This window comes from Bacteroides sp. Ga6A2 (genome assembly GCF_000702225.1).
Taxonomy (GTDB): Bacteria; Bacteroidota; Bacteroidia; order Bacteroidales; family Bacteroidaceae; genus Ga6A1.
Genome location: NZ_KL370875.1, coordinates 1 through 57671, shown reverse-complemented (window position 1 = coordinate 57671; position 57671 = coordinate 1). Strand labels below are relative to the sequence as shown.

At 47.5% G+C, this 57671-nt stretch carries 46 protein-coding genes and 2 pseudogenes (1 of these 48 running past the window's edge); 22 read left to right on the top strand and 26 right to left on the bottom strand.

Translation table 11 applies throughout. The features are described 5' to 3' along the window. The 5 genes in view from T538_RS0116455 to T538_RS0116435 are tightly spaced (at most 39 nt apart) and all read left to right on the top strand, a layout consistent with a single transcriptional unit that may run on beyond the window. Positions 1–2052, top strand: the 3' portion of a protein-coding gene (locus T538_RS0116455; protein ID WP_031541555.1) for a SusC/RagA family TonB-linked outer membrane protein. The gene continues 1011 nt to the left of window position 1, outside the view; 2052 of the gene's 3063 nt are visible here — the last part of the coding sequence; its start codon lies beyond the left edge, outside the window; the stop codon is at positions 2050–2052. A 6-nt stretch (positions 2053–2058) separates the two neighbouring features. Then, positions 2059–3543: a RagB/SusD family nutrient uptake outer membrane protein gene (locus T538_RS0116450; protein WP_197025811.1), complete on the top strand. Its 1485-nt coding sequence runs from the start codon at positions 2059–2061 to the stop codon at positions 3541–3543. Positions 3544–3558: 15 nt separating this feature from the next. Continuing rightward, entirely contained in the window at positions 3559–5220 is a 1662-nt protein-coding gene (locus T538_RS0116445) for an arylsulfatase (protein WP_051656199.1), read from the top strand. Positions 5221–5259: 39 nt separating this feature from the next. Continuing rightward, positions 5260–5964: a thioredoxin domain-containing protein gene (locus T538_RS0116440; RefSeq protein ID WP_081835064.1), complete on the top strand. Its 705-nt coding sequence runs from the start codon at positions 5260–5262 to the stop codon at positions 5962–5964. A 12-nt stretch (positions 5965–5976) separates the two neighbouring features. Continuing rightward, entirely contained in the window at positions 5977–7254 is a 1278-nt protein-coding gene (locus T538_RS0116435; RefSeq protein WP_031535808.1) for a YeiH family protein, read from the top strand. A 421-nt stretch (positions 7255–7675) separates the two neighbouring features. On the opposite strand, the gene T538_RS0116430 is transcribed toward T538_RS0116435, so the two are convergent. The 3 genes from T538_RS0116430 to T538_RS0116420 form a co-directional block, all read right to left on the bottom strand. Then, positions 7676–8563, bottom strand: a complete 888-nt coding sequence (locus T538_RS0116430) for a hypothetical protein (RefSeq protein WP_031535811.1) — start codon at positions 8561–8563, stop codon at positions 7676–7678. Between the two features lie 96 nt (positions 8564–8659). After that, a complete protein-coding gene (mazG, locus tag T538_RS0116425; RefSeq protein ID WP_031535813.1) occupies positions 8660–9457 on the bottom strand; it encodes a nucleoside triphosphate pyrophosphohydrolase in 798 nt (265 codons plus the stop codon). A gap of 8 nt (positions 9458–9465) precedes the next feature. Beyond that, positions 9466–10536: a glycoside hydrolase family 5 protein gene (locus tag T538_RS0116420; protein WP_051656198.1), complete on the bottom strand. Its 1071-nt coding sequence runs from the start codon at positions 10534–10536 to the stop codon at positions 9466–9468. 304 nt (positions 10537–10840) lie between these two features. On the opposite strand from T538_RS0116420, the gene T538_RS0116415 reads away from it, so the two are divergent. Continuing rightward, the gene (locus T538_RS0116415) at positions 10841–13948 is read left to right on the top strand and encodes a glycoside hydrolase family 2 TIM barrel-domain containing protein (protein ID WP_031535816.1); all 3108 of its coding nucleotides are present in this window, start codon (positions 10841–10843) and stop codon (positions 13946–13948) included. An 8-nt stretch (positions 13949–13956) separates the two neighbouring features. Then, positions 13957–14682 (top strand): glycoside hydrolase family 25 protein, encoded by a 726-nt coding sequence (locus T538_RS0116410; protein WP_051656197.1) that lies wholly within the window; start codon positions 13957–13959, stop codon positions 14680–14682. A gap of 247 nt (positions 14683–14929) precedes the next feature. Here T538_RS0116410 and T538_RS0116405 read toward each other — a convergent pair whose 3' ends face one another. Genes T538_RS0116405 through T538_RS0116380 form a run of 6 tightly spaced genes read right to left on the bottom strand, consistent with a single transcriptional unit; the run spans position 14930 to position 18983 of the window. After that, on the bottom strand, positions 14930–15343 hold the full coding sequence (locus T538_RS0116405) for a hypothetical protein (protein ID WP_155993329.1): 414 nt from the start codon (positions 15341–15343) through the stop codon (positions 14930–14932). A gap of 29 nt (positions 15344–15372) precedes the next feature. Next, positions 15373–15951: a 7-carboxy-7-deazaguanine synthase QueE gene (locus tag T538_RS0116400; protein ID WP_031535823.1), complete on the bottom strand. Its 579-nt coding sequence runs from the start codon at positions 15949–15951 to the stop codon at positions 15373–15375. A 17-nt stretch (positions 15952–15968) separates the two neighbouring features. Then, positions 15969–16307: a 6-carboxytetrahydropterin synthase QueD gene (queD, locus tag T538_RS0116395; RefSeq protein ID WP_031535825.1), complete on the bottom strand. Its 339-nt coding sequence runs from the start codon at positions 16305–16307 to the stop codon at positions 15969–15971. A 25-nt stretch (positions 16308–16332) separates the two neighbouring features. After that, complete coding sequence (locus tag T538_RS0116390; RefSeq protein WP_031535827.1) at positions 16333–17103, bottom strand: MBL fold metallo-hydrolase; 771 nt, start codon at positions 17101–17103, stop codon at positions 16333–16335. Positions 17104–17128: 25 nt separating this feature from the next. Then, entirely contained in the window at positions 17129–18148 is a 1020-nt protein-coding gene (gene murB / locus T538_RS0116385) for a UDP-N-acetylmuramate dehydrogenase (RefSeq protein WP_031535828.1), read from the bottom strand. Positions 18149–18152: 4 nt separating this feature from the next. Then, complete coding sequence (locus T538_RS0116380; RefSeq protein ID WP_031535830.1) at positions 18153–18983, bottom strand: DUF4348 domain-containing protein; 831 nt, start codon at positions 18981–18983, stop codon at positions 18153–18155. Positions 18984–19099: 116 nt separating this feature from the next. Here T538_RS0116380 and T538_RS0116375 point away from each other — a divergent pair, with 116 nt between their 5' ends. Beyond that, positions 19100–20119 (top strand): phenylalanine--tRNA ligase subunit alpha, encoded by a 1020-nt coding sequence (locus tag T538_RS0116375; protein ID WP_031535831.1) that lies wholly within the window; start codon positions 19100–19102, stop codon positions 20117–20119. A 476-nt stretch (positions 20120–20595) separates the two neighbouring features. Here T538_RS0116375 and T538_RS0116370 read toward each other — a convergent pair whose 3' ends face one another. Continuing rightward, on the bottom strand, positions 20596–21501 hold the full coding sequence (locus T538_RS0116370; protein WP_031535832.1) for a helix-turn-helix domain-containing protein: 906 nt from the start codon (positions 21499–21501) through the stop codon (positions 20596–20598). Between the two features lie 119 nt (positions 21502–21620). On the opposite strand from T538_RS0116370, the gene T538_RS0116365 reads away from it, so the two are divergent. Genes T538_RS0116365 through T538_RS0116355 form a run of 3 tightly spaced genes read left to right on the top strand, consistent with a single transcriptional unit; the run spans position 21621 to position 23770 of the window. Further along, on the top strand, positions 21621–22073 hold the full coding sequence (locus T538_RS0116365; protein WP_004384417.1) for a cupin domain-containing protein: 453 nt from the start codon (positions 21621–21623) through the stop codon (positions 22071–22073). A gap of 12 nt (positions 22074–22085) precedes the next feature. Then, positions 22086–22850 (top strand): MBL fold metallo-hydrolase, encoded by a 765-nt coding sequence (locus T538_RS0116360; protein WP_031535836.1) that lies wholly within the window; start codon positions 22086–22088, stop codon positions 22848–22850. Positions 22851–22867: 17 nt separating this feature from the next. Then, positions 22868–23770, top strand: coding sequence for a radical SAM mobile pair protein B (locus T538_RS0116355; protein ID WP_031535838.1), 903 nt, complete (start codon positions 22868–22870; stop codon positions 23768–23770). A 624-nt stretch (positions 23771–24394) separates the two neighbouring features. Here the strand turns inward: T538_RS0116355 and T538_RS0116350 are convergent. The 5 genes from T538_RS0116350 to T538_RS0116330 all read right to left on the bottom strand — a co-directional run bounded on the left by T538_RS0116350 (position 24395) and on the right by T538_RS0116330 (position 30043). Then, positions 24395–25774 (bottom strand): glycosyl hydrolase family 8, encoded by a 1380-nt coding sequence (locus T538_RS0116350; protein ID WP_081835066.1) that lies wholly within the window; start codon positions 25772–25774, stop codon positions 24395–24397. A 131-nt stretch (positions 25775–25905) separates the two neighbouring features. Continuing rightward, entirely contained in the window at positions 25906–27312 is a 1407-nt protein-coding gene (locus tag T538_RS0116345; RefSeq protein ID WP_031535843.1) for a glycoside hydrolase family 88/105 protein, read from the bottom strand. Positions 27313–27335: 23 nt separating this feature from the next. Further along, entirely contained in the window at positions 27336–28067 is a 732-nt protein-coding gene (locus T538_RS0116340; protein WP_031535844.1) for a class I SAM-dependent methyltransferase, read from the bottom strand. Between the two features lie 133 nt (positions 28068–28200). Further along, positions 28201–29064, bottom strand: a complete 864-nt coding sequence (locus tag T538_RS0116335; RefSeq protein WP_031535847.1) for a patatin-like phospholipase family protein — start codon at positions 29062–29064, stop codon at positions 28201–28203. Positions 29065–29176: 112 nt separating this feature from the next. Then, positions 29177–30043, bottom strand: a complete 867-nt coding sequence (locus T538_RS0116330; protein WP_031541550.1) for a helix-turn-helix domain-containing protein — start codon at positions 30041–30043, stop codon at positions 29177–29179. A 201-nt stretch (positions 30044–30244) separates the two neighbouring features. Here T538_RS0116330 and T538_RS0116320 point away from each other — a divergent pair, with 201 nt between their 5' ends. Genes T538_RS0116320 through T538_RS0116310 form a run of 3 tightly spaced genes read left to right on the top strand, consistent with a single transcriptional unit; the run spans position 30245 to position 35625 of the window. Then, complete coding sequence (locus tag T538_RS0116320) at positions 30245–31270, top strand: efflux RND transporter periplasmic adaptor subunit (RefSeq protein ID WP_031535852.1); 1026 nt, start codon at positions 30245–30247, stop codon at positions 31268–31270. A gap of 6 nt (positions 31271–31276) precedes the next feature. Beyond that, positions 31277–34357, top strand: a complete 3081-nt coding sequence (locus T538_RS0116315; protein ID WP_031535853.1) for an efflux RND transporter permease subunit — start codon at positions 31277–31279, stop codon at positions 34355–34357. Next, a complete protein-coding gene (locus T538_RS0116310) occupies positions 34345–35625 on the top strand; it encodes a TolC family protein (protein WP_031535856.1) in 1281 nt (426 codons plus the stop codon). Before T538_RS0116315 ends, T538_RS0116310 begins: the two co-directional genes overlap by 13 nt. A gap of 663 nt (positions 35626–36288) precedes the next feature. Here T538_RS0116310 and T538_RS0116300 read toward each other — a convergent pair. Genes T538_RS0116300 through T538_RS0116280 form a run of 5 tightly spaced genes read right to left on the bottom strand, consistent with a single transcriptional unit; the run spans position 36289 to position 42080 of the window. Next, positions 36289–37326: an ABC transporter permease gene (locus T538_RS0116300; protein WP_031535858.1), complete on the bottom strand. Its 1038-nt coding sequence runs from the start codon at positions 37324–37326 to the stop codon at positions 36289–36291. Positions 37327–37345: 19 nt separating this feature from the next. Next, positions 37346–38389 carry an ABC transporter permease gene (locus T538_RS0116295; RefSeq protein WP_031535861.1) on the bottom strand — a complete coding sequence of 348 codons (1044 nt, stop codon included), beginning with the start codon at positions 38387–38389 and terminating at the stop codon, positions 37346–37348. A 26-nt stretch (positions 38390–38415) separates the two neighbouring features. Continuing rightward, complete coding sequence (locus T538_RS0116290; RefSeq protein ID WP_031535864.1) at positions 38416–39885, bottom strand: ATP-binding cassette domain-containing protein; 1470 nt, start codon at positions 39883–39885, stop codon at positions 38416–38418. A gap of 16 nt (positions 39886–39901) precedes the next feature. Further along, positions 39902–40801 (bottom strand): HlyD family secretion protein, encoded by a 900-nt coding sequence (locus T538_RS0116285; RefSeq protein ID WP_031535867.1) that lies wholly within the window; start codon positions 40799–40801, stop codon positions 39902–39904. Positions 40802–40805: 4 nt separating this feature from the next. After that, entirely contained in the window at positions 40806–42080 is a 1275-nt protein-coding gene (locus tag T538_RS0116280) for a TolC family protein (RefSeq protein WP_031535869.1), read from the bottom strand. Between the two features lie 159 nt (positions 42081–42239). Here T538_RS0116280 and T538_RS0116275 point away from each other — a divergent pair, with 159 nt between their 5' ends. Continuing rightward, positions 42240–43145: a helix-turn-helix domain-containing protein gene (locus T538_RS0116275; protein ID WP_031541549.1), complete on the top strand. Its 906-nt coding sequence runs from the start codon at positions 42240–42242 to the stop codon at positions 43143–43145. Between the two features lie 777 nt (positions 43146–43922). Here T538_RS0116275 and T538_RS0116265 read toward each other — a convergent pair. Next, positions 43923–44285 carry a winged helix-turn-helix transcriptional regulator gene (locus tag T538_RS0116265; RefSeq protein ID WP_031535876.1) on the bottom strand — a complete coding sequence of 121 codons (363 nt, stop codon included), beginning with the start codon at positions 44283–44285 and terminating at the stop codon, positions 43923–43925. Between the two features lie 257 nt (positions 44286–44542). On the opposite strand from T538_RS0116265, the pseudogene T538_RS17425 reads away from it, so the two are divergent. The 7 genes and pseudogenes from T538_RS17425 to T538_RS0116225 all read left to right on the top strand — a co-directional run bounded on the left by T538_RS17425 (position 44543) and on the right by T538_RS0116225 (position 51099). Then, positions 44543–45205 (top strand): annotated as a pseudogene (locus T538_RS17425) (NAD(P)-dependent oxidoreductase). 4 nt (positions 45206–45209) lie between these two features. Then, positions 45210–45662 (top strand): pyridoxamine 5'-phosphate oxidase family protein, encoded by a 453-nt coding sequence (locus tag T538_RS0116255; RefSeq protein ID WP_031535878.1) that lies wholly within the window; start codon positions 45210–45212, stop codon positions 45660–45662. A gap of 31 nt (positions 45663–45693) precedes the next feature. After that, positions 45694–46572, top strand: a complete 879-nt coding sequence (locus T538_RS0116250; protein ID WP_231497139.1) for a hypothetical protein — start codon at positions 45694–45696, stop codon at positions 46570–46572. 5 nt (positions 46573–46577) lie between these two features. After that, positions 46578–47318, top strand: a complete 741-nt coding sequence (locus tag T538_RS0116245) for a protein-ADP-ribose hydrolase (protein WP_031535882.1) — start codon at positions 46578–46580, stop codon at positions 47316–47318. Between the two features lie 22 nt (positions 47319–47340). Next, a complete protein-coding gene (locus T538_RS0116240; protein ID WP_231497138.1) occupies positions 47341–48126 on the top strand; it encodes an SIR2 family NAD-dependent protein deacylase in 786 nt (261 codons plus the stop codon). A gap of 196 nt (positions 48127–48322) precedes the next feature. Continuing rightward, positions 48323–49270: a GNAT family N-acetyltransferase gene (locus T538_RS19080; protein WP_231497137.1), complete on the top strand. Its 948-nt coding sequence runs from the start codon at positions 48323–48325 to the stop codon at positions 49268–49270. Positions 49271–50259: 989 nt separating this feature from the next. Next, the gene (locus tag T538_RS0116225; RefSeq protein ID WP_051656194.1) at positions 50260–51099 is read left to right on the top strand and encodes a TolC family protein; all 840 of its coding nucleotides are present in this window, start codon (positions 50260–50262) and stop codon (positions 51097–51099) included. Between the two features lie 70 nt (positions 51100–51169). On the opposite strand, the gene glmS is transcribed toward T538_RS0116225, so the two are convergent. From glmS to T538_RS19075, 5 genes and pseudogenes are all read right to left on the bottom strand, one after another. Further along, the gene (glmS, locus tag T538_RS0116220; protein ID WP_031535890.1) at positions 51170–53020 is read right to left on the bottom strand and encodes a glutamine--fructose-6-phosphate transaminase (isomerizing); all 1851 of its coding nucleotides are present in this window, start codon (positions 53018–53020) and stop codon (positions 51170–51172) included. Between the two features lie 298 nt (positions 53021–53318). After that, the gene (locus T538_RS0116215) at positions 53319–53720 is read right to left on the bottom strand and encodes a porin family protein (RefSeq protein ID WP_031541547.1); all 402 of its coding nucleotides are present in this window, start codon (positions 53718–53720) and stop codon (positions 53319–53321) included. An 84-nt stretch (positions 53721–53804) separates the two neighbouring features. Further along, on the bottom strand, positions 53805–54839 hold the full coding sequence (locus tag T538_RS0116210) for a hypothetical protein (protein ID WP_155993328.1): 1035 nt from the start codon (positions 54837–54839) through the stop codon (positions 53805–53807). A gap of 41 nt (positions 54840–54880) precedes the next feature. After that, positions 54881–55945, bottom strand: a complete 1065-nt coding sequence (locus T538_RS0116205) for a hypothetical protein (RefSeq protein ID WP_155993327.1) — start codon at positions 55943–55945, stop codon at positions 54881–54883. A 472-nt stretch (positions 55946–56417) separates the two neighbouring features. Further along, positions 56418–56923: pseudogene (locus T538_RS19075) on the bottom strand (Imm15 family immunity protein). Between the last annotated feature and the right edge of the window lie 748 nt (positions 56924–57671).

Here is a 57671-nt window from a genome sequence, read left to right as displayed (position 1 = left end):
TCGATATCAGGAGGCTCTGACAAAATAAGTTATGCTCTCTCGGGGGGATACTACAATCAGGATGGTATCATCATCAACACAGACTACGAGCGTCTAAGCGGCCGCGCAAACATCTTTGCCAAGGTGTCAAAATCGATAGACGTGGGCGTAAATGTCTCGCTTTCACGCTCAAAGGCCAATGTTGCCCCAAGCAGCGTTGTCAGCAGCATCATACTTATGCCATCGACAGCTACGATTTACGAGGCCGACGGCAGTTACACGCTGCGAAATCCGTTCGAAATGGAGTTTTCCAACCCTATTGCATCGCTCAAGGAGCAGACAAACAAAAACATAAAAAGCAACATTCTGGCAACGGCGTTCTCGGAATGGGAGATTATAAAGAACCTGAAGTTAAAGGTTCAGTTTGGCGTGAACTCCGAAAATACAAAGGAGAACAGTTATGTTCCGTCTTACATCTACGAGGGTAGCGCCTCCGACGGTATTGCCAAACTTGGTTTCATTAACCGATATTCGTGGCTTAACGAGAATACGCTGACATACAACTTCGGCATTAAGGATAATCATTTTGACGTTCTGCTCGGCTTTACACAACAGCAAGACCATGTTGAGATTGCCAAGACAGGCTCTTCGAACTTCGTGACCGACAAACTGAAGAGTAGCAGTCTGGAGAGCGGTTCTATAACTCTTACACCAAGTTCATCGGAAAGCGAGAATTCGCTGATTTCATATCTCGGCCGCATCAACTACAACTTCAAGGAGAAGTACTTCATTTCGGCCAGTCTGCGTACCGACGGCTCTTCACGTTTCGGAAAAGACAACAAGTGGGGCGTGTTCCCATCTGTAGGCGGTTCGTGGGCTGTGAGCAAGGAGGAGTTCTTCGCACCTGTAGCAAGAACCATCAGCAACCTCAAGTTGCGTGCAAGTTACGGCGTTACCGGCAATCAGGAAATCGGAAACTACCAGTCGCTTGCCACCCTCGCCAGTTCGTCGTACTTTTTCGGTCAGAAGGTTACTTGTTTCAGTCCTACGCGCATCTCAAACAGCAAACTGGGATGGGAAAGCACTGCACAATTCGACCTCGGAATTGACTCTGATTTTCTGAACGGCCGCCTGCAAATTAGTGCCGACTATTACTACAAGAAGACACACGACCTGCTGCTGAGCGTGGAGATTCCATGGACATCGGGCTTCAGTTCGTCACTCCAAAACTTCGGTTCGGTATCTAACCAAGGTTTCGAATTTGCCGTGACAAGCCACAACTTCACTCGTAAGTTCAAATGGGATACGTCGTTCAACATCTCGCTAAACCGCAACAAGGTGCTCAGTCTTGGCAACGGTGCCACATCGTACACAAGCGGAAACTACATTGTTGAGGTCGGCAAGCCTCTGGGCACATTCTACGGCTCGGTAACAGACGGAATTCTGCAAACCGACGAGATTGAGACAAAGGGAACATACACCGGTCTGGCCGAGCCTGTTGCCGGCGACCAACTGTACAAAGACATCAACGACGACGGAACATATACCACATCTGGCGACCGTACTGACATTGGCAACGCACAGCCCGACTTCATCTTTGGTCTGAACAACAACTTCGAATACAAAGGATTCGACCTTAACATTCAGATTACCGGTCAGGTGGGAAACAAACTCTTCAACCAGAACGCGCAATATCTGGCACTTTATACGGGCCAGCAGAATGCAGCAGCCGAGGCTGTTAACCGCTACACAACCTCTAATCCAAGCACTACCCTGCCAAGGGCAAAACTCGATCCGGCTCCTATATTCTCCGACCGCTTTGTCGAGGACGGCTCGTTCGTGAGAGTCAAGAACCTGACATTAGGATACAACTTCAACAAAAAGATTGCGAGATCTATAGGTCTGTCGGCCCTGCGCCTCTACGTATCGGCAACCAATCTCATAACTCTTACCAAGTATTCGGGCTTCGACCCAGAGGTTACTTCAGGCGACAACACCGTATCGCAAGGTACCGACTACGGAATATATCCTGTAGCACGCTCTTATAACTTCGGTATATTGTTAAATTTTTAATGAAAGATGACTAATATGAAAAATATCGGATATTTATTTCTTGCCGGCACAATAGCCCTATCGCTTTCATCATGCGTCAGTCTTGATGAGGAGCCGTCTTCAAGCCTTGTTGCCGAAAACTTCTATACAAAAGAGGCCGATGCCATCTCGGCCGTGAACGCAGTATATGAGACACTGCACTACGATGCCGGACAATCGCTCTACAACGGTCTGATACAAATCGGAGTGGAGATGGCCACCGACGACTATGAGGCCGGTCCGAGAGCCCGAAACTCGCACGTGCGCGCAATCTCAAACCTTACCCACGATGTGTCGAACAACCGCATGGAGGAACTTTGGCTTGAAAGTTACAAAGCCATAAACCGTGCCAACATAGCCATCGACAAGATTTCAGCCATTTCACCGAACAACATATCAGCCGACGTGCAGAAACGACTCGTAAACGAGGCCAAATTCCTGAGGGCACTTCACTATTTCAACCTCATTAGATGGTTCAAATACATACCTCTCGTGCTTCACGAAACCACAACTCTATCTACCGAGAGCCTGAACATAAAGCAGGCTACCGAGGATGAGGTGTACGAGCAGATTATCAGTGATCTCAAAGACGCAGAACAGTTGCCTGCCCCCGACGGCTATTCATCAAGCGATGTGGGACGCGCTACTGCCGGCTCGGCCAAGGCTCTTCTGTCAAAGGTATATCTTACCCGTCAGCAATGGCAATTGGCAGCCGACAAGGCCAAGGAAGTTATCGACACCGGCTGGTATGATTTGTTCGACGACTTTGCCGATGCTTTCAATCCTGCAACAAAGAACGGCAAGGAGCATATCTTCTCGGTTCAGTATCAGGGATATTCAAACTATGTGGGCAACTATCTCGCCGTCAGATCGGCAACAAACGAGGTGCCGGGAATAAGCGGAGAGAATGCCGACGCATATCATCAGGGAAGCGACCTGTACGGCAGTTTCGAGCCAACCGACGTGCGACGCGACATATCGTTCGTAACCGACATCGTAAGCCCTGTAGACGGCAAGAACTATCATCTGCGCGTGCCACTTCTGAACAAATATCACGACGAGAATGCGAACAGCAATCCAAAGGAGTCATCGGTAAACTTCCCTTATTTCCGCTATTCCGAGATTCTGCTAATCTATGCCGAGGCGCTGAACGAACTAAACGGCCCTACAGCCGAGGCCTACAATGCGGTTGACAAGGTACGTTCGCGCGCAGGAAGTTCAAAACTGGCAGACGTTGCCCCTGCCCTGTCGCAAGACAACTTCCGCGACTCGGTATTTCAGGAGCGCAGAAAGGAGTTCATATACGAGCACCAGAGATGGTTTGACCTCTCGCGCCGAGGAGCAGAATATTACGTCAAGATGCTCAAGGCTGCCGGAAAGACTCAGGCACAGCCAAAGCACATACATTTCCCTGTTCCTCAAAGAGAGATTGACTTAAACCCTAATTTAAAACAAAACCCAGACTGGGAATAATACCACAGAAGACTTATGAAAAATTTTGTAACAATGAATTCGGTGGGCATCGCTACAGGAATTGCAGCATCCCTAATGCCGGCTATGGCCAGCGCACAGAAGAACGAACAGCGTCCAAACATCATACTCATCTTGGTCGATGACCTCGGCTTCTCGGACATTGGTTCCTACGGAGCATCTGAAATACACACTCCAAACCTCGACCGTCTGGCAAGCGAGGGTATACGCTTCCGCCAGTTCTACAACAACTCTATCAGTGCCCCTACACGGGCATCGCTCATAACCGGACAGTTCTCGCACAAAGCAGGAGTAGGATACTTTAATGTTGACCTCGGACTGCCTCCTTATCAGGGTTATCTGAACCAAGAGTCGCTCACATTTGGCGAAGTGCTTCAGCAGGCCGGATACACAACTCTGATGTCGGGCAAATGGCACGTAGGCGACAAACTGGGACAACTGCCAAACCAACGTGGATTCGACCATTTCTTCGGTTTTGGCGGAGGCGGCCACGACTACTATGCACGTCCCGAAGGACAGTCTGACAATCCGGGCAACCACTTCAACTTCAACGACTCGCTCTATCTCGACAACAGCCGTCTTGCCTTGAAGAAAGGCGAATATCTGACCGAGAGCATCACCACACATGCCATCGACTTCATCGACGAGGCTTCGAAAAAGGACAATCCTTTCTTCCTATACCTTGCCTTCAACGCTCCGCATTGGCCTTTGCAGTCTAAGCCTGAGGACATAGAGAAATACAAGGGCGTGTACAGCGAAGGATGGGACGTGCTGCGCCAAAGAAGATTTGAAAATGCCAAGAAACTTGGCGTGATTGACAAGAACACTACGCTGGCAAAACACGACGACCGTGTGAGGGAATGGGCTTCTCTTCCTGATGACGAAAAGAAGTTCTACGAACGCAGACAGGAGGTATTCGCTTCGATGATAGACCGTGTTGACCAAGAAATCGGCCGAATAAGCAAAAAACTGAAAGAGGTGGGCCGATACGACAATACGCTCATCATATTCCTGTCGGACAACGGTGCACAGGGCGGCAGCGATGCACGCACTCTTGAGCAAAACAAATCGGGCGAAGTGGGAACACCCGGCTCATGGCACACACAGAACAGCAACTGGTCGCAGGCTGGCAACTCGCCTTGGCGCGAGTACAAGAATGCTCCTTACGAGGGCGGAATAAGCGCGCCTTTCATAGCATGGTATCCGGGACACATCCCGGCAGGAAAGATTGTCGACGGCATAGGACACATCATCGACCTTGCCCCAACATTCTACGATCTGGCCAAGACAGAATATCCAAAGACATATAAGGGACACTCAACCAATGCTCTTCCGGGCAAGAGCCTTACTCCTGTTCTGTTTGGCAAGGCTGAGCAAGTAAAGCGCACATCGCCTCTGTTCTGGGAGCGTGCCGGCAACAGCGCGGTAAGAGACGGTGACTGGAAACTCGTATACAATTACCGCACAAAGACAACCGAACTGTACAACATCAAGGAAGACCGAAGCGAGAACAACGACCTCGCAGCGTCTCACAAGGATATTGTTGAGCGCCTACAGAAACAGTACAACAAGTGGACGAAGGAAAACGGCGTGGTTGACTTCGACTATTTCAAGGATTTCTTCAATAAGCGCAATGCTCCGGGAAATGCCAGAAAATAAAGAAAAATACGATTATTAACCGTTTAAAAAGTTGATAAAATGAAAATTCTTAGCACAAGTTTATTACTATTGACACTCAGCCTGTCTGTCTATGCACAGAAGTTGCAGCAGACTGCTACAACAAAAGAAGTGTACGAAAAAATCGTTGCAGCCAAAAAGGTTCAGATTCTCGATGCCCGCGGAGCCGACGAATTTGCAGTAAACCATCTTCGCGGAGCCGTTCAGGCGCCAGTACGCGACAGCGTTGCACTAAACAAAGTTATCAGTACGCTCGACCCTAACGCTCTAACCATCACCTATTCTATCGGGCCAGGCCGAAGCGTATCGCTGGCAAAGAAACTAAAGGAGAAGGGATTCGCCCAAGTATATTATCTGCCCGAAGGCATCTCTGGATGGGTTGGAGCCGGATATCCCGTCTATTCAAAGGCGCAAAAGGGCGAATTCACTCCGGAATACTTTGAGAAACTGCTGAAAAACAACGAAGTGGTGTTTGTCGATTTTGCCTCACGCCATTGCCCAGGATGTCTCAAACTTCAGCCTACAATCGAGGAACTGAAGAATGAGTTTGACGGCAAAGTTAAGGTGGTAAGCATTGAACTTGACGAGAACCTCGACGTAATCAAGACACAGAATATCAAGACTCTCCCAACCCTTCGCATCTACAAACACGGTCAGATAGCATGGGAGCATCGCGGAAGGACCACCAAGGAGCAACTCGAAACTGAAATAAAGAACAATCTGTAAAAAAAGAATCTTATGAGCAAAGCAAACAAAATCAATCTGTCGGAAGACTGGATAGCAACCATCATCGGACTGCTTGTCATTGTGATAGCCGTAACAGCGTTCGTCTCGGTCGGATGGGCGGCAACACCCGTAAAATATGCTTGGAACGGATTATCTGAACTTGGTAATGTATTTGCCAACCAGAATCTTGCAGGCATCATAACATTCGGCATCATCAGTTATGTGGCTGTTGCCGTAATATTCCTGCTACAGGGCAAGAATATAAAAAACACTATAGGCTTTCTGCCGCTGTTTGCCATAGCCGTTGCGGCTCTCACCATCGGCGGAAACTCGGCCGTAAACAATCTCGGACTCGAGGCGGTAATTTTCTCGCTCATCATCGGCCTTTTAATCAACAACATCTGGGGCACTCCGGCTTGGATAAGAAAGGCTCTGGCATCCGAACTGTACGTAAAAATCGGACTCATTCTGTTAGGCACTACCATCTTTTTCCAAGACCTGCTCAAGAGCGGTGCTCTCGGACTCATTCAGGCCGTCATCGTTGTGTTTACCGTGTGGAACTTTGCCTTCTGGCTGTTCCGCCGTCTGAAAATTGACAAGGAACTCGCGCTGATGATGTCGAGCGGCGTATCAATCTGTGGCGTGGCCGCAGCCATAGCCAGTGCCGGAGTAATCAAGGGCGATTCAAAGAAACTCTCGTTTGTGGTCTCACTGGTACTCGTCATCGCCGTTCCGATGATTGTACTCATGCCTTTCCTCGCCCATCTCATAGGACTGAACGACACTCTTGCCGGGGCATGGATAGGCGGTACTATCGACACCACTGGAGCCGTAGTTGCCACAGGCACTATCTACGGCGACGAGGCTGTTAAAATTGCCACCATTGTTAAATTCTCGCAGAATGTGCTTCTGGGCGTTGCAGCCTTTGCCATTGCCATCTACTGGGCAGCAACCAGCCAAAACAAGACAGGTCTTGACGGCCAGAAGCCTTCAGCCCACCTACTGTGGGACCGCTTCCCTAAGTTTGTCATCGGCTTTGTGCTGGCTTCGCTGGTATTCTCGCTGTTCTTTGCCGGTGAGGGCTATGCTCCACTCAGTAAAAGTCTGAAGGCACTACAGACGCTGTTCTTCACTCTCGGCTTTGTGTCAATCGGACTTGAAACCGATTTCCGCGCCCTCATCAACAAGGAGAACAAAAAAGCCACATTGGCCTTCGTGGGTGCCCAGACGTTCAATGTGCTCTTCACCCTTGCCGTAGCATTGGCAATATTCGGTATTCATTGGAGTTAACCTTTTATTTCACATATAACCTTCAGGGGGGCTGCGCCAATTTGCGTACAGTCCCTCTTTTTTGCGTTCAAGAGTCTGACCTTTCTAAAATATTGCTGTCCGGTAAACTTTTAGAGTTAAGATAAAATTAGGGCTGACACATATAATGATGTATCAGCCCTTTTGGTTACCTTTGCTTTTGACATCATAAATTATGTAACCATGGGCAAAGATAGTCATTTTACCGGACAGCAATATTTCTAAAACAGCCAGTATGGGGATGTCTTTTATTGGCTATATATGAATTTCATTCCCAAAATATATCAGATTTCAATATCAGGTCCGACCAAGTCTGGCACTAACTCAGTTTACCGGCATCTACCGAAAAAAAGTGCCGCATGTAATCCAACATGCAGCACTTCCTTTTTTTTCAGTTATCTTGTTACTTAATAGCAGCAACAGCGGCAACCTTGCCGGCCTTAACTGTTGCTCTAAACTTCTTAGCCTTGTAAGTGTAGATGCCGTTAGCCTTGCTGTCTGGCTGTCCCCACTTCAAAACAAGCAATTCTTCTGGCTCACCTACATAAGGACCGCCGTTAAGAGCCTTGTCGAAATCTGTTGGATACTTCTCTGTAAGTTCGATGAACTGAGCCTTAGAGATGAATACCTTCTGCAAATTCTGCAAAGAAATTGTAGAAACCTGACCCTGGTCGCTCTCAATCTTATACATGAATCCGGCACAAGTAACAGGATTCAATACGAAGTCTGTAACTGTCCACATTGAAGGGATTGCAGCACCAAATGTCTCTGTTGAACCGTACTTTCTGAAAGCGAACTTCTTAACAAGGCAGTAAGTGTTGCCTACCATGCCCTCTTTTGATGCAGCAACGTAAGCATCAGAGATAAGCTGATAGCTTGCCTCCTTGTCAGGATACTTATAATATACTGTATCATCGGCATTTGTCATAACCAGATAGTAAACCTTTGTAGCGTCGAGAGTCTGCCATGCTCCTACCTTCTCGCCGTTGGCAGCATCAGCCTCACGAGAGAACACGTCAACAACGTGGAACAAGCGTCCGCGAAGTGCTGCATATTCGGTATTACCCTGCTCGTTAGGTGAATAAACCTCGCCACCGGCAAACTTCGGAACCTTAAAGAAGCTTCCGTAACCAACAGCCTGCTTGTCGGCTGGTTTAGCACGAACTCTTACTGTCTGTCCGATATAAGCCTGCAAGTTCTCACCCTGATAATTCTTACTTGCATCGAAACCCTGTGCATTTGCCCCCAAAGCAAAGAGAGAGCAAATCAATATTGATACGATTTTCTTCATTATAGTTTTGTTTTAAAGTTTTACAATAATTTCTTCAATTCGATAGTCACAAAGATAACTATTTTTAACAAAAAAGCAAAAAAATAACGGTTTATTTTATTTTTTATCGGCTTTTTCGAGCGATTTTGCCTCATTCCACAAGGCATCGAGTTCCGAAAGAGTCATATCCTTCATGTTCTTTCCCTGAGCTATTGTCTGCTGCTCAACGTAGCCGAATCTCCTGATAAACTTGGCATTGGTACGTTCGAGCGCCGTGTCGGGATTGATGTGATAGAGTCGGGCTGCATTTACGAGGCTGAACAGAAAATCGCCAAACTCAGCCGTTGAGTTTTCCTTGTCGCCCTTCTCCAGCTCGGCCTTCAGCTCATCAACCTCCTCGTGAACCTTGTCCCACACATCGGCAGGCTGTTCCCAGTCGAAGCCTACGTTATGAGCCTTGTCCTGAACGCGGTATGCCTTTATGAGCGAAGGCAATGCCGACGGAACGCCCGAAAGTACGGTTTTGTTGCCATCCTTCTCCTTTACCTTTAACTGCTCCCAGTTTTCGCACACTTCCTTTGCGTTGTTTGCCACAGTGTCGCCATACACATGCGGATGGCGGTAGATTAGCTTGTCGCACAGTTTGTTGCAAACGTCGGCAATGTCGAAATCGCCCGTCTCGCTGCCAATCTTTGCGTAGAAGACAATGTGCAGCAAAACATCGCCAAGTTCCTTGCTAATCTCAAACTTGTCTTCTCTCAGCAGAGCATCGCACAGCTCGTATGTTTCCTCGATTGTGTTTGGGCGCAGCGACTGAAATGTCTGTTTCTTGTCCCACGGACACTTTTCGCGCAAAGTGTCCATCACATCCAGCAGTCTGCCGAATGCCTGAAGTTTCTCTTCTCTTGTATGCATCTATGTTTTTACTTGTTTTTAGGATATTCGCTTTTCTGAACGCCGTCCATTATGGCTTGCAGAACGTTGCTGTCGAAGATTGTAAAGTCCTGACGGCGTATCATGCACATATTGTTGTCGATCTTCTGCCCATCGTCCCAGATGAAAGGCACAATACCGTTGTTGCGCGCCGTCTTGGTATATTCGAACATATACAGATACCGTGAATTTTCATGCGCCTTCTGAAGTTTTGCATTTGGCAGCGAACGATGGATAACTCCACACTCTCCAATCACTACCGGAATACCTTTCTGTACGAATTTTCTGCCAATTCGCGAGAAGTAGTCGCCCATATAGTTTTCCTCGCTCCATCCGGGCGAGTTACGGTCTACTCCATCAACCTTCTTCTGGCGGTTTTTCTCGCCCCAGAACCATGAGTAATTGCCCCACGACTCGTCGGTCTTCAGTCCGCAGAAATTCCAAGGAGTGTAATATGCCACCTCAACGCCCAAATAGCCTTCGTTATAGTCTGATGGCAAATGCATGTACTTTACGGTTTCTGCCATATCGAGGTTAGGTCCTTGGATGAGCAGCGTGCGATACATGTTTTTACCGCCCGTCTGGCGCACCGCATCGATGAAGTTCTGCTGAAGAAGGATGAACTTGTCGAGATACGAGATGTCACTCACGCTGAGTCGCGAAGCAAAGGCAAAAATCAGATGCTCGTCGTACGCTGCCATCTGCATGGCTATCTGCTCCCAGATGTTACGGATGGCGACAATCTGCTTAAGGTCGTAGTCCTTTCCGCCGTCGAATTTAATCCAGCCCTCGGTATAACTGCACGAGAGTATGACGTACATCGAATCTTTTATGCAATAGTCAACAACCTGAGCCACTCGCTTGAGCCATGCCTTTGAGATGTTGTTGTTCTTGTCGGTATGTGCATTTACGGCTATCGGAATGCGTATTGCGTTGAAGCCGAGCGACTTTACAAAGTCAATGAGTTTCTGGCTGGTTCGCGGATTGCCCCACGATGTCTCTTCGGGAATAGCCTCGAAGGTGTTTCCCAAGTTCCAGCCAACCCTTATATTTTGAAGCACATTTATTGATTTAGGTAACATATCAGATTCGCTAAATTCAATAGACAGCCCCCCTTTTATCTCTTGTGATTTCGCCTCCATTGCGAACACAGGCAATAGAATAATCGCTATAAAAATAAAAAAACTCTTCTTCATATTCAGAAATTCATTCTGTTAGACTTACATCTGCAAATATATCTATTTTTAAATTAAATACAAAATTATCGTAATTATTTCTAAAAAAATGTAAAAAGATGAGGAGTTTTCTTAATTTTGCGCTCGAAAAACCTAACAAATACCATAATATATGACAACAAAAGTAAAAATGGCCCTGCTTTTTTTCTGCTCAATGGCTGTGCAGACTAACGCTGGCGCACAGGAACGGAGCGAGTGGAAGACTCCTGAGGTTAATCAGGCTAACCGCTTGCCTATGCACACATCATTCTTCTCGTACGAATCGGAAAAGGCCATGAACAGCGGAATACAGAACTCACGCTTCTTCATGCCCATAAACGGGAACTGGAAGTTCAAGGGCGTGATGAATGCCGACGAGCGCATTTCCGACTTCTACAAAAAGAATTACAACGACGGCGACTGGGGCACGATGCCTGTTCCGGGAAACTGGGAACTTAACGGCTTCGGCGACCCGATATACACCAACATGCAGTATCCGTGGTGGCCTTGGAGCAAGGGCAGCACGGCTGACCCTCTGGTTATTCCGGTAAAGGACAACCATGTTGGTATGTACCGCCACGAGATAGTTATCCCGAAGCACTGGAGCGGCAAGCAGATTATTGCACACTTCGGCGCGGCAAGTTCAAACATGTACCTGTGGATAAACGGCCGATACGTCGGATACAGCGAGGACAACCGTCTGTCTGCCGAATTCGACATCACACCTTACATCAGCGCAGGAAAGAAGAATCTGATTGCCGTAGAATGTTTCAGATGGAGCGACGGCTCGTATCTCGAAGACCAAGACTGCTTCAGATTCTCTGGCATAACGAGAGACTGCTTTCTGTTTGCGCGCGACAAGAAGAACATTCAGGACGTAAGAATTAAGGCTGGGCTCGACCAGAACTACACAAACGGAATCCTCTCTGCCGAAGTTAAGACTAACAGTCCGAAGCAGATTTTCATCGACCTTGTTTCGCCAGACGGCAAGACCGTTGTTTCGCAGAAGGCAAGCGCTGCAAAGAACGGCGTTTCGCTTACCGAGATAAAGATAGACAATCCGCTGAAATGGACTGCCGAAACACCGAATCTTTACAAGGTGCTGGTCTACACCAAGGACAGCAAAGGCGAAAAGACCGACATCATTCCGGTGAATACGGGCTTCAGAACCATCGAGATTAAAGACCAGAACCTTCTGGTAAACGGCAAGCCTGTGCTCATCAAGGGAACGAACCGCCACGAACTCGACCCAAACAACGGCTCGGTGGTTAGCCACGACCGTATGTATCAAGACATTCAGATAATGAAGAAACTGAATATCAATGCCGTGCGAACAAGCCACTATCCTAACGACCCTTACTGGTACGACCTTTGCGACCGATATGGCATCTACGTTGTCTGCGAGGCTAACGTGGAGTCGCACGGAATGGGTTACGGCAAGGAGACTCTTGCGCGCAACGAGCACTACAAACTGGCTCACATGGAGCGCAACCAACGCAACGTGCAATGCAACTTCAACCACCCTTCAATCATCATCTGGAGCATGGGCAACGAGGCTGGATACGGTCCTAACTTTGAGCAGTGCTACGACTGGATTAAGGCTGAGGACACAACTCGCCCTGTTCAGTACGAGCAGGCAGGAATGGACGGCAAGACCGATATCTTCTGCCCTATGTACTTCGGATATGCCGACTGCATAAGATATTCCGAGGGGAACAATCCCCGTCCGCTCATCCAGTGCGAATATGCTCACGCCATGGGCAACTCGCTCGGCGGATTCAAGGAGTATTGGGACATCATACGCTCGAAGAAAAAATATCAGGGCGGATTCATCTGGGACTTTGCCGACCAGAACATTCTCTGGAAGAATAAGGACGGCAAGGATTTCTACGCCTACGGCGGCGACTTCAACAGCACCGACCCGAGCGACAACAACTTCTGCGACAACGGTTTCGTAAAGGCTAACAGAACGCTTCATCCTACGGCATACGAGGTTCAGCACTTCTACCAGAATGTATGGGCATCGGCTGTTGACTTGAACAAGGGCGAAATAAAGCTGTTCAACGAGAATTTCTTTACTAACCTGAGCGACTATTATCTTGAGTGGCAGTTGGTTAACTACGGAACAGTTGAGCAAACTGGCATCGTGGACGACCTCGACATTGAGCCGCAGCATAGCAAGACGCTGAAGCTTAGCTACGACCTTGGCGACCTGAAGGATTCGGAAAATATCCACCTGAATATCCTTATCAAGAACAAGCATCGCAACTCGCTTCTGCCTGCCGGATATACCGTTGCACGCAACCAACTCACAATAAAGGAGACATTCGACAAGCACATCACCTTACGAAGCAATCCGCGAACAGCGAAGGCTAAGTTCACCGAGCAGGACGACTCAATCATCGTTAGCGGAACGGATTTCAGCATTGCCATCAGCAAAAAGAACGGTCTGATTGGCAAATACAACTATCATCACATCTCGTACATCGGTCAGGGCTGCACGCTTCAACCTAACTTCTGGCGCGCTCCAACCGACAACGACTTCGGCGCAGGACTTCAGAAGAAATATGTGGTTTGGAAGAATCCGAAGATGGAACTGAAAAACGTCGAGGCACAGCAGGCCGAGCAAGGCGTAAAGGTGGTTTCGACCATCAATATTCCTGAGGTTGAAGCAACACTCACGCTTACATACGAGATTAGCAACATCGGCGAGGTGATGGTTTCGCAAAAGATGACGGCAGGCGCGAAGAAGGACGTTCCTAACCTCTTCCGATTCGGCATGAGAATGCAGATGCCCGACAACTTCCAGAAGATTGTCTTCCTTGGCAGAGGTCCGCACGAGAACTACTGCGACCGCAAGAGTTCTGCCTTCATGGGACTATATCAGCAGAACGTTGACAAGCAGTACAACCTCTACCCTCGTCCACAGGAGAGCGGCACACACACCGACATGCAGTTCATCGAGATTTGCAGCAACCGCAACAACGCCCTCACGGTGTGCAGCAACGAGGCTTTCTCGGCTTCGGTTCTGCCATACAAGGTTGAGACGCTCGACGAAGGCACCGACAAGCATCAGCGACACAGCGAACTGCTCGAAAAGGACAAGCTTGTTGAGGTATGCATAGACAAAAAGCAGATGGGAATGGGCTGCGTAAACAGCTGGGGAGCAATCCCCGAGAAGGATTATCTGCTGCCTTATCAGGACTACGAGATGTCGTTCTTCCTGACTCCTACTTTGCAGAGCATCTGGACTGAATAAATGTTTATATGACTAAAAAAAGACGACTCAAAAAGGAATTTAAATGGGGACTGGCACTCGTTGCCAGTCTTCTTGTTGTTTGTATCGCATTCTGCACCTTCGGCTCTAACGACGACAGCGTGGACAAGGGCGAGGTGGTAGACGGCATTGATGTATCTCACTATCAGGGCAAGATAAACTGGGAGAAGGTAAGAGACAAGCACCCTAACATTCAGTTTGTGTACATAAAGGCGATAGAGGGCTCATCGCGCCCCGATGAGAACTATAGGAGGAACTTCGAAGAGGCTAAGAAGGCTGGATTCATGGTGGGAAGCTACATCTTCTACCACACCATGACAAGTCCCGAAAGGCATTTCGATGAGTTCAAGAAGCTTGCGCCGAAATCAGAGCAAGACCTTATCCCGGTTGTCGACGTGGAGACACTCGATCATAAGTCGCCCGAACTGGTGCGCAAGCGTCTCATCCGTCTTCTCGACCTCATGGAGCAGTATTACGGCAAGAAGCCGATAATATACACGCACGACTGGTTCTACAACAAGTATCTGAAATGTAAGCGGATAGACAAGCACAAGCTGATGATTGCCAACTACAATGGCAAAGAGCCGAGCTGCGACTACTGCATCTGGCAGTTTACCGAGACTGGCAGACTGAAAGGCATAAAAAGCCATCACGTTGATTTGAGTCGTTTTAACAAAAATTACACTATTACTGACATTTTATTAGTTAATGACTGATTTTTCAGCAATAACATAATTTTTAGGGCATTTTTTTTGTTTATTGATAAATTTGCTCTATATTTGCACCGCATTCGCGAGTTCTTTTGACACTTGCGAATCCCGTTCAATTTGGCTTCGTGTCTGTGAAGACACGCCATTTCTTTTTCATAACGTTGCATAACTATTAAATAGTTGATAAAAACTATTAAAGAATAGCCTCTTTGAGAAAAGAGGCTATTCCTATTTTTTATGCTATGCAAAAGTCTTATTTTTTCTTCTCCAAGTAGTCGGATATATTTATCGTACCTACCTCGTCTTCTACACCAAGAGAAGGAACCGATTCTACAATTCTTGTTTTGCCGCTTGACTTCTCAACGTAAAAATTCACAAGCGCACCCGTATAACTGCGGAACACCACCTTGAACTCCTTGTCCGTCCCTTCTTCCATTTTTACATACATTATGGAAGGGTTTTCCTTTGCCACGCTCCAATCGTATTCGATATGGCAATAGTTGTTCACTCCCTCGTATGCCATTTCTGCCGTAATACCATCAGATTGCTGCAAATCGACATTGGTCTGCTCTGCGGCATTTTCTTTTTTCGATGTGCATGAGGCAAGACTAACCACCCCGCAAATTACAAGGACTGCCACTATCGGATACGACCTAAACTGTTTCATATTCTTCGTTTTTTTGATGAGCCTGTATTTTACTGTATTCCAACCATTTTGTGAGTCTGCAACGAAAGTCGCCATTCGGGATGAGCCTGAATGTATTCGATGCAGCCTCTCGTTATGCTTCGGTTGCGCTCGGCATCGCCCACATCGCACGGCTGAAGGCAGAAATAATCGGCATCGATGCCGAAGGTCTCAACCTGATGCTCGCCGTCGAAGAGGAGTTTCAGTTCGTTGCACTTCTTAACCACAGGCGTGCCTGCATTGCCCACAAAGGCTGCCTTTGGCGAAACGGTAATCCAGTCGATGCCTGCCGGAACAAGGCGTGTGCCGTTGGTCTCGATAGCTATCCAATAGCCGTTATTGTGCAGAAAATCAACAAATTGCTCATCGAACGAGAGCGTTGGCTCTCCGCCGGTGATGACAACGCGCTGGCACGGAAACGACTTCAGCGCGGCAAGAATCTCGTCGAAACTCATCTCCACGAAATCCCAATGCTCGGTGTCGCAGAAACTGCACTTCAGATTGCATCCGCTCAGACGGATGAAAATCATAGGCACACCGCTGTTAACGCCTTCACCTTGAAGCGAATAAAAAATCTCGTTTACCCTCATCTTTTTACCTTCAATAATCAGTCTTCGTCCTTCTCGAAAATTGCCGTATTGTTTTCCGACTCCTTAACCTCTACCTTGTAGCACGAAGGAATCTGGTCGCAAATCCATTTTGCGATATTCTCGGCAGTAGGATTAAACGGCAGTATATCGTTCAGATTGGCGTGGTCGAGACGCGCGTGAACCGCCTTCTTTATCTCCGAGAAGTCGATAACCATTCCGTTTTCGTTAAGAGTCTTCGATTTGCACCAAACCGTTATTATCCAGTTATGTCCGTGGAGATTGGAACATTTGCTCTCGTAGTTCAGCCTCAGGCTATGCGATGCTGAAATCTCCAGTCTTTTTGAAACATAATACATAGTCGTAATCCTTTGAAATTATACTTTAACACTCAATAGTCATGCCATCGTAGGCAAACTCGCAGTTGGCTGGCAGACCGTCGTTTACGTTGGCGTGAAGCCCCACCTCATGCGTCATGTGTATGAAAACAGCCTTTTCGGGCTTTACCTTTTCGACAAACGCGAGGGCTTCGGGAAGCAGTTGATGGCTGTGATGCTCGCGCTGCATCCTTAGCACGTTCACAACGAGCGTCTTGGCTCCGAGCACATACTGCAAATCTTCGTCGGCTATCGTCTTCATATCTGTTATGAAAGCCAAATCGTTTATCCTGAAACCCAGAATAGGCATCTTGCCGTGCATCACCGTGAAGGGCATCACGCTCACATCGGCAACATCGAAGGGTTTGTGAGGCTCTACGTCGCACAGGTTAAGCAGCGGAACGCCCGGATAGCGCTTGTCCTTGTCGACAAAGCAATACGGAATGCGGCTCTTCAGGTTCACGGCGAAGTTATGCTGCGTGTACACGTTCATCTCGTTTGCGAAACTGAACGGACGCACATCGTCGAGTCCGCCAACATGGTCGTAATGCTCGTGGGTTATGAGTATTGCGTCGAGTTTGTCGAAATGGTTCTGAAGCATCTGCTCGCGGAAGTCGGGACTGCAATCAATCAGTATGTGCGCTCCGCCATCAGTCTGTAACATTGCCGACACGCGGTAACGATGGTCGCGTGGGTCGGCAGACTGGCACACCTTGCATTTGCATCCTATCACCGGCACTCCTGTACTCGTGCCGCTTCCCATAATCGTCAACTTCATACCCAACAGACAAAAAAATTCTTTTTTATATAAAATTAACCTCTGGTCTTATCTCAATGCCAAATTTTTCTTTCACGCTCTGGCAGACGGCATTGCTCAGTGCAACGATATCCTCGCCTGTTGCTCCTCCGTTGTTTACAAGCACAAGCGCCTGCTTTTCGTACACTCCGGCCTTGCCGAGGCTCTTGCCCTTCCATCCGCACTTGTCTATCATCCAGCCGGCAGGAATCTTGACCTTGCCGTTGGGCTGAGGGTACGACGGTATGTCGGGATATTGCGTCTTCAGATTTTCGAATACATCGCGCTCCACAACGGGATTCATGAAGAAACTGCCTGCATTTCCCGTCACAGACGGGTCGGGCAGTTTGTTCTTTCTTATGTCGATGATGGCACGACGCAGTCGTATTGCCGTCAGTTCTCTGCCGTCATCGGGAATGGCTGATGCAATGTTGCCGTATTCGAGATTAGGGACGAACGTCTGTTTTAGTCTGTAGACGACCGAAACGACGGCGTACTTACCCTTCCACTCATGCTTGAACTTGCTGTCGCGATAGCCGTAACAGCAATCGGAGTTAGAGAAGGTGTGATAGCTGCCGTCTTCGAGCGAGACGACGTTCACCTCTTCGATAATATCCTTGGCCTCAACGCCATACGCTCCAATGTTCTGCACCGCACTCGCTCCCACCTCGCCGGGAATGAGCGACAGGTTCTCGGCTCCGTACCAGCCCTCGCCCACGGCGTGAGCCACGAAATCGTCGAACACAATGCCCGAGCCTACCCTTACAAGGATTCTCGACGGAGAATCTTCGAGTATATCGTAGCCGAACATTTTTGAGTGCAGCGCTATTCCGTCGAAGTCCTTCAGAAACAACAGGTTGCTGCCGCCGCCAATGTGCAGGAGTCTTTCCTTGCGTCCGTTGGCATTATATTCGCGTATAAAATCCTGCAACTCGGCAACCGTGCGGTATTCAAAGAACCGCGAGCATTTTACGTCAATGCCAAACGTGTTGTGAGCAAGCAGCGAATAGTCTAAAATATCCTTCATCAACTTAATTTACAAATGATACAAGTTTCCACTCTCCGCCAATCTTCTTGAACTTGAACGAGAGCATCATACCGTTGGCCAAGCCTCTCATAAACAGAATCTTCTGATTAGGGTTCTTGTATTGCTGACCATAAATAACGTTCGATATTCTGCCGTTCGGCATTTCGGGCTGAAGGTCGAACCACTGGTCGGCCGTAAGTGTGCCCTTTATGTCCTCGCCCGTCTCCTCGTCAACGCTGATGAACTCGAGCGGAGTTTCGAGATGCGCGCGCATGAAAGCCGAGTCGGTGGCAAATTTCTGGTAGAACGACAGGAAGTCGGTGTTCACGTTCTTCGACATTCGTTCGTATATTATCTTCGTGAGTTTCCACTCGCCGTTCTTTCCTCTGTTGAAGTCGTACTTCTTCACTCTGTTCTCGTTGAGGTAAATCCACTCAACCACAGCATGATATATAGATGTATCCTTTTCTACGGAGCAGTCGTTTACCTTGTCGTAGAGCACGGTGTAGAACTCCTGATTCTTGTACAGCCGGTCAATCTTCCATTCACTCTCCTCTATGGTCTTGGTCTTGCCATACTCATCCACCTCGAGCGGGAAGGCGATGCGCTGCCTCTGCATCTTCTTGCTCGACATGAATCCATAGATGAAGTCGTCGAAAAGTTCATCAGCACTTTTAGGTACGGTCTGCTCTTCGATAATTCCGGCTATGCTATCTTTAAAGTTAACGACAGAATCAGAGTCTGAATCTTCAAAATTACTATTTGTCTCTCCTTTTTTAGTGTTGCAGGCACAAAGCGACAATGCCAGCAAAAAGGAATACACTAATTTATTCATCTGCTTAATAAAAAATCGTACAAAATTACTGCTTTTATTTTGAATTGATGCGATTTTTAGAAAGAAATAACTATCTTTGCACTTGTTTTTTGAAAATAATTTATTCTAAGCAGTATATGTTAGACAAAATAGCACAGCTTCTGGCAGAAGTTGACACTCTAAAAGCAAAGAGCGCAGAAGAGGTTGAAGCCCTTCGAATCAAATACCTTAGCAAGAAGGGAGAGATTACTTCGTTGATGAATCAGTTCCGCGACGTACCAGCCGAGCAGAAAAAGGAGGTTGGTATGAAGGTTAACCAGCTTAAGCAGAAGGTTACCGACAAAATCAACGAGCTGAAGGAACAACTCGACAGCGTTGAGACTGGCGACAACAGCCTCGACCTTACTCGTACGGCTTATCCTATCGCCATAGGTACGCGCCACCCTCTAACCATCGTCAAGAACGAAATCATCGATATCTTCTCACGCCTTGGCTTTACAATGGCTGAAGGTCCTGAGGTTGAGGACGACTGGCACGTTTACTCTTCAATGAACTTTGCCGAGGATCATCCGGCACGCGATATGCAGGATACTTTCTTCGTTGAGAGCAAGCCAGATATCATCCTCCGTTCACACACTTCATCTGTTCAGGCTCGCGTAATGGAGAGCACACAGCCTCCTATCCGTGTTATCTGTCCGGGACGTGTTTACCGTAACGAGGCTATCTCGGCACGTGCTCATTGCTTCTTCCATCAGGTTGAGGGTCTGTATGTTGATGAGAACGTAAGTTTCACCGACCTCAAACAAGTTCTTCTTACATTTGCGCGCGAGATGTTCGGTGCAGACACCAAGATTCGTCTTCGCCCTTCATACTTCCCATTCACCGAGCCATCTGCCGAGATGGATATCAGCTGTAACATCTGCGGCGGCGAGGGATGCTCGTTCTGCAAGCACACAGGATGGGTCGAGATTCTTGGCTGCGGTATGGTAGACCCAGCCGTTCTTGAGGCTAACGGTATTGACAGCAAGAAGTACAAGGGCTATGCCTTTGGTATGGGTATCGAGCGTATCACCAACCTCAAGTACCAGATTAAGGACTTGCGTATGTTCTCAGAGAACGATGTACGCTTCCTCAAGGAGTTTGAATCAGCAAACTAATTTATCTTCAGATAAAAAGGAAAGCCACTCTTTTTCGGAGTGGCTTTTTTTGTTGCAAATAAACCCTAATGGCTATACATTATTATGCCATCTATTAAGCAGAATCTGCCCAATCTGATCAGAATTTTCACACCCTCCCTAGTTGCAAGCAAACTCCTTGTTCTGCCGAATTTGTCGCTCGAACTCCGTTCATTTACTACTGAAGGGACTTAGAGACAAGGATTTTATCTTGGCTTAAAAATTTCAACTTTCCCATCTTCAACTTCACCATAACCTACCCATCACCTATCCTCTTGCCCCCCCTACTATCGACTTACTTCAATTCCACCTAATCTGGCTATACCTTGCATATATCTTACATATACCCAACATATAGCTTACATATAGCCAACATATAGCTTACATATACCCTGCATATAGCTTCCCTATACCTTGCCATCATTTTGTATTGGTAAGTTCTTCGTTTAATCATTTTTCTATTCTGCGGTAAACTGTTGTCCTTTATATTCTTCTTTAAACTCCGTAACCGTCTGTCCTGTTTGTTTTTTGAAGAAACGCATTAAATGTCCCGGCTCCGAGAAATTGAATTCGTATGCCAATTCACTGGTAGTTTTGTCAGTGAATAGTATTTCATTCTTGATTTCTGCAAGCAGACGTTGTTTCAGCAGATGTACGGCCGTTTGCCCATATTGTGCCTGTACAGAAGCATTCAATGTGATGCGGCTGATGTTCAGCATGGCTGCATAGTCGGCCACTTGCTGGTATTGGCGAATATGTTTCTCTAAGAGTTGTTTGAACTCAAAGGCATGGTGGTTCTTGGGGGCATCAAAAGGCAGATGGTATTGAGCAGAATACCTACGATTAAGGGTCATGAGCAGATAATGAAGCAAGGATACGATGATGTGATAGCTGTCGGCAAGAGGATGGTTGAGTTCTTCTTTTATCCGCACAAGCAAACGCTCGTATTCTTGTTGTTCCATAGCTGTAGCCGACAGATAGGGTGGGAAATCTGTTTGGTAGCAATAAAGCAAACGATAAGTAAAGAAAGGATCGGCAAAATAGGTTGAAAGAAAATCATCACGGAAAATAAGGAAACGATAATCCGTTTGGCTTTCATCAATGTGCCACTCCTGATGGATGTGCGGCGAAAGTATCAGCACCGTATTGTCTTTCAACTCGATATATTGAAAGCCATAACGCAGCCACCCGGATGCTTTCCTAAAGAAAAACAACTCGAAGAAGTTGGTTTTGAAAGACAGATACTCCATCAATACGCCCCGCAAACGCTCGTGCGTATCGGTATTGATGTTGAAGTCTACACCACATTCCGTTTTGCAGAAAGGAATTTGTGTAAGTTCTTGGGGATGACTCTCTAATTTCATGCAACAAATGTACGAATAATTAATGGCTTATCAAAATGGTAGAGCATATATTATTAATGGTAGAATGTGTCTTTGTTTTATGCACTACCTTTGCACTCGTAATCAAAACAAATAGCATTATGAAAGAAATTAAAATTGTAGAAAAAGGTGAGAACTTCACCACGGTGAACGTAGGTAAGTTGAATGAAATTAAGGAATATGAGTTGGCTATGGGCAATTTCTCTATCCCGGGAAAGATGTTTGCCGGACATGCACTACAAGCAACAGGCGCAGAATTGTCTTTCCAAAGTCTTGCAGCTGGGCAGGATTATGGCACACGCCATACCCATAAAACCCACGAAGAGCTTTATTTCATTCTTAAAGGTGAAGGCATTTTCGATGTAGACGGCAAACGATTTCCCGTTTCAGAAGGAAGCATCGTGAGAATTGCGCCCAATGGCAAACGTGCTTTCAAGAACACAGGCAGCAGCGAAATGCTCGTGCTTTGCGTACAATATAAGGCAAATTCGTTCTCTGATGATGATGAACCTCTGAAGGATGGTATTATGCTGGAAGCCAATGTTAAACTTTAATTTTAATAAACAATGAATATCCAACAAGTAAGAAACGCAACGATAATCATTGAATATGGGGGAAAGAAAATTCTGATCGACCCCATGTTGGGAAAGAAAGGCTGCATGCCTCCTTTCCCCTTTAGTAGAAATCAACATCTGCGCAACCCACTTCATGAACTACCTTTTCCTGTAGAAGAGATGCTAAAAGGTGTAGATGCGGTGTTGCTTACCCATCTACACGATGACCATATCGATGAGGCGGCCTATGAAATGATGCCTAAAGATATGCGATTTTTTGTGCAAGACGAAAACAATCGGCAGGTGGTGATGTCGCATGGATTTAATCATGTGGAAGTTGTCGGCGACAATACAAGGATTGGGGAAGTGAGCATACAAAAGGCCGAAAGCCAGCATGGTAATTTCATCATGAAGTATCCTGCCGGACATACAGCGGGTTATGTATTCACTCATCCACAAGAAAAGACGCTCTATCACGCCGGAGATACCATCTGGTATGCTGGTGTGAAGCGCAATTTGAAGCGTTTTCGCCCCGAGGTTATCACCCTTAATGCAGGTGGCAATGGCTTTCGCTTGGGTGGACGCGTTATTATGAACGATGAAGATGTGGTAAAAGTTGCTGCAGCTGCACCTGATGCAAAGTTATTTGTGACGCATCTTGAAGGCGTGAACCATAATAGCGTGACGCGTGAAATGGTGAGAAAGCGTGCGGAAGTGGCAGGAATTTTAGACCGCGTCTTTATTCCTGAAAACGGTGAAACGGTAGAGGATTTATAAAGAATAAAGGAAGAAATATGGCAAAAACACTCATTGGAACGAAAGAGGTGCGTGGCATCATGACCAAGTCCAACCTCCCTGTTGGTGGCTATTCGGTGAATCCATACGTGGGTTGCACCCATGCTTGCAAGTATTGTTACGCCTCATTCATGAAGCGCTTCACAGGACATAAAGAAGAATGGGGCACTTTCTTAGACGTGAAGCATTGGCCTGCAATCAAGAATCCGAAGAAATATGCCGGACAACGGGTGGTTATTGGATCAGTGACCGATGGGTATAATCCCGAAGAAGCAACGTTCCGCAGGACACGTAAACTGCTTGAAGAGCTCAAAGACAGCGATGCGGAAATACTCATTTGTACAAAGAGCGACCTCGTGTTGCGCGACCTTGACCTGCTCCGGCAAATGAAGAAAGTCACCGTATCGTGGTCAGTCAACACGCTTGATGAGACATTTCGTGCCGACATGGACAAGGCCGTGAGCATAGAGCGGCGCATCGCAGCCATGCGAAAGGTCTACGAGGCGGGCATCCGAACCATTTGTTTTGTGTCGCCCATCTTCCCTGGCATCACCAATTTCAAAGCTATTTTTCATGAAGTGAAAGATATTTGCGACCTCTTTTGGCTTGAGAACCTCAATCTGCGGGGTGGTTTTAAGGCTAACATTATGGGTTATATCAAATCATACTATCCCCATTTGTTCCCACTTTATGAAGAAATCTATTTGCATAAAGACCGAACATATTGGAAGCAATTGGAGCAAGAGGCCGCGGAAATGGCGCAGGATGCTCAATGTAAGTATGTGGATAATGAATTGCCTTACGAACGAAGTCCCAAAGGACATCCCTCGATAGTGAATTATCTTTATCACGAAGAAATCAGAGGGTCAGGAAATACGGGTAAAAGGAATGTTATGCAATAAAACAGATGCGTATCTCTACTGTTGATAGACTACTTGGAGAATAACTACTTATAAGGCTTTCGGTATACTTGAAGGCCTCAAAAACATAGTTCTGCATATTTCTGCCCTTTACAAATAGAGCAGTAGTATGCAAATCACCCCGTCTCATACTCATTATCAGTTAGTTTACATCAGCTTCGATATTTCTTCATTTTCAGTGATTAGTTACACAACATATAGCCTACATATATCTAACATATACCTAACATATACCTAACATATACCTAACATATAGCTTACATATACCTTGGATATACTCTGCATATACCTACGACGTTCCTACGACGTTCCTACGACGTTCCTACGACGTTCCTACGACGTTCCTACGACGTTCGAACAATTTCTGACGAAATTGTTCGTTACGACTCCTAAACTGTCAATCGTGAATTGTCTCAGAATTTACAACTTCCTCTAATTATAAAAGCAATTTTGAATTATGAATTATGAATTATGAATTGTTAATTGTCAATGTCAATTCTGATTTTTTCAACTTTCTCTAACTAATTATGAATTGTCTCAAAAAAAAGCAGAAGACAAGAATCTGCTCTTATCCTCTGCCATTTTATCATGAAAAAAACTAAGTTCTTATTTCACATAAATCTTCTTGCCATTGCGGATATAAATGCCGTGCTGTGTAGGCTCGGCGTTGAGCCGCTTGCCGTCGAGTGTGTACCATGCCTCGCTTTCAACCTCCGAAGATACCATGTTTACGACTGTTGTCTTCTGTGCAGGCTTCCATATCTTGAAACTTCCGCACAAGTGAAGCATAGACAAGTAATGAACAAGACCGTCGTAATAGCGGTACTGACCTCTCATTGGAACTGCTTCCCATGCCATCTTCAGGTTCTTCTTGACACTCTCCTTGTAATCCGGATTGTTCAGCAGACAATAGCAAGCCACGGCATTACAGCCAGCCTCGCCAATTGTATAATTTTCTTTCGGATTTGAACCGTCCCAGTTGAATCGGGCATGCTTGTAACCATCTTTCTCGAAGAAATCTATGAGTCTTCGTGCCATCAGTTCCTGACGTTCAGCATCCTTACCGAAAAGATAGTAGTCCATACCAAAGTTCATGGCACAACGCATGGCATCGTACATGTATTTATCGGCATTACTGTTGTAATCCGTAGGATGTGGCGTTCCGTCGTAATTGCTGTAATCGGAGAACAAGCCAGACTTAGAGTGCGACGACTTGTAGAGATGGTCGCGAGTAGCCTTGGCAGCCTTAGCCCACTTATCTGTGTTTGTTGTAGACCAATGAGCAAAGAGGTCGACAAATGCAGGAAGGTCGTAAGACGGGTCTGAGAAGTTGTTCTCGTTGCCCTGTGGCTGGAAGGTGATGACATAATGCTGCTGATTGAACAGTTTATGATTGTAGTTCTCCCACATTTTCTTCAAGATATACTGTGCATCTTCCATGTACTGACTGTCGCCCCAGCGGTTGGCAGCAAAGAGAAGAGACGTCATAAAGTACATCTCACCGTCGGGAGCGCAATTATCATCGCCACCAGAGCCACTTTCATTACGCTGCCAAGCAAAATAGCCGTCCCAGTTACCGCTCTTGTGCCACATGTGGTTCTTTGCCCATTTCCAGAGCTTGTCGAACTCAGTCTTGTGGTTGGTCTGTACGGCAATCATCATTCCGTAGCTCATGCCCTCTGAACGCACATCGTTGTTGTTGATGTCCTTGACGAAGGCCTCATCGCCCCTGTCGAAATAGACCTTGCAGTTGTTGTCACCCTTAAAATAATGATTCCACAACTGGTCGAGCTTTGCCTGAATTTCAGCGTCGGTCTTTCCAAGAACAGTCTTGAATGGACTTGTGTATTTGCCCGTATAATACGCACCGCTATAATTCTCAACCTCTGTTGTAGGACCAGTATATCCCTGTGCTTTCGCCAGCAAAGGACTAACCATCATACAACCTACCAATGCCAATGCTTTGGTATTAACAAATTTTCTCATGCTTTTTTCTTTAGTTATAATTTTTTTCGGCGACAAAGATACATATTTTCTATTCAAAAAGCCGATACAGTCTTGCAAAAAAATACAAGACTGTATCGGCTTTGTAAAAATCAGGTTTTCAGATGATATTATCAGAAAACGACCTCCTCGCCCTTGCCATCCTCGGTGAGATAGAAAAGCGGATTTGGACAAGTCTGCTTCTGCTCGTAGTAGTGCAGACCGCTGTCGTTTGTGCGCGGATGCCACTTGTCGAGAAGTCGAATCATCTCGGCAGCCGCCCACAGCGTAGGACCGTAGCCATGAGCCGCAGCCGCACTTACAGGACGGTAGTAATAGAACGCAGGGTCGAACGCCATGCCTGTGCCCACGCATGTGCCAGCAACCAACCCCTCTGGAGTGACCTTGCTGTTTACGGCATGCCAGCCAAGCTGAGCCACTGGACCGTAGGTTATGCCGTCAATCCAGCCCTCGTTTACGGCGTGGGCTATGCAATATGTATAGATGGCTGTCGCGCTCGTTTCGAGGTACGAGTCGTTGCGGTCGAGCAACTGATGCCAGAAGCCGTCCATACTCTGCAAGGCAGCCAAACCTTTCACATGCAGGCGAAGCTGATTAAGCACGAAGTCGCGGTCCTTATGATTCTTAGGGAGCATATCGAGCAACTCTACGGTAGTGAGTAAAGCCCATCCGTTGGCTCTTGCCCAGTGATATGTAGGCTGCTGATTCAGTCCCTCTACATATCCGTGGCGGTAGATACCCTTCTCGGGAAGCCACATGCGCTCAACAAAATGGCGATACATCGTGGCAGCCTCGTCAAAATACTTGGCATCGCCTGTGTAAACGCCGCGATAAGCCACGGCTGGGATGCCCATATACATATCGTCGAGCCAGATGGTGTTGCGCTGCGGTCTGTGGCGTGCAAATGTTCCGTCGGAAAGGCGATACTGCTTCTTCTCTATAAAGCGGAAATAGTTCTCAACAAGCGAGTCAAGCCCTTTCGTGCCGAGCTTCTTGCCAGCCTTCATCATTGCCGTACACATCGTTCCGCAGTCGTCGAGGGCACGCGGATTGATAATCTGTTCCATCTGGGCGTCCTTGACCTTTCCAGAGAGAGGCTTGAACAGCGGATACATATTCTTCAGGAAGTCGAAGCGGCGCGTAACGTAGTTCTTGTACTTGGCATCGCCTGTGATTGCGCTGGCATCAATCAGAGCCTGATAGGTTATTCCCCACTCGTAACTGCCAATGCGGAACGCACCGCGGTCGAGAGCCGCACCCTCGGGCAGCTTCTTCAGCTTACCCATCTCCTTACCGTCCTTTACGAGGCGGGCAGGCGTCTGCGCATCGATATAGGCAAAAATACGGTCGAGCGTAGCCTTCACGTCCTTGGCTTCCAATTCGCCGTAGGTTACGCGATAGTTAGGTTTTAGAAGGTGCAGCGGAGTGGTCATGTCGTTTACCGGTTCGGCATTCTGCGCCGCAATGTTAGCGCACGCAAGCTGAGCAACACATGCCACAGCAATAAGTTTCTTGTTCATTAGTATCTGTATTTTAGTTTTTTTCATTTTGTTATCTGCGCCAGATAGTCGTAGTGGTTTCCCTGTTCAACCATCTTGCATTTCAGTCCGCAATCCTCGGCAACGGCCTTCAGCATCGGGAAGTCGACGTAGAGCCAGTTGAACGGCTTGCCTTTCACCTTGCGATACTGCATCTGATAGTCAACCTCGCCGTAATACTTGTCGTTAAGGTCGATATCGAACGAGCCGTCTTCGTTCTCGAACAGGTATTTAAGGTCGCTCGAGTCGATGAGAATCTTTCCGCCGTCGGCAAGAAGCGAAGCAGCCCTGCGCAGAAGATTAGGCAGGTTCTCGAGTTCTCCGGCTATGCCTGTGCCGTTCATCAGCATCAAGACGGTATCGAAACGCTCGTCGAACATTGGCGAGAAGAAGTTTACGCATTGCACGTTCTTCAATCCTCGCAGGCGCATAGCCTCGCAGCTGAGCAGCGACACGTCGATGGCCGTAACATCGAGTCCCTTATTCTGGAGCGCGATGGCATGGCATCCGGCTCCTGCGCCCACATCGAGCACTCGTCCCGAAGCCATCCCGAGGGCAACCCGTTCGAGTTTAGGGAAACTCTCTTCCATGCGGAAGAGGTACGGAACGGACATCTCGTCATCGTCGAACATGGTTGAGAGGACCTTCAGCGTAGAGGCTTTTCCTGTTGTCTGATAGTCGAGAATAGCCTGCCCCATCGGGTCGCAGTCTTTCGGCAATATGCTGTTTTCTGTCATCATTCGGTCTGTTTTTTCAATTCAGATGCAAAAATAACAATAATTATGGTTGAGAGAAACAAAAAAGGCACTCCCTGCAATAAAAATGCAATGGGGAGTGCCTTCATAATTATTACTGATGTTACTTAATTAGTTATTTACCTTCAAGAAACTCAAGCAGCTGCGGAAGCATTTCCTCGGCTTTTCTGCGCCCAGCCTCGTACACGTTGCGCATCTTTGTCTCGTCCTGCTCTATGCGCCCTATGCCGAGTGTCTCGTCAGGACAGACGATGAAGGCCTTTCCGCTGCGCTCCTGCTCGGCAATGTAGTCGAGCTGCGCGTTGTACATCTTATGGCGAACTCTCATAAGCTGCGCCACCTTAGGGAACTTTCTGTGCCATAGACGCAGAAGCAGGTACAGCTGTGCTTTCTTCTTTTTGTAATCCTTAGGCTGGGTAAGTACGACGACGTTCTTGCCGTATCCGCGGCCTTCGAGGAACTTGAGCGGAATACTGTCGGTTATTCCGCCGTCGAGATAGTAGTGCCCGTCAATCTCAACAGGCTTGGCAAAGACGGGCATCGACGATGATGCCTTGAACCATTCGAGACCTTCGCCATCGGCATCGTCTATGCGACGATATACGGGTTTTCCTTCTTCGATATCCGTGCATACGACGTAGAATTCCATACTGTTCTCGCGATAGGTCTTGAAGTCCATCGGGTCGAGCTCGTATGGCAGTTTGTGGTACGAGAACTCGTCGTTCACATAGTTACCTGTCTGGCGGAGCGATTTCCAGCTCATATATCTCGGCTCGTCCTTGAATCTGATGTTGTAGCGCAAAGCCCTGCCCGGCTGCCTCGACTTGTAGTTACAGCCAAACAGCACGCCGCCCGACACGCCAGCGGTTGCCGGAAAGTCTATACCGTGCTCCATGAGCACATCAATTACTCCTGATGTAAACAGACATCTCAGTCCGCCACCCTCGAGCACCAATCCTACTTTGTTTGTCGCATTCATTTTAAGAATAATAAGATAGAAAGATTGCGCCACAAAAATACTAACAAATATCAACAATCAGCCTAACCAAACGTCGTATTTTATGGCACAAATGTCACAAAAAGCGTACAGACTAAACATTATTAGCCAAATTCTCCCTGTATTTCTGCGGCGACACGCCCAGTTTCTTCTTCACATATCTGCCAAAGAAACTCTGGTTAGGGAATCCGAGGGTGGCTGCTATCTGCTTGATGTTCATATCGTCGCGTCTAAGCTGACTCTCGACATCTCTCAGCACCGCCATGTCTATGACCTGAAGTGCCGTCTTTCCGGTAACCTTACGGCACACGGTTGAGAAATACTTAGGGGTAATGTTCAGTTTCTCGGCATAATATGATACCTGATGATACTTTGCCGACGAACTCTCGAGTAGAACAAGGAACTGCTTGTAGATGCTGTCGGCCGAGGAAAATTCTGTCCTTGGGAAATCCATGCGGTTTACTATCGCGCCTCCAAACTCGTATTTGAAAGCCGTAAGCAGAGCTTCCGTAATCTCCTTCTGATAGGGCAAATCTTTTTGGGCAAGGCGGCTTTTCAACAAGTCGCAGTACTGGCAGAATACGCGGACGCTGTCCTCATCAATAGAAAAGACAGGATTCTGCTTCAGGAAAATCTGCATGTTTATCGCCTCCCTGTCCAACGCGAATATCTCTTCGGCATATTCACCCGAAATTGCTATCGACTTCACCTCGGCATCGACACTTATCATGAGCTTGCGCAACACGATGCTCGGCTGACCGAAAAGCATCTGATTCTGCTCAATCCTATATATCTTGTCGTTTATTGACACCTCGGCACTTCCCCTAAGCAAGAGGACAGCCACATAATCGTTCATAACAATTTCGCGGTCGAGCATCTCTCTCCTTATCTCGTCGAGACTGGTTATCACCGTTATGCGTCTGTCGGTACAGACATCACAATTCAATAAAAAATCTTCCATGACTTTCGTTTTTTCTGATTCTGCTGCAAAGTAAGCATTTTTTCGTCTATGTCTGTTGTCTCAAAAGCCCTTATTGATGTCTTATTTTTCTCATTCACTCACACAGAAAGAAAAATAGAACAACTTCGGAGATGTTTTTCTGTCCCATAATTCTTTTTTTCATTATTTCTTTGCGGCAGAAAACGAATAATAAAACATTATATGATTAAAAAAAGTTATTTAGCATTTTTTGTCGGAATCGCTACTCTGACATCATGCGCAGAAAAAGAGATTAAGACGGAAAACAACGCCGTGAGCGTAAAAACCGAGCAAGTGTACGCCACGGCAGACTACGACGTTATGCCGTATGTAGGAACGGTAGAGGCTTCGAACACCACAACGGTAAGCTTCACCTCTATGGGGATTGTTCAGAAAGTATTATTCGACGAGGGGCAGACGGTAAGAAAAGGACAGCTGATAGCAACGCTCGACCCAACACAGGCGCGAAACTCGGTAGAGGCTGCCGATGCCACTCTAAGGCAGGCAAAAGACGCCATCTCGCGATACAAGCAACTACACGACAACGGCTCGCTTCCCGAGATACAATGGGTCGAGGCGCAGAGCAAGCTTCAGCAGGCTCAGGCAAGCTACGACATGGCTAAGAAGATGCTCGACGACTGCAATCTGTACGCTCCTACGAGCGGCATTGTTGGCAAAAGATACGTTGACGCAGGCGAGACGGCACTTCCGGCACAGGCAGTCCTGTCTATCCTCGACGTAAACAACGTAAAGGTTCTGGTTTCTATTCCCGAGAAAGAGATAGGCTCAATCAAAGCCTCAACGCCTTCGACAATCAAGGTGGAGGCTCTCGGCGGAGCATCTTTCAAGGGCGGAAAGATTGAGAAAGGCGTTCAGGCTGATGCCATAACCCGAACATACAACGCCAAGATTTCGGTTCAGAACAACGGACAGAGGCTTCTGCCGGGAATGGTATGCAACGTGCGCTTCGGCAACGGCAGGGGCAACGAAAAGATGGCGATAACCGTTCCGGTTACAGCCGTGCAGAAAGGCTCCGACGGACAGAAGTTCGTATGGAAAGCCAACGGCAACAAGGCTGCAAAAACACCGGTAAAGACTGGCGAAAGCATCGGCAACCGAATAGTTATTGAGGAGGGTCTGACCAACAACGACATCATCATAACCGAAGGCTATCAGAAAATAAGCGATGGCTCAGAAATAAAAATGTAACAGATTATGAAAAAGAAAAATAAGATAAACTGGGTTTCGTACCTGATGCACAACTTCCGCATCACGGGACTGATAATAATCCTGCTGTTCGTCTTCGGAATCTTTGGCTTCGACAAGATGGCAAAGTCGGAGTTTCCCGATTTTGTGATAAGGCAGGGAGTTGTGGTTGCCGTCTATCCAGGCGCAACAGCCGAGGAAGTTGAGGAGCAGGTAGCCAAGCCGCTCGAACGCTACCTCTTCACCTACGACGAGGTAAAGAGGCACAAGACAACCACCACGAGCACCAACGGAATGTGCATCGCTATGGTCGAGCTTCAGGACAACGTAAACAACAAGGACGAGGTTTGGAGCAAGATTAAGCACGGTCTTAACTCTTTCAAGAGTCAGAGCCTGCCAAGCGGCGTACTCGCCCTGAGCGTAAACGATGATTTCGGCTCTTCATCGGCATTGCTCATAGCCATAGAGAGCGACAGCCGCAGCTATAAGGAGCTGAAGAAGTACAGCGACGACCTTGCCGACCGTCTGCGACAAGTGCCTTCGGTAAGCAACGCGGTTCTGTATGGCAACAATCAGGAGCAGATAACCGTCTACATAGACCAAGAGCGTCTGGCTTCGTACGGAATAGGAAAGATGGCTGTAGTGCAGGCTATGCAGTCGGCAGGGCTGACAACAATGAGCGGCGGCATCAGCGGACTCGAAAAGAACATGCCGATACACGTCAAGCCAAGTCTTGCAAGCGAAAAGGAGATTGAGAACCAGATTATCTTCAGCGGAACGGACGGCAAGGTTGTGCGCGTGAAGGACATAGCCACCGTAAAGCGCGAATACGACGCAAACAGCAGCCGCATAGACTACAATGGCAACCAATGCATTCTGCTGTCGCTCGAAATGATTGAGGGCAACAACATCGTCGAATACGGAAAGGACGTGCAGAAGGTGCTCGACGATTTCACAGCCAACGAACTGCCTAAGGATGTGTCTATCATCCGCATAGCCGATCAATGCAAGGTGGTAGGAAACAGCGTAAGCGACTTCATGGTGAACCTTATCGAGTCGATGATTATCATCATCGTCGTGATGCTCCTACTGTTTCCGTGGCGCACAGCCATCGTTGCCGGCATCACCGTGCCTCTCAGCACGTTCATCTCGGTTGGAATAATGTATATGTGCGGCATTCCGCTCAACACCGTAACCCTTGCCGGACTGATTATCGTGCTCGGAATGGTGGTAGATAATGCCATCGTAGTTCTCGACGGCTATCTTGAATATCTTAACAAAGGCTACAGCCGATGGTATGCGGCAGCAATATCGGCACAGCACTACTTTATGCCAATGATGCTTGCCACTCTGTGCATCGCCATCATCTTCTTCCCTCTGCTCTTCACAATGGTCGGAACAACAGCCGATTTCGTTGAGTGGCTTCCGTGGACAATCCTCATCAACCTGATGGTTTCGCTGATTCTTGCCGTTGCCACCATTCCGGTTTTGGAATTCATGTTCATAAAGAGAAAAAAGAAGAAGCAGAAGAAGGCAAAGAAGGAACTCACCGACTATGTTCAGGAATATTACGAGAAGGTTCTGGGCTGGACATTCCGCAACCCTTGGACAACCATCTGCGGAGCTGTTGCCATTACCGTCATGTCGTGTGTGCTGATTGTGCCGAACATGAAGATAAGGATGATGCCTGTTGCCGACAGAGATATGTTTGCCGTCGAGATAACCCTTCCCGACACCAAGGGGCTGAACGAGACAACAGAGATTGCCGATTCTGTCTACAATCTGTTGAAGCAGGAAGACGACGTGGTGGGCATAACGCGCTTCATCGGCTGCTCATCGCCACGATTCCACGCTGCCTACGCTCCTAAGATTGCAGGAACGAACTACGCCCAGTTCATCGTGAACACAAAGTCGGTAGAAGCCCCCGAAGCGTTGCTCGACAAGTACGAGCCGATGCTGAGCGAGCACTACCCTAACGCCTTCGTAAAGTTCAAGCAGCTTGATTTTCTGAATGTTCCTATTTTCGAATATCGTTTCTACGGCGAGAACATCGACAGTCTTCGCACGGCTGCCCAAGAGATGGTGGCAGAGATGCGCAAGAATCCCGACATCATGTATGTTCATACCGACTGGCAGGAGCAGCGTCCGTTCATAGAGGTTGAACTCGACCCAGTCGCTTCGTCTCAACTTGGCATAAACCGCACGCTGTCCGAGCTTCAGCTTGCTCTGGCAACTGGCAGCACGACGGTTACGAGCGTGTGGGAAGGCGACTATAACGTTCCTGTAAAGATAAAGGACATAAACAGTCAGCAGTTCGATTGCAGCGACATCAACAATCTGTATCTCTCCTCGGCTGCGACAAGCGTTCCGCTCCGTCAGATAGGCGATGCGCACTACTCTTGGGGAGCAACGAACATAATCCATCGCGAGGGAGAACGATGCATCACGGTTACGGCAGAGCTGAAGAAGAACGTTCTCTCTGCCCCTCTGCACAAGGAGTTCGAGAACATAGCAAAGACAAAGATTCACATTCCCGATGGCGTAAGGCTTGAGATTGGCGGCGAACCGGAGAACAACAACGAGACAACGACTCCAATCACTCAGGGAATAGCAATATCGGTGGTTATTATCTTCTTCTTCATCCTGTTCAACTTCCGCCAGTACAAAGTGACGTTTGTCTGCATCGCCGCCATAAGTCTCAGCATCCCGGGCGCAATCATCGGTCTGGCTCTGATGAATCGTGCCGTCGGCCTGACTTCGGTCTTCGGCTTTATCACCCTTATGGGAATGATTATGCGAAACGAGATTCTGATTTTCGAACATGCCAACGACCGTGTAAAACAGGGCTGGACGATAAAAGACGCTGCCTATGATGCCGGACGGCGACGCATGGTTCCGATATTCCTGACAACAGCCACCACCGCCGTTGGAGTTGTGCCGATGATTATAGAGGCAACAAACTTCTGGATGCCTGTGGGAGTAACAATCTTTGCCGGCGGAATAGGAGCCTTGATAATGGTCGTAACCGTATTGCCGGTTGTTTATTGGAAACTTAACGAAAAGAAAGACAAAAAGATATGCGCAAATTAGTTTTGTTTATCACAACAGTTCTGCTATGTGCGCCAGCCGTGGCCCAGAAGCAATATTCGCTCGAAGAGTGCATAAATATCGCCTTGCAGAACAACACTAAATTAAAGACTTCTGAAAACGAGATTTCGAGTGCCAAGGAGCAGAAAAAGGAGGCGTTTGCCAACTACATTCCGCAGGTAAGCGCAACGGCTGCCGGATTCGTAGCTGACAAAGGACTGGTACAGATGAACCTCTCTCCTCTCGGCATTCCACAGACAATGGAGATGGTAGACGACGGCGTTCTTGGCAGCGTCTCGGCTATGCTGCCGCTCTACACCGGCGGACAGATTGCGACGGGCAACAAACTTGCCAAGGTGGGAATAGAGGTCAGCACGCTAAAGCATAACATATCGGCAAACGAGGTAAAACTCAACATCACTCAATATTTCTGGAACATTGTTATGCTGAAAGAGAAACTGAACACGCTGGCCATCGTAGACAACCAACTGAAGACAATAGAGCAGAACGTAAACACCGCCGTAAATGCAGGTGTGGCAAACCGAAACGACCTTCTGCAAGTAAACCTGAAGCGCAACGAACTGAAAAGTTCGCGCATCACGGTCGAGAACGGCATCGCTATCTGCCGCAATATGCTGTCGCAAAGCATGGGACTTGGCATCGACAGCATCGACGTGGCTTGCTCTATTGCCGAGCAGATGCCGCAACCGCCGTCTTACTTGTACACCTCGGCACACGATGCCGTTCAGCAGACAAGCGAGTACCAACTTCTTCAGCAAAACGTAAAGGCGCAGAAACTACAATACAAGATGAGCGTCGGAAAGAATATGCCAACCGTTTCGGTTGGCGGAATGTACAGTTACAACAATCTGATGGACAAAAGTCAGAACAGCCTCATCGGTCTGGCAACCATAAGCATCCCGATAAGCAACTGGATTGGCGGCTCGCACAATATGAAGAGGCAGAAAATCGAAGTCCAGAACGCCGAGAACAGTCTGAAGGACAACGGCGAACTGCTCGTCATCAACATCAAGAACAAGTGGAACGCGCTGAACGAGGCTTATAAGCAGATTGAAATCTCGCAGAACAGCATCGGCCAGAGCAAAGAGAATCTTCGTCTGCACACCGACTACTACAACGCCGGCACTTGCACCATGAGCGACCTTCTCGAGGCACAGACAATGTTTCAGCAAAGCAAGGACAGATTTGTAGAAAACGTAACTCAATACGAGATAAGAAAGACTGAATATCTCCAGAGCATTGGAAGATAAACAAACAAGAAGCCTTCGGAATCAAAAAAAGAATCCGAAGGCTTCGTTTTTATTGTTACAATACTTTGTTAGAGTATTTTAACAAAATATAATAACTATCTAATTATCAGCTATTTGTAAAAATAGCTACAAATAAAAATTAGCACATTCTACGGTAGAAAGTGCGAAAAATGGGGGTAAAAATCTGCAAATATCCGATACTCATTTTGAGGGTAGTTGTCACCTGATATTTGCAGATTTTTGTAGATGTTTGCATTGCACTGATTTCATTATATTATCATGCCTGCACAAAAGCAGGTTTTGATAATATGATATACAACAACAAGAAACACTTCTACGATCCTTACGATAGTTTGGACGCAGAATGGAAAGCAAGAATCTCTCATGAGATGCTTTCCGTAGGAGAAGCGGCACAACTCTCTGGATTCAGACGCCAGGGCATAAACAGAACTATGCCAAGATGCCTTCGAAGAAAATGATTGAGGCTATCGTGAAGATGGAATAATAACAATTCTAAAAAAATAAATTCGGCGGTAATTTTAGTTTACTGCCGAATTTATAATTCTCAAATATAGAACACACTAACGATCTGTGGAGATTCACACATGTCAAAACATCAACATATTGAATAAACTATTGTCACAAAGATCTGCAGCATCAACCTTATGAATTCTTTTTATAGCTCTGTACGGCCCAACAAGCCATCAGTGTACCGATGCCAGCAAGGGCTAAGACCTGATGGGCAGTTTCGTGCAGCCCACCACCACGGATGAAGACGGTGCGGATGGCATCAATGAAGTAGTGCATGGGGTTGATATAGGTGGTAAGATACGCCCACTGGGGCATGGATCGCGTAGGGGTGAAAAGTCCCGAAAGCAACATGATGCTCACCACAAAGAACCACATCACGAACATGGCCTGCTGCATGGTGTCGGAGTAGTTGGACACGATGAGTCCGAAAGAAGAGAAGAATAGCGCCAGCAGCATAGCAAGCACGTAGATGAGCCACACGGGACCAGCAGGTGTGATGCCATAAACGAACCACGCCAACAACAAGCACACGGTGATGACAAACAGCGCAATGAGCCAGTAAGGGATAAGTTTGGCGAGGATGAACGACCACTTGGAAACGGGCGTAACGTTGATCTGTTCGATGGTACCAGCCTCCTTCTCACCAACGATATTGAGTGTGGGCAGGAAGCCTGTCATCAGCATCATCACAATGGCAAAGAGGGCCGGAATCATGAAGAGTTTGTAGTTCTGTTGTTTATTGTAGAGGGTAAGTACGGAAGCGGCTGAGAGCGTTGAGACAGGAGCACTGACTATCTGCGAGAGATAGGCGCTGCCCATTGCCCCCTTGGTGCCGTTGACGGCATTGACTGCAATGAGATACTTGCCACCGCGAATCTCGAGGATGACATCGGTCCTACCCTTCTCAATGTCCTTCATCGCTTCTGTGTAGGTGACCTTCTGTCCACTGAAGATGAAATAATTAGAGGCAGCAATCTGCTGTACCAACCGCTGCGACTCCACGGTGTGGTCTATGTCAACCACATCTACCACGATGTTCTTCACTTCCATCTGCATCACCCACGGCATGACGCACATGATGACGATGGGGAACATGATGATGAGCTTGGGAAGAAACGCATTGCGGCGTATCTGCAGGAACTCTTTCTGTATGAGATACTTAATCATAATTAAGAATTAAGAGTTATTATCACTTCAATCTTACGTTAAACTTCTTCAGGGCGATAGCCAGCAACACCACCGTCATACCTGCCAGCACTGCCACCTCGCGAGCCACTTCGCCAAAGCCCACGCCCATAATCATCAGCTTGCGCATAGCCTCGATATAATAACGTGGTGGAACCACAGCAGATATCCATTGCAGAATCGTAGGCATCGATTCAACAGGAAACAGCATGCCCGACAACATGACCACAGGCATGAGTAACACCATAGCTGATAGCAGCAGGGCCACAAGTTGCGTCTGTGCCACGTTGGAGATGAGCAGTCCCAGCGAGAGCGCCAGCAGAATATAGAGGGTGCTCACAGCCAGAATCCAGAACAGCGAACCAGCAAGGGGCACTCCCAGCACGAAACGCGCCATCAGGAGGATGGTGATGAGGATGGCAAAGGCCAGCACCAGATAGGGCACCGCCTTGGCAATGATTACCATCAGGGGCTTAACGGGTGATACTAACAGTATCTCCATCGTACCTTTCTCTTTCTCGCGGACAATCGATATCGAGGTCATCATGGCACAGATGAGCATCAGCAGCATACCCATGATGGCTGGCACGAAGTTGTAGGCAGAACGCATCTGGGGATTATAAAGCATCTTGGAGTTTACCATACTACCCTGCATGTTTGCCAGCACGCCCTGCGCATAGTTCGTCCACTGCGTTGCCATATTGGGGTCGCTGCCGTCAACCATCATCTGAACGCCACGACCCTGTGCAAACACCAGTGCCATATCGGCCTTCTGACTGCGGATGAGCCGTTCGGCCTCCTGTGGAGTGTTCACCGTCTGCGTGATAATGAAGTATTCCGATTGTGCCAGTCGTTCTACGGCCTGCTGCGTACGGGGCGACATCTCAGAGGTGACCAACACCGTGCGCACATTCTTCACATCGGTGGTGATGGCGAAGCCGAAGAGCAGCATCATCACCACGGGCATGCCGAAGAGGATGAGCATCGTACGCTTGTCGCGCAGAATATGTTTGGCTTCCTTGATTACAAATGCTATAAACTGTTTCATTTCTCTAAACACTAAACTCTAAACGCTCAACTGTCACTACGGGTGGCCTGACGGGCCAGATAGGTAAACACATGGTCCATGTCGGGTTGGTGGAAACGCTGTTTCAGTTCATCGGGTGTGCCGAGGGCGCTGATTTTGCCGTCCACCATGATAGAGATGCGGTCGCAATATTCTGCCTCGTCCATATAGTGGGTAGTCACGAATACGGTGATGCCGCGACGGGCAGCGTCGTAGATGAGTTCCCAGAACTGGCGGCGTGTGGCGGGATCGACACCACCCGTGGGTTCATCGAGGAACACCACGCCCGGCTCGTGGAAGATAGAGACGGAGAAGGCCAGCTTCTGTTTCCAACCCAATGGCAGCGAGCCAACGAGGTCGTTCTTGTGCTCCGTGAACTGCAGGCGTTCCATGAGTTCATCGGTCTTGCGACGAATCTCATCGTCCTTCATGCCATAGATGCCGGCAAAGAGACGGATATTCTCGGCAACGGTAAGGTCTTCATAAAGCGAGAACCTTTGTGACATATAGCCTATGTGGCGCTTAATCTGCTCATACTCCGTGCGGATGTCGAAACCTACCACCCTACCCGTTCCACTGGTGGGCTGATTCAGACCTGTCAGCATATGCATCGCCGTCGTCTTACCTGCACCGTTGGCTCCCAAGAATCCGAATATCTCGCCTCGCTTAACGCTGAACGAGATGTCGTCAACGGCATGGAATGAGCCAAAGGCTTTTACCAGATGCTCCACCTCAATGACATTCTCCGACTCTTCACTCTTATCTTTTAACTCTTCACTCTTATCTATGCCTGGCGGATTGAAGATACTGGCAAACTGAGAGAGAATATCATCGGGAGTGCCAATGCCGCGCACCTGCCCCTGATCCAGAAAAGCGACGCGTTCACAGCAACGAACTTCATCAAGATAAGGCGTTGAAGCCAAGATCGTTATTCCTTGTTCCTTCAACATAAGCAACATCTCCCACAGCTCCTTACGGCTCACGGGGTCAACACCCGTGGTGGGCTCGTCAAGGAAGAGCACACTGGGTTGGTGTACCAATGCACACGATAGGGCCAGTTTCTGCTTCATACCACCCGAGAGGGCGCCCGCCTTGCGGTCTTTGAAGCGTTCTATCTGCGAGTAGATGGCCTTTATCGAGTCGTAGCCCTCCTCAACGGTGGTGCCGAAAAGGGTGGCAAAGAAGTTCAGGTTCTCCTCGATAGTGAGATCTTGGTATAGCGAGAACTTGCCCGGCATATAGCCCACTCGGGAGCGCACCTCACGCATCTGCTTCACCTCATCGTAGCCATCTACAGTCGCCGTGCCTACATCGGGCAGCAACAGCGAACAGAGGATGCGAAACATCGATGTCTTTCCGGCACCATCAGGGCCAATCAGTCCAAAGACCTCACCCTTGCCGACAGCAAACGATACATCGCAAAGTGCCTGCACCCGTCCGTACGACTTCGACACGTTATTAACAATAATAGCATCCATAGCAGTAGCAAATTATTCACTTTTCACTTAATTTCACTTCCCCATACATACCAATCTTCACAAATCCATCATTTTTGATAGCTACCTTGACGGCATACACCAAATCGGCACGCTCATCGTCTGTGAGAATAGTCTTGGGTGTAAACTCCGAACGAGACGATATCCAGCTGATCGTACCTGCATACTCCTTGCGCTGCCCGTCACCATAGTTAGCAAATACCTTTACCTTCTGTCCAATCTTGAGATTCTGCAACTGAGCAGAAGTAACATAGGCACGCAGTTTCATTGACTCGGTATCGGCTATCTTAAATAATGGTTTTCCAACACTCACGAACTCACCACGTTCCACATATTTCTCGAGAATGGTTCCCTTGGTGGGAGTCATGATGTGACACTTGCGGAGCATATCCTGCAACTGTGCTTTCTGAACCTCAGCAGCTGCCGTCTGCTTGTCGAGGGCTTGCGTGCTGGTGTTCAGCGATGATATCTGCGCATCCAACTGCTTCTGCAACACTTTTACCTGGCTCGTAGCGTCGTCGAGCATCTTCGAGGGGGCAGCCCCGTCGGCAACCAGTTCGCGGTAGCGCTGCTCGTCTTGCTGAGCCTTAGCCAACTGCTGGCGAGTGGCTGCTATCTGGAGTTCCATATCGGGTTTCTGACTCTGATACACCGCTTTGGTAGCGTCCATCTGCTGAATCTTCAGCCACGTCTGCGTGGTGTCAATAAGTCCCACCTCTCGGGCTGCCTCCATCTTGTCGCCCTCGTTCACGTCAAACGACAGCAATGCCCCACTCTGTTCGGCAAACACGGTCGTCTCGGTAGCCTCGAACGTGCCCGTTGCATCGTATTCTTTCTCGTTGTTTCCGCAGGCTGTCATCATCAGCGCCACACCTGCCAATACATATATCTTTTTCATATGCTTAATTATTTGTCGTGTATTTGTTGTCGTATATCTCTTTCAGCATCTCTATCTCGTGCATGGATTGTTGCACATAGGCAGCATGCTCCTGATTGATCTCGCGCACCAGGTCGTTCGCGTCGATGATGCCGTGTGCCAGCTTCGATTCTGCCGCTTTTCTCACAGCCTGTCGCAATGTGATAATCTCTCCGTCTTGAGCCATCAACTTCTGATAGCGTGCAATGTTCTCGTGCTGCTGAATCTGTTCCAGGTTGTTATTGAAGAGGAATACCTCCCGGTTGTTTTCTGTCATATCACGCTGCAACTGCAGTTTTGCCTTGTCGTTCTTGCGGGTATAGAGGGCACCGATGTTCCACGTTACCCGTGCACCGACGATGCCGTTCAAGCTCCATTTGTGGCGCATCATATCCTCAAACATATTCAGGCCCGGATAACCGTAGAAGCCCTGAGCAAACACGCCTACCTTCGGCATCAGCGCTGCGTTGAGTGCTCTCTCCTGAGCATTCAGCACGCCTATCTGTGCATCCAGCGCCTTCAGTTCCGGACGACGGTTTTCTGCTGTCAGCCCTCCGTCTTCTGCCTTCACTTGCGGTTTTTGTATGTTATTTATCTCTATGCCGCAGAATGTACTCAGCATGCGCTGTAACATCTGTTTCTGCGATGCCAGTTCGGTGGCTTTCTGGACTGCATTGAGTCGCTCCGCTTTCACATTCTGCAGGTCGCTCTCGGCTGCTGTTCCCCGCCTGGTCATCGACTCCAGTTTGCGTTCGTTGCCTGCCAACAATGTCTGTAGGTCATTGTTCAACTTGATCTGTTCGTCAATCAGCAACAGCCCGAAAAACATCTCGTTCACGCGCCTGCGAACATTATAAATATTGACTTCATTCTGTGCTGCCTGCACCTTGCCCTGTTCATGAGCTATACGTTTCTGACTGCCGATGACGCCTCCGTCATAGATGGTCTGCTGCACATCGATGCCCACACGGTACTGATCCTTCGTCAGTCCCTTCATATCGATGCCCATACCGCCCATCATCGTCTTCATCTCGTCAGGCCAAGCCGTCACATCACTCTGATACGTGGCTTGTGCGGATGCCGACACCTGCGGCAGCCAACCCTTCTGGATATTGGCAACAGTCAGCTGTGTGGTCTTCTCGACAAGTCCATACTGCTGTATCAGCGGATAATTCTTCTCTGCTGCCTGCTGACACTCTTCCAGCGTCTGCCCCTGTACCAGCATCGGCAACATAGTCAAAGCTAAAAACAATTTCTTCATATCTGTTTTGTCATTGAATTCCGGATACAAAAGTACGATGCTTTTTTCATCGTGGTGTTATCTGTAAGAATGGGGAAATGTTCTTTTTGTTCGATTTATACATAAACAGAGCATTATTTCGCGGAAAATGATTATCTTTACCAGCAAAAAGGACTGATTATGAACAGACAACCGCAACTGATGGACGTCACACGAATGCGTGACATCCTGACACCACACCTCTCGCAAATGAGCGAGCATATATTCATGAATAGCGAACTGGCAATGGTTCACGGCGACAGCACGGTGTTCAGTCTGCTGATGCGCCAAAAGCCACCTTTTACCATCAATGATCACCGTTTGGGCATCATCATGAACGGCGAGGCTGAAATTACCATCAACCTGCAAGACCGCCACCTTACGAGCGGCACACTCGTCTATATCGGTCCTGGCACCATCATCCATCCCAAGCGTCTGTCGCCTGACCTCCGCATCTTCGGAATGGGACTTTTTTCTAACTTCCCCATGCCCTTTGCACAGGGACAGATGCCGTCGGCCTTCAACGGGCAGGTGCGCGACTTCCAGTTGTCCGCCAACGAAGAGGATATCGCTACCGCCACACATATTATGGACGCCATCTGGCAAACAGTTCATGCCTCCGACGACTATCATCGTCCCACCGTCATAGCACTCGTAGCTGCCCAGATGCATCACTACGACCAGCTATTCCATCGGCAGACTGACCAGCTGGCCAGCAGTCGTTCACGCGAACAGACCATTTTCGACCGTTTCCTCCAACTGGTCACCCAGCATTGTGCCGAGCATCACCAAATAGGCTACTATGCCGACCGCATGTGCCTCACTGAGCGATACCTGAGCACCGTCATCCGACAAACCAGCGGCACCACCGCCAAAGACTGGATAGACCGTGCCCTCATCACACGCATCAAAATAGAACTGCGCCACACGGACAAGCCGGCAGCGCAGATTGCCGATGAGATGCATTTTGCCAATCCCTCATTCTTCTCAAAATACTTCCGTCGCCTCACCGGCATGACTCCCGGCGAGTATAAATCTATCAGTTGAGTAACTTTTGTATTGAAAAGTAAATGTGACTCGCTTCGCCCGGAAAAGTCATAAATGAAGAAGTCGGAATAAGAATGTTTTCGTTAAGCTAAATGACCAAAGTCAAACTTGTTTGTGCTTTGGCATGGCGAGAAAACTTCGCTAAAGGCAACAATTCAGTGACAGATACGAAAAGGAGGATGCACGACAGTCCAACGCTCAGACAAAGCACGTCATGGCCATCGGACGGAGAAGGACACGTAAGGTGGCAGCGTATCATTATGCTATCAGAAAGGAGCATGGTGAACGAAGAATGCCCATCGACAAGGAAAGGGACTATGCAGTGGAAGTCCAAGACTGAAGAGTGGAAAAAGCGGTTAGGAATGTTCGGCTACAAGCTGTCCTGTTAGGCAGCAACATGAGATTCGACAAAAGAAAGGAGATAAAAGAGAAAAAGCAAGAAGAAGGTCAAGTGAGCCTTTACAGTCTTACAGAATGATCCACTGAAGACATTCGGGGTAAGGCATTTTGGTGTATATATAATACCTTTATAATATACGCGACAAAATTGCTATTTGCAACATATAACTTGTTCTAAAACTAAATACATTCAGGAGGTGATGTGTTAGTTTTGGTACGGTATATAAATTCGGCAATGAATCCCATTTGTTGCCGAATTTATATGTGAGGGCACATCACTTTCGGTCTATAAGAGGTATCTCGATAAAAAGAAAGAGAGTCCAAATTCCAGAAGCGGAAAAAGGACTCCTTTAATTCTAAATGATAAAAACCTCGTCCTTATAGATCACCCTCATTTCTAACAATATTCTCAAAGTTTTGAGTAGCCCATTCCATCAAACCTATGACATGGGGCATGAGACTTTTGCCCAATTCAGTGATGGAGTATTCCACCCGTGGAGGAACCTCTGGATAGACTTGACGAGCTACAAGACCTATTTGCTCCAGACGCTTCAGAGTTTGTGACAACATTTTCTGCGAACAGTCAGACATGTCACGCCCCAGATCGTTGAAACGCATGGTGCCACGCTCGTTGAGATGATATAGCACCAACAAAGACCACTTGTCGCCGAACTTTTCTATTACGTTGCGTATGGGGCACGCTTTGTACTTCTCATCTATCGTTCGATTTATCTTACGCATATGTTTGACTATTTTTAAATCCGAGTGCAAAGGTACAAAACTTTCCAAAAGTAAGAAAGTTTCCGAAAGGATAATTTGCAAATATGCAATACGTTATTTTTTTAACATTCTTTAACTTTTGGTAATATCTTGTTTTTCAACATTTCTAACAAAAAAGTAAGTAAGCCACTTTTTGGTGCCTTCTTGCAGCAGTTACCGAAAGTTAGTACCTTTACACCGTCAAAACAAAAGTATTAACAATAAAAACAAGTAGAATTATGGCAAAGAATGTAGTTTTAATCGGTGCAACTGGTTTCGTTGGCAATGCTATTCTGAACGAACTGGTTTCAAGAGGTCACAAGGTTACGGCCATCGTACGCAACATGAACAGTGTGAAGGTGAAGAATTAACTGATAGAGTATGTAGTGTCCGATGCCACCAATCCTGCCGAACTGGCTGCTGTGGCAAAGGGCAAGGATGCTGTCATCAGTGCCTACAATCCCGGCTGGGCAAATCCCCGTCAGTATGAGGAAACATTGGAGAACTATCCGAAGATTGTCGAGGGTGCAAAGCAATCCGGTGTACGCCGACTGCTGATTGTCGGTGGTGCCGGTACGCTGTTCGTAAAGCCCGGTGTACGCCTTGTTGACACGGGTACACTGCCTGAGGCGTGGCTGCCAGGAGTAAAGAGCCTTGGCGAGTTCTACCTGAATACGCTCATGAAGGAGCAGGATATAGACTGGATATTCTTCTCGCCCGCCGGAAACCTCGGCAACCTGCAGCCCGGCACTCGCACCGGCAAATACCGTCTTGGCAAGGATGATATGATTTTTGACGAGAAGGGCGAGAGTTTCATCTCCGTGGAGGACTATGCCGTGGCTATGGTTGACGAACTGGAGCAGGAGAACCACCACAAGGAGCGTTTCACGGCTGCATATTAAGCGTATGTTACAGACAGCACTCAGATTCCTTTACGAACACAAAGAGATTGCCCTTGCCACGTGCGAGGGCAATCTGCCTAAATTGCGAATCTTCCAGATTATGAAGCGTGAGGGCAATATGCTCTACTTCGCCACTTCTCCCGAAAAGGCTGTATGGCGCGAACTTCAGCAGAATCCAAATGTGGAGCTGCTGGCATACGCCGACAATGTTTCCGTCCGTTGCAGCGGCATGGTGAACTTCGACGTGGAGGATGACGTGAGACAATGGATCTATGATAATAATCCCGTGTTGCCCCGTCTCTACACCAGTTGGGAAAGTTTGGCTTACTTCTGTCTGCCGATTGCCGAGATGGACTACTATGACCTGTCACCAACACCTCCTGTATTCAAGCATTTCGACCTGATGACGGGTGAAGTCAGTAACGGATTTGTAGGTGAGCGATTCAAAAACAAATAACTTAGTATAAATTCAAAATAAGCTAAGAACAATGAAAAAGGTATTTTTCGCAATGATGGCAGCGGCCATGATGGTCAGCTGCGGTAACAAGACACAGCAGACGGCTCAGAACGATGCCGCCGAGGCAAAGGATTCTCTGACGGGTGCATTTACCGCCTATGACATGGAGGGCTACAAGCTGCATGTGTACAACTCGAACGACGTGATGGGCGATGCCAGTTACATCATCGAGGGCAAGAACTCGCTCATCGTGATGGAATATCCGCTTTTCAAGGTGAACGCCAAGGAGTTTGCCGACTACATCGAGAAGCTGGGCAAGCCCGTGGAGATTGACGTGACCGACTATCATCTGGGTGGCTCTGACAAGCTCCCCCTGACGATGCCCGAGGGTATGCCTGCCTTTATCGAAGGTCCCGTCTATGGCGGTATGATGAAGCAGTTTGCCGAGCAGTTTGGCGACACGATGGTAGAGTTGCCTACGCAGAAGGCCGCTGAGGTGCCCTTCGGACAGACTCAGAAGTGGAACGGCATAGACTTCCGTTTCGAGCATGGTGCAACGAGCGACTTCCCCGGTGCCTCCATCATCATCGGTGGTCAGGTGTACTACACCCACTGGACTCCTGCCGAGGCTCATATCAGTCCGCTGCAGATTGGCAACGCTGCTGCTGTTGACGCTGAGTTGGCAGAGGCCAAGAAGGCTCTCGCTTCTGGTGCTAAGTACTTCATCGGCGGTCATGGCGGTCTGGCTGAGAAGGCTCAGGTGGAGTTCAAGATTGCCTATCTGGAGAAGGTGAAGGAGCTGATGGCAGCCAACAAGGATGCCGCTGCATTCACCGAGGCGCTGAAGGCTGCATATCCCGAACTGCCCGGCGATGCCGATGCGCTGGCTCAGGCACTCTATAAGAAGTAAGGACAATGGACAGGCTGGAGAATCTGAAGAACATCATCATGTATCTGATGGCTGACGAGCATGTCAGTCATCAGATTCCTTCTTCACTCGAAGAGCGGCAGCGGATGATGCGGGCACTGATGAACGTATGGGAACCTCGCCCGATAGCAGAAGACTTTCTGATGAAGCAGGATGTCGAGTTGCAGATGCAGCGAGAGGATAAAGAGGTGGTAGAAGTCCATGTCGAAGGACTGACCATCTGGCAGGGAGACATCACCCGTCTGAAAGTGGATGCCATCGTCAATGCTGCCAACGCTCAGGCACTGGGCTGCTGGGCACCCCTCCACAACTGCATAGACAACTGCATCCACTCAGCCGCTGGCATCCAACTGCGCAAGGAGTGTGCCGACAAGATGCAGGGACGGCTGCTGGCTACTGGCGATGCCTTCATCACGCAAGGCTACAACCTGCCAGCCCGTTATGTCATCCACACCGTTGGCCCGATTATTCCCGACGGCATTCCCACCAAGGAACAGGAAGAGCAGTTGGCTCAGTGCTATCGCAGCTGCCTTGACCTGGCAGAGAAAAATGGACTGGAGAGCATCGCCTTCTGCTGCATCTCCACGGGCGTATTTCACTTCCCCAACCAGCGAGCAGCAGAAATTGCTATCGAGACCGTCAAATCATATCCACGACATTCACTTAAAACGATTGTATTCAATGTTTTCCTCGACAAAGACCGTAACATCTACCAGCAGCTTCTCTGAACGGCTTGCAGACCTTCGGCGATTGATTGCCGAAGCCGACTACGTGCTGATTGGTGCAGGAGCAGGGCTGACCACTGCCGCTGGTATCGACTATGCCGGTGAGGATTTCCGCACAGAATTCCGTGAGTGGATTGTCCGTTACGGGTTCACCGACCTTTATAGCGCAGGGTTCTATCCTTTTCAGACCGATGAGGAACGCTGGGCATATTGGGCGATGCATATATGGTTTGGCCGTTACCGCACAGGGGCATTGCCGCTATACAAGAACCTGCTGAAGATGGTTGGCGGGAAAGATTACTTCGTCATCACCACCAATGTTGACGGTCAGTTCGAGATGGCGGGATTTGACACCGATCGCATCTTTGCCACTCAGGGTGACTACTGCTATTTCCAGCCAGCATCGGGTGCGCCCAAGGAACTGTATCACAATCGGGAATGGGTGGAACGTGCTTTGCCAGCCATCCACAACTGCCGCATACCCACGGAACTGATTCCACACACACCCGACGGTCAGCCCGTCAGCATGAATCTCCGCTGTGACGATACTTTTGTGGAGGATGAACACTGGCACCGTCAAGCCCAACGATACAGCGACTTCGTACGCACGGCATCCGACAAGCGGCTCCTACTTCTGGAGTTCGGTGTGGGCTTCAACACGCCCGTCATCATCCGCTTCCCATTCGAGCAGATGGCGACTCATTTTCCAGATGCTACTCTCGTCCGTTTCAACCGCGACTATCCGCATTCGTCATTACAAGGACTCAAGAGTTTCTTAGCATTCACGGAAGACATTAACAGAATAATTTGAGCAGGTATATTATCCTACTTTTTTTATGCTTCATATTATGCACTAATACACAAATCATATTTGTACATATTGAGTCATGCTAATGGATTTCCTTGGAAAGATGAAGGAACAACAGTTATATAAGAACATCTAAAATAAGTAAATACCATTGTTACGGTATTGCACAAATGCTAAGAGAGGTGTACTTTTGCAATTGATGATACGAATTGTCACATACGAGCCGCAATACAAGCAGGACTTTATCCAACTGAACAAGCAGTGGATAGAGACCTGGTTCAGACTGGAGCAGTCTGATCTTGACACATTTGCACATATCGATGACAACATCATCGGACATGGTGGGCAGATATTTCTGGCTATAGACGAAAGCAGACAGGTTGTGGGTTGCTGTGCGCTGAAACCGCATCCTGAATCTGACTGTCACGAGCTGGCAAAGATGGCGGTCTCTCCAGATGCACAGGGAAAAGGCATCGGTCGCCAACTGGGCGAGGCATTATTAGACTATGCCCGCAGTCATGATGTAAAACGAATCTTTCTCGAAGGCAACACCCGCTTGGAAGCCTCCATTGCTCTTTATCGCAAATTGGGATTCAAGGAGATACCGCTAAAGAATAATGCCTACGAACGTTGCGACATTCTGATGGAACTGTGTCTGGAGAATAAAACAGCGACCATCAGACCGATAGAACAGGAAGATCAGAAGCCGCTTGCCCGTGTGATACGTTCTGTGTTCGAGGAATATGGAGCACCATTGGAGAACACCGTCTATGATGATTCCCGCACATGGCATATATGGGAATCCTTGCAGGGTGTGAATGCCGGATATTGGGTCATCAACGAAGATAGTGAGGTGATGGGGGGCTGTGGTTTCTATCCAACAGAAGGCTTGCCTGAAGGATATGTAGAACTGGTAAAATTCTATCTTTCCCCGAAAGTTCGTGGGAAGGGGTATGGCTCAAAACTTTTCTCACTAGTCATCAATGAAGCACGGAAAGCAGGCTATACACATCTCTACATTGAGTCTTTCCCGGAGTTTGCCGATGCAGTGAAGATGTATGCCCGTCATGGTTTTGTGGAACTGCCTTCTCGCCTTGGTCATTCAGGCCATACGGCAACTACAATTCACATGGTATTATCCCTATGACAAACTTCGAAACATTATCAAAACTTTTGATAATGTTGCTTGATTTGCCATAATCTCGATGTTTTTTATTTCCCTACTGTAGATTTCTCTACTTTCTGGAGTGATTAGAAATTATGTTGCTTCACAAGGTGTTGTGACCATCAGCACAAGGTTATGGCTCCAAATACAACCCGAATGGTGTGGAGATTTCGAGTCATACCATTGGATCACCTTGGGTAGATGAAGGAACAACAGTTACCTTTGCAACCTAATTTCATCGACTCACGAAAGCAGAAACGGCAGTCCTTAATTATTATACACGCATACGCGCACGAAGGTTTCTGAGGATATAAGTTTATTTGCCGTCCAAGAGAGAGAGGTCGCTCGGTTTAATTGGATAAGTTACGGTTTAGTTTATTCCCATATTAAATATCCATAACCTAAACTAAACCTTTTATCTTCCGACTACGAAACCAGCATTACTTTACAAGGGACAAACTCGAATACGACGGAAGACTGACAGGGGACAAATCACTACTCAAATTTGTCCCCCAGGGACAAAAACGTATTCGTCTTATCTGAAGCAATAAAAGAACTTCAAATGCGTTACTAAAGAAAGTTAGAAATGACAATGAGCATCACTGAAGGATACATCAGATTCATTCCTTGCTCGCTTCACAGCGATTGCAAGAATCTGCAAAAATCCGTGTTAAAAAGTGTAAACGTGCAAAGAACTGGAAAATCGATTTTACAGATGTTTGCATTTTCTTTTTTTGACGGCAGTCATATTTAACTTCGTTTTCTTCCGTCACGACTCGGCAGAGTTCAAGCCCGCTTGACTCTGCTCTCGCTGCTCCGTCAGTTGCAGATGTTTGTATATTTTGCGTCCCCCCACCGTCCCTCGGAGTCACTTTAGGTACCCTAAAACAAAGGCGTTTATACTGATTATCAGCTATTTATATTTACAGATAGTAACTTCTGCGTCGGAAAGTAGATTCTGGAACATTGTTATGCTGAAAGAGAAACTGAACACGCTGGCCATCGTAGACAACCAACTGAAGACAATAGAGCAGAACGTAAATGCTGCCGTAAATGCTGCCGTAAATGCAGGTGTGGCAAACCGAAACGACCTTCTGCAAGTAAACCTTAAGCGCAACGAACTGAAAAGCTCGCGCATCACGGTCGAGAACGGCATCGCCATCTGCCGCAATCTGCTGTCGCAAAGCATGGGACTTGGCATCGACAGCATCGACGTGGTTTGCTCAATTGACGAGCAGATGCCGCAATCGCCATCCAACCTGTATGCCTCGGCACGCGATGCCGTTCAGCAGACAAGCGAGTACCAACTTCTTCAGCAAAACGTAAAGGCGCAGAAACTGCAATACAAGATGAGCGTCGGAAAGAATATGCCAACCGTTTCGGTAGGCGGAATGTACAGCTACAACAATTTGATGGACAAAAGCCAGAACAGCCTCATCGGTCTGGCAACCGTAAGCATTCCGATAAGCAACTGGATTGGCGGTTCGCACAATATGAAGAGACAGAAAAACGAGGTGCGTAATGCCGAGAACAGTCTGAAGGACAACGGCGAACTGCTCGTCATCAACATCAAGAACAAGTGGAACGCGCTGAACGAGGCTTACAAGCAGATTGAAATCTCGCAGAACAGCATCGGACAGAGCAAAGAGAATCTTCGTCTGCACACCGACTACTACAACGCCGGCACTTGCACCATGAGCGACCTTCTCGAGGCACAGACGATGTTTCAGCAAAGCAAGGACAGATTTGTAGAAAACGTAACTCAATACGAGATAAGAAAGACTGAATATCTCCAGAGCATTGGAAGATAAACAAGCAAAAAGCCTTCGGAATCAAAAAAGAATCCGAAGGCTTCGCTTTTATTGATAGCAAAACTTTTTCTTACTCTACCGTTACCGATTTTGCCAGATTTCGAGGCTGGTCTACGTTCAGTCCCTTCTGAACGGCAACGTAATAAGCCAGCAACTGCAATGGAATTACGGCAAGCAGCGGAGACAGTCTGTTAAGCGTCTCAGGAATCTCGATGCAGATATCTGCAATCTTCTTAACAGTTTCGTCGCCTTCTGTTACTATGGCGATGATTCGTCCGTTACGAGCCTTAACCTCCTGAATATTGCTGATAATCTTCTCGTACAGGCATTGATGCGTTGCTATTACTACAACAGGCATCTCGGCATCTACAAGGGCGATAGGTCCGTGCTTCATCTCGGCTGCCGGATAGCCCTCGGCGTGGATGTACGAAATCTCCTTCAGCTTCAAAGCTCCCTCAAGGGCAACAGGATAGTTGTATCCGCGTCCCAGATAGAGGAAGTTCTTTGCGTATGTAAACACCTTAGAGAACTGCTCAATCTTCTCGCTCTGCTTAAGCAGTTTCTGCATCTTGGCAGGGATACGGGCAAGTTCCTTCAATGTCTCGACGTAATCTTCTTCAGAGATTGTGTTCTTTGCCTTACCAAGGGCAAGGGCAACGAGTGTGAGCACCGTTACCTGACCGGTAAACGCCTTTGTTGATGCCACACCGATTTCCGGTCCAACGTGAATATATGTTCCGGCATCGGTTGTACGGGCAATAGACGAGCCTACGGCATTTACTATACCGAATACCAATGCGCCCTTGCTCTTAGCCAACTGGATGGCTGCGAGCGTATCGGCAGTCTCGCCACTCTGCGAGATGGCAATAACAACATCGTGGCTGTTTATTATCGGATTTCCGTAACGGAACTCCGATGCGTACTCAACCATCACAGGCACGTTGCACATCTCCTCGAACAACTGCTTGCCGATGAGTGCCGCATGCCAACTTGTTCCGCAGGCTACGATGATTATCTTGTCGGCATTCTTCAATTTCTCCTCGTGCAACTCTACGGCAGAGAGTTTTACGCGCATCTCGTCGAGCAGAAGACGACCGCGCATACAGTCGCTAAGACATGCAGGCTGGTCGAAAATCTCCTTCAGCATGAAGTGCGGGAAACCGCCCTTCTCGAGTTGTCCCATATTCAACTCTACCTTCTTAATCTGAGGCGAGATGTTATAGTTCTCCAAGTCAACAATCTTGATTTCCTTGTCGCGGTGAAGCGTTGCCACCTCGCCGTCGTTAAGGTAAACCATGTTCGTTGTATATTCGGCAATAGGCGAAGCGTCTGACGCTATGAAGAACTCTGAATTGTTCTCGCCTATACCAATTACCAACGGACTACTCTGACGAGCCACGATAATCGTGTCGGGGTCGTTCTGCTCTATAACGCAGATTGCATAGGCACCGATTACGATACGCATTGCAACGCGGACAGCCTCGCCAAGAGTACAGTTGTTCGACTCTTTCAGATACTCAATCAACTGAGCAACGACCTCGGTATCGGTCTCGCTCACGAATTTAAAGCCTTTTTCAATAAGGTCGGCCTTCAACTCTGCGTAGTTCTCGATGATACCATTGTGAACCACAGCAATGTTGCCCGACTGAGACTTGTGAGGATGCGCATTAACGACCGAAGGAACGCCGTGTGTTGCCCATCTGGTGTGAGCAATACCAATGGTTCCAGTAATGTCCTTGTCGGCAGTCTCAGCCTCGAGCACAGCCACTTTGCCCTTAGCCTTGTAAACATTTAATTTTTTAGTATTAGAAATAAGTGCAACGCCTGAACTATCATAGCCGCGGTACTCTAATCTCTTTAATCCATTTATCAGTATCGGATAAGCTTTTCGCTTTCCAATATACCCAACTATGCCACACATGTCAATTAATAGTTTTTTTACTTGATAATTTCAATTTCGCAAAGGTAAGAAAAACAAATCACTTTCTTTTAGTTTTCCTGAAAAAAAATTGCAAAAAGTCAGAATTTAGTTTTTTTAACATTTAAGTTATCCTATTTTACACATTTTTCGTACAAAACGTGTTGAATGACATACTTTTTTTTTTGCAACAGACAAAAAAGATACATATCTTTGCAATCGTTATCCTGAAAACAATCTTTTTACCTAGAAGATTAAAAAGGAGGCCACTGCGAAGTGCCCTCCTTTTATTTTTGTTTTATCAGAACTTGTATCCCAAAGTAAGCAGAACCTGATTGCGCTTGTTTGTAAAGCTTGTAGGCATCAGCTTGCGGCTTGCCTGTGGCTGATAGTCGTCGAATGCGTAGAACTCGCCCTTCTGACTTGAAAGCTGATATGCGAAGTCGAGATATGCCTTTGTAAATCTGAATCCGATACCGCAAGTGTATCTGTTAATGCCATACAGATTGCTGAAGTCGGTAGACGTAAGCGTATAGATTGCGTCAGAGCCTGATGCTGCATATCGGCTGTTATCAGGGTCGAGGTTGCGGTACGAATTCTCGTAGAACATAGGCGAAACGTAGTTGTAGCCTGCACGAAGGCTTAGTTTTGGCGTAACCTTGTACTCTGCACCAATTTTGAATGTAGATACGCCCTTCAGCATCTCTGAGTTCAGACCAGTAACAACGGCATCCTCAACATCATCGTCGTACTTGTACTTTAGCGAGCTCCAGTCCTGATACTCATATTAGGCATCGATGGCAAACTGAGTTCCGACGGTTGTAGCCGCACTCAGACCAAACTTCCAAGGTGTCTCAATACGATAGTCGTTGATGAATGCTCCCATTTCATACGGATGATAGCCTTCAATATTCTTGTCAACATCAATAGAGGCAAAGCCGTTGTCCACCTTCATGTAATATGCCGTTGGAGTTGAGATTGAGATTCCGAAGCGGAACGGATTATCCTCTATCGGACGTATTATCGCGCCTACCTTGAAATCTACCGCCGTACCTGTTGTCTTCAGATAGTTTGAGAGGTCGTATCCGCCATCTGCATTCTCCTCGCTATAAAGCGATGCTATCTCGTGCGACAGGAACGAACAGCCAACCGCTGCTCCGAAGTAGAACTGATTGTCGAAGTTGAATGCCAGCGAGAAATCGAGCTGGTTTCTGCTTCCTCTCTCGTACTTCTTAAAGCCGTATTCCGACGCACCTATACCTATGTAATTGCCTTTCTCATCCTTGGCAAGAAGTCCAGTCTGATAGCCGAATTCTGCCATGTCGCTTACCGACCGTCCCGTATAATAATCCTGTCCCGGACTTTTAAAAAGTTCTTCCATCTGATAAGTCTGCGACAAGCCTGTGCCGAGCGGTCTGGCATCGAAGAACACATTATGGTATGCCTTGTCCTTGTGATAGTTGAATCCGATGTTGAAATACTCGGGTGAGTCGCCAACCTCGAAACTGAACACAACGCCCAACTGGTCGAACGATACGAAGTTCTCGCCCCTGTTCAGGAACTTGCGGCTTTCGTCGCCCGTATTATTGCTAAGGCTGAAGGCGCAGTCGCCCTTGCGATAAAGTCCTATACCAGCCGGATTAGACTGCATTGTAGAGATGTCGGCTCCAAGGGCGTTCATAGCGCCGCCCATGCCCACATATCGGGCTGTACCGTTAAGGTCTGAGCTTGTAAGTGATGTCAGATTGTAAGCATCCTGTGCGTTGGCATTGGCAGCAACCATTGCTGCCATAATTGCCATGTATCTTAAATTTCGTTTCATCTTGAATGATATTTACTGTTTAAGGTTTTATGGAGAGAAGATTATCTGCGACCGCCACCATGACCGCCACCCGAACGTCCGCCGCCGAATCCGCCGCCAGAGCGTCCTGAGCTTGAGCCAGATGAACGGCTTGGGCTTGAGTAACTGCTGCTTGAGCGGCTCGGACTTGAATAGCTGCTGCTTGAACGGCTGCTGCTACCCGAATAGCTTCGAGAGCTGCTTGAACGGTTGTAGCCGTCGTTGCTCATGCGGTTTGAACCCGAACGTGAGTAAGAAGAATTGCTGCTTGAGCGAGACATTCCGCTAACGCTCTCGCGTGTAGCACCGCGCTCAACCGTGCGTCCCCGGCCGAAGCCCATAACCTGCGAACCTCTTCTCGGACCGCCGCCAACAACGCCTCCACGAGTTGGAGCATAAGGAGCTCCGTGATGCGGAACAACCATTCTTCTGCCGCCATGTCTTACAGGAACGTAGTGGCGTGCAACACCTCTTCCGTGATGCCAAGGCAATCTGTAATATCCACCGCGCCAAGGGTTTGCATAATAGCGGTGGCGATGCCATCCCCAATAGCTGTAGTAGTAGTTGCTACGCCACAATCCCCAGTGGTTGTAACGCCAGTCCCACCACCAGCGGTTGGTGAATGTAGGGAAGCAATACAAGTAGAATCCGTCGTCGTAGATATTCCAGAGCCAAGGGTCGGCAAATGTCAGGATATCAAAATACAACTGCGTTCCGTAAGGAATTGCGTATCTCGGATTTCGGTATCGTATTATCTCGCGTGCATACTCGTAGTCGTCTGCCGTGCCGTGGAATCCGTTAACCCAGCAGCTGTCGGTCTCAAAGTTAGGCTGAGGCATGTTCTCGTAACTCAGCGTATCGTTGAATGCCTGATCGCTGCCTATATAAGTTCCTCTACGAGTGTATTCGTCGAACTGCCCGACTCCGTTACCCATAGCCGCCTCTTCGATAGACTGTGGAGTCTGCTGCACCGCAGGCTTAGCCGTCTTCTTTGAAGGGATGAAGTACATGTCGTCGTCAGTATTCTGTGCCAGAGACGATGCAGAAACTGTCATTGCCAAAAGCAAAAATAATACATTTCGTTTCATTGTATTTCGTTTTTTTAATGTTGTCTTTCTATTCACATTGCAAAGATAATATAATTATATTCTCACAAAAAGAGATTTTTCCTAATTGCAAATCGGGATTTCCCTATTTTGACAAATCTGTTGAAGACGCCGGAAGCGTCTACGCTCAATAACCGTAACCTAATGTCCTGCCGAATTTCCGCGCTCGAACATTGTTAGCTGCTACCGAAGGGACGCAAGAATTCGGCTGAGAAAAAATCTACACCGTTCTGCCGTGATAGGCGGTAAATGTACAAAATTATTTTTGATTGAAGTCTTGTTTTGCCAGCATTTTGAAAAACAAGAGCAGAAAAACGAAAGAGTTGATTCTTCGTTTTTCCGCTCTGTTGTTTATTTTGCAAGGCTATGCCTTGTGGGCATTACAAAAGACTGTTAATGCGCTCGAAGAACGAGCAAATGTATCATCACAAATAAAAGTGACTTTTCAAATAGTTTATTGCAGGTCTAACTTTTTAGGAATGAAAAAAAACTCTTCAATAGCCTCTCCATATTCTTCGCTATAAAGGAAATAACAAGTAAAATCCGAAAGCCCTGTTTGGTTCTTTACATAGTTATAAATCTTTGTTTGTTTATAATCAACAGGGACTCCTATATTGTTCAGAATAGACTTAGCCTTTCTTGTATAAAAAACGTGAACATCACTTAAATACCCCAGTTCTTTAACATTCTCCTCAATGTAAAACACCTCGAAACCTATAAGATAATTATTTAGGTCATTTTTTTTAGTTGACTTTTTGCATATAGGAATCCCAGATTTACATACATAATCGCCAAGTCCACAAAAAAAGATGTATAATATTCTTTTTTTATGAAATATTTCAAACAATCCAATTCCTTATATCGATTAAATATTGGCATTATTTCAAACGTTTCATAGTCACGCAGAACCTCATACTCATCGATATACTTTTTTATTCTTTCTATTACACTGTATCTCATTGTAAAATGATAAATTAAACAATCGTATTTTTCCTTAAAACATACCTAATTGTGAAAAAAATCCAGACTAAAATATGTTAATAAAACCTTTAATTCTTCGAATAAGACTAATTTCTTCAGCTGTAAGTTGGGGCTTTGGTCCATCATGTCCACTTCCATCTTGATTTATAGCCTATGTTGCCGTTATAACGCAAGTTTTTCACAATTTAAATTGGTGTTTTACGGCGGTAAATATACAAACTATTTTTTGATTGAAGTCTATTTATGACAATATTTTGAAAAATAAATGCAAAAAGTTAATTCTATGTAAAGCCAAATTTACCGCTCATCCTCAGTTCGGTTGCTATCCCAACCGTTCAGCCGAATTTGCCGCTCGACCTCTGCGCTTGCTACCAAAGGGACGCAAAAATTTCCACCACTAAATCTTCATTTACGTGCATTGTCAATTATGAATTGTGAATTAAAATTTCGGAATGCCTTCGGGATTCGTTCGGGATTTTACAAACGACGGGCAGCTTATTTGGAAAGAAGGATCTTAACATATAGCTAACATATAGCCAACATATAGCTAACATATAGCTTACATATAGCCAACATATAGCTAACATATAGCTAACATATACCTTGCATATACCCTGCATATACCTTGCATATACCTTGGACGTACCTTGGACGTACCTTGGACGTACCTTGGACGTACCTTGGACGTACCTTGGACGTACCTTGGACGTACCTTGGACGTACCTTG

What these genes read in the sequence shown, in the direction of transcription:
- T538_RS0116450 (WP_197025811.1), top strand. Translation starts at nt 2,059, where the DNA reads ATGACTAATATGAAAAATATCGGATATTTATTTCTTGCCGGCACAATA.
- T538_RS0116445 (WP_051656199.1), top strand. Translation starts at nt 3,559, where the DNA reads ATGAAAAATTTTGTAACAATGAATTCGGTGGGCATCGCTACAGGAATT.
- T538_RS0116440 (WP_081835064.1), top strand. Translation starts at nt 5,260, where the DNA reads ATGAAAATTCTTAGCACAAGTTTATTACTATTGACACTCAGCCTGTCT.
- T538_RS0116435 (WP_031535808.1), top strand. Translation starts at nt 5,977, where the DNA reads ATGAGCAAAGCAAACAAAATCAATCTGTCGGAAGACTGGATAGCAACC.
- T538_RS0116430 (WP_031535811.1), bottom strand. Translation starts at nt 8,563, where the DNA reads ATGAAGAAAATCGTATCAATATTGATTTGCTCTCTCTTTGCTTTGGGG.
- mazG (WP_031535813.1), bottom strand. Translation starts at nt 9,457, where the DNA reads ATGCATACAAGAGAAGAGAAACTTCAGGCATTCGGCAGACTGCTGGAT.
- T538_RS0116415 (WP_031535816.1), top strand. Translation starts at nt 10,841, where the DNA reads ATGGCCCTGCTTTTTTTCTGCTCAATGGCTGTGCAGACTAACGCTGGC.
- T538_RS0116410 (WP_051656197.1), top strand. Translation starts at nt 13,957, where the DNA reads ATGACTAAAAAAAGACGACTCAAAAAGGAATTTAAATGGGGACTGGCA.
- T538_RS0116405 (WP_155993329.1), bottom strand. Translation starts at nt 15,343, where the DNA reads ATGAAACAGTTTAGGTCGTATCCGATAGTGGCAGTCCTTGTAATTTGC.
- T538_RS0116400 (WP_031535823.1), bottom strand. Translation starts at nt 15,951, where the DNA reads ATGAGGGTAAACGAGATTTTTTATTCGCTTCAAGGTGAAGGCGTTAAC.
- queD (WP_031535825.1), bottom strand. Translation starts at nt 16,307, where the DNA reads ATGTATTATGTTTCAAAAAGACTGGAGATTTCAGCATCGCATAGCCTG.
- T538_RS0116390 (WP_031535827.1), bottom strand. Translation starts at nt 17,103, where the DNA reads ATGAAGTTGACGATTATGGGAAGCGGCACGAGTACAGGAGTGCCGGTG.
- murB (WP_031535828.1), bottom strand. Translation starts at nt 18,148, where the DNA reads ATGAAGGATATTTTAGACTATTCGCTGCTTGCTCACAACACGTTTGGC.
- T538_RS0116380 (WP_031535830.1), bottom strand. Translation starts at nt 18,983, where the DNA reads ATGAATAAATTAGTGTATTCCTTTTTGCTGGCATTGTCGCTTTGTGCC.
- T538_RS0116375 (WP_031535831.1), top strand. Translation starts at nt 19,100, where the DNA reads ATGTTAGACAAAATAGCACAGCTTCTGGCAGAAGTTGACACTCTAAAA.
- T538_RS0116370 (WP_031535832.1), bottom strand. Translation starts at nt 21,501, where the DNA reads ATGAAATTAGAGAGTCATCCCCAAGAACTTACACAAATTCCTTTCTGC.
- T538_RS0116365 (WP_004384417.1), top strand. Translation starts at nt 21,621, where the DNA reads ATGAAAGAAATTAAAATTGTAGAAAAAGGTGAGAACTTCACCACGGTG.
- T538_RS0116360 (WP_031535836.1), top strand. Translation starts at nt 22,086, where the DNA reads ATGAATATCCAACAAGTAAGAAACGCAACGATAATCATTGAATATGGG.
- T538_RS0116355 (WP_031535838.1), top strand. Translation starts at nt 22,868, where the DNA reads ATGGCAAAAACACTCATTGGAACGAAAGAGGTGCGTGGCATCATGACC.
- T538_RS0116350 (WP_081835066.1), bottom strand. Translation starts at nt 25,774, where the DNA reads ATGAGAAAATTTGTTAATACCAAAGCATTGGCATTGGTAGGTTGTATG.
- T538_RS0116345 (WP_031535843.1), bottom strand. Translation starts at nt 27,312, where the DNA reads ATGAACAAGAAACTTATTGCTGTGGCATGTGTTGCTCAGCTTGCGTGC.
- T538_RS0116340 (WP_031535844.1), bottom strand. Translation starts at nt 28,067, where the DNA reads ATGACAGAAAACAGCATATTGCCGAAAGACTGCGACCCGATGGGGCAG.
- T538_RS0116335 (WP_031535847.1), bottom strand. Translation starts at nt 29,064, where the DNA reads ATGAATGCGACAAACAAAGTAGGATTGGTGCTCGAGGGTGGCGGACTG.
- T538_RS0116330 (WP_031541550.1), bottom strand. Translation starts at nt 30,043, where the DNA reads ATGGAAGATTTTTTATTGAATTGTGATGTCTGTACCGACAGACGCATA.
- T538_RS0116320 (WP_031535852.1), top strand. Translation starts at nt 30,245, where the DNA reads ATGATTAAAAAAAGTTATTTAGCATTTTTTGTCGGAATCGCTACTCTG.
- T538_RS0116315 (WP_031535853.1), top strand. Translation starts at nt 31,277, where the DNA reads ATGAAAAAGAAAAATAAGATAAACTGGGTTTCGTACCTGATGCACAAC.
- T538_RS0116310 (WP_031535856.1), top strand. Translation starts at nt 34,345, where the DNA reads ATGCGCAAATTAGTTTTGTTTATCACAACAGTTCTGCTATGTGCGCCA.
- T538_RS0116295 (WP_031535861.1), bottom strand. Translation starts at nt 38,389, where the DNA reads ATGAAACAGTTTATAGCATTTGTAATCAAGGAAGCCAAACATATTCTG.
- T538_RS0116290 (WP_031535864.1), bottom strand. Translation starts at nt 39,885, where the DNA reads ATGGATGCTATTATTGTTAATAACGTGTCGAAGTCGTACGGACGGGTG.
- T538_RS0116285 (WP_031535867.1), bottom strand. Translation starts at nt 40,801, where the DNA reads ATGAAAAAGATATATGTATTGGCAGGTGTGGCGCTGATGATGACAGCC.
- T538_RS0116280 (WP_031535869.1), bottom strand. Translation starts at nt 42,080, where the DNA reads ATGAAGAAATTGTTTTTAGCTTTGACTATGTTGCCGATGCTGGTACAG.
- T538_RS0116275 (WP_031541549.1), top strand. Translation starts at nt 42,240, where the DNA reads ATGAACAGACAACCGCAACTGATGGACGTCACACGAATGCGTGACATC.
- T538_RS0116265 (WP_031535876.1), bottom strand. Translation starts at nt 44,285, where the DNA reads ATGCGTAAGATAAATCGAACGATAGATGAGAAGTACAAAGCGTGCCCC.
- T538_RS0116255 (WP_031535878.1), top strand. Translation starts at nt 45,210, where the DNA reads ATGTTACAGACAGCACTCAGATTCCTTTACGAACACAAAGAGATTGCC.
- T538_RS0116250 (WP_231497139.1), top strand. Translation starts at nt 45,694, where the DNA reads ATGAAAAAGGTATTTTTCGCAATGATGGCAGCGGCCATGATGGTCAGC.
- T538_RS0116245 (WP_031535882.1), top strand. Translation starts at nt 46,578, where the DNA reads ATGGACAGGCTGGAGAATCTGAAGAACATCATCATGTATCTGATGGCT.
- T538_RS19080 (WP_231497137.1), top strand. Translation starts at nt 48,323, where the DNA reads ATGATACGAATTGTCACATACGAGCCGCAATACAAGCAGGACTTTATC.
- T538_RS0116225 (WP_051656194.1), top strand. Translation starts at nt 50,260, where the DNA reads ATGCTGAAAGAGAAACTGAACACGCTGGCCATCGTAGACAACCAACTG.
- glmS (WP_031535890.1), bottom strand. Translation starts at nt 53,020, where the DNA reads ATGTGTGGCATAGTTGGGTATATTGGAAAGCGAAAAGCTTATCCGATA.
- T538_RS0116215 (WP_031541547.1), bottom strand. Translation starts at nt 53,720, where the DNA reads ATGCTGAAGGGCGTATCTACATTCAAAATTGGTGCAGAGTACAAGGTT.
- T538_RS0116210 (WP_155993328.1), bottom strand. Translation starts at nt 54,839, where the DNA reads ATGAAACGAAATTTAAGATACATGGCAATTATGGCAGCAATGGTTGCT.
- T538_RS0116205 (WP_155993327.1), bottom strand. Translation starts at nt 55,945, where the DNA reads ATGAAACGAAATGTATTATTTTTGCTTTTGGCAATGACAGTTTCTGCA.